Source organism: Lacticaseibacillus sp. 53-4 (genome assembly GCF_016861805.1).
GTDB lineage: Bacteria > Bacillota > Bacilli > Lactobacillales > Lactobacillaceae > Lacticaseibacillus.
Window position 1 is genome coordinate 1 of sequence record NZ_BOLT01000019.1, and the last position, 52,659, is coordinate 52,659.

Consider the following 52,659-nt stretch of genomic DNA (forward strand, 5'->3'; position numbering starts at 1 on the left):
TACCGATGCATGGCGTAACAGCCTAGACCACTATCAAGAATTCGTTATCATCGTTGCACTTGACTTGAAAATTGAGGCAGAGTTGTCGTTCAGCTTTGTTGCTTTAACGATGAAGCCTGGCATTGCAAGCGTCATTGTGAGAATTAACGTTGGAAGAGTGAAACTTATCTCCTTCGAGAAGAACGTTCCCCTTCAGATGAATAATCTGGTGGTTTTGCGCGGGGTATGTAACCGATTACACAACAAATGTACGCCTAAGTAGGTGAATGTCAATAAGTGTGAATTGCTCTTAGAGTAACGTTCCCTTGATAATTAACTTTTTTACCTCCAGCAGAGTTCCCCCTATTTTTTAATTTCATAGACGTCGCAGTGGCGATTGCGAACCGCTAATGTAATATATATTTGGCATCTGCTTGATCAGGTCGTATACTGATGACGAGGGATAATGGATGAAAAATGAACGCATGCGCGCCGCGCGCACTGCCCGTGATCTGACGCAGGCCGAGCTGGCTCAACGGATCGGCGTGACGCGGCAAACCATTGGGGCCATTGAAAAAGGGGACTACAATCCCACCATTCAGCTTTGCCTGCGGATCTGCAAGGCGTTGGGCAAAACGCTGGACGACTTGTTCTGGGAAGACTGACGCATTAATCGGGAGGTCAAGCTGATGTTTGATGAGAGACAACACCTGCTTCGGTTGCGTGGATTCACCGGCGGCTTTTGGCTGCTGCTCGGACTGCTTGGCCTAAATGGCGCGGCCTCCGCGTTAGTCGGGCATCCAGTCGTGGCTGATCAGGGCACTTTGACTCTGCTGGTCTTTTTTCTGACCATGGTGGCAGTGATCATCTACGACATCTTCACCGGCGCGTATTTGAAGCCTAGTGAGAGCACTCGCATTTTGCTGCTGCTGGGCGGCATCGGCATCATTGAGCTCTTGATCACGGGTCAAGACTATTGGTGGAAGATGACGCTGCATTACGGGGAGCCGCTGGTCGTCCGGGGACAGCTGACGCGCGCTGCTGTCGCCGCGCTGGTGCCCTGGTGTTTCATCTTGATCGGGGCCGCTGCGTTAATTCAATGGTGGCGCGAGCGATCCGGCAGGGTTAAATAGCGCGTGAGGCTGCTGAAGCGATTCAGCAGCCTTTTTTGACCAAATTTGATCGCGGTCAAGGGTCGCCATTATTTTCTCGTTATCGTTATGTAAACTAGTGACAATATTGGCCGAAGCGTGTAAAGTGTTAGCTAGACTGTACCCTCGGAGGTAGACATGGAAAGCTGGTTATTCCTTGGCGCGGTGTTCGGCATCGCCGCCCTGTCGAAAAACAAGGCCCTGATGATCGGCGTCGGGTTCGTGATGCTGCTCAAGCTGGTGCCGGTGCTGCATCCGCTGCTGAAGCTGATGCAGGCCCAAGGCATCAACTGGGGCGTCACGATCATTTCGGCGGCCATCATGGTGCCGATCGCGACCGGTGAGATCACGGTCCAAGATTTGGTGAACGTGATGAAGACGCCGGCGGGCTGGATCGCCATCGCGATGGGCATTCTGGTCGCGGTGCTGTCGTCAAAAGGGGTCGGCCTGCTTGCCGGCAATCCCGAAATGACGGTCGCGCTGGTGTTTGGGACAATCCTGGGCGTGGTGTTCCTCAAGGGCATCGCGGCCGGGCCGGTGATTGCCAGCGGGATGACGTACGTGATCCTCAGCGTGTTTAACTTGATGCCAACGCATTAAAGGAGAAAATGATGAATTTTAACGGGCAAATTATTGACGCGACGGTTTCAGACCTTAATGAGACCCAGGTGTTTGTGCAGTACCAAGGCGTGACGATGAGCGTTGATGCTGCCGAGTTTGAAACGCAGCCTGCCGTGGGCGACGAACTGCACGGTTTCGCGTACGAAAATAAAAGCGGTGCGGACCGCTTTACGACCAAGCTGCCCGAGGTGGGTTACGACCGTTACGCCTTTGGCACAGTCGTTGACGTGCGCAAGGATCTGGGGGTGTTCATCGATATCGGTCTGCCTGACAAGGACCTGGTCCTGTCGTTGGACGACCTGCCAGAGCTGCGCAAACTGTGGCCGGCCAAGGGCGATCGCCTGATGGTGTCGATGCACATCGACAAGGAGCACCGGCTCTGGGCCAAGCTGGCGGACATGAACATGTTCCAGGCCGTGGCCAACCAGGCCAAGCCCGCAATGATGAACGAGGACGTCACCGCCACGGTGTACGCGCTGCGCCTGTCTGGGACCCATGTCATCACCGATGACTATTATCTGGGCTTCATTCACCCCAGCGAGCGCGAGCAGGAGCCGCGGCTCGGCGAGGTCGTGCACGGCCGCGTGATCGGCGTGCGCGACGATGGGACCTTGAACCTGTCGCTGCGCCCGCGCGCTTACGAGGAGATTGGCGACGATGCCGCGATGATCCTGGCCTTCATCGACCACGACCCGAGCAAGTCAATCCCGTACACCGATAAAAGTGATCCGGACGCCATCAAGATGACGTTTGGTATCAGCAAGGGCGCCTTCAAGCGCGCCTTGGGGCACCTGCTGAAGGCGCGCCTGATTGTTGAAGAAAATGGAGTGACCCGTCGTGCCGACCAAAAGTGAACAAGCGCGCGCCGATCTGATCGGGGATTTTGTACACTACCTGGACATCGAGCGCGGTTTAGCCAAAACGACGCAGGCCAGCTACCGTCAGGACCTGGTCGAATTCACCGCCTGGGTCAACCAGCAAAAGTTGCCAAGTTTTCCGGAAGACCTCGCTTCGATTCAGGCCTTCCTGGCGACGCAGGCGCAGGTCAAGGCCGCGACGTCGCAGAGTCGGATGATTTCGGCCATGCGCAAGTTTTACCGGTACCTCCTGCGCGAAGAGCGCGTGAAGGTCGATCCGATGGCGCTGGTCGACTCACCCAAGCCCGCCAAGCACCTGCCGGCGACGCTGAACGGGCCGGAGATCGACGCGCTGATGGCCGCGCCCGACGTCAACAAGCCACTGGGGCTGCGCGACCGGGCGATTTTTGAGCTGATGTACGCGACCGGGCTGCGGGTCTCCGAGGTGGTCAACTTGCGGCTGGACCAGCTGCACCTGAGTTTGAACCTGCTGGAAGTCACCGGGAAGGGCGACAAGCAGCGCATTGTGCCGGTGTCGCCGCAGGCCGTCGACTGGGTCAATCAGTACCTGCATGACAGCCGGCCGCGCCTGATCAAAAGCGGCAAGCCCAGCGTCGTGTTCGTCAATTTTCACGGCCATCAGCTGACGAGGCAGGGCATCTGGAAGAACCTCAAGGCCTACATTGCCGACCTCGGTATCCAAAAGGACGTCACGCCGCACACACTGCGCCACAGTTTTGCCACGAACTTGCTGGAAAACGGCGCGGACCTGCGGGTGGTGCAGGAGCTTCTTGGCCATGCCGACATCTCCACGACCCAGATCTACACGCACCTGTCCAACAAGAAAATCATGACCGTGTACCATCAGACCCATCCGCGCGGGTGAGTACAAACCCGCCTCGACGGGGAATTTGTTCGCCCTCTTAAGATATGGTAAAGTATCCTAGAGTGTAGTTAATCTGTGGAGGCAATCATGCTAACCAAGTATAAGAATGATTATGCCAAGATCGCGATGGGCTTTTTGTCGTTCATTCCCGACCTGAAGGACATTGATCATCTCAGAACCGAACTGACGCTGTACACGGCGGACAATTCGCATGTGCTGTACCTGTACCGCGAAGCTCCTGGGGAGGACTTCGAAGGGGTCGTCGGCGTGGAGCTGGGCGAAGACTACGTGATGCTGCGGCATCTGTCGCTTTCGCCGGCAGTGCGCTCCGACGAGACGCGGTTTGCGGTGCTGCGCGATTTGTGTGCCGAGTACCCGGATAAGAAACTGATGGGCACGATGGACAACGCCAGCCTGATCGCCGCGTTTTCGAAGCATAGAAAAGAGGATCACGATGGCACTGACGTTGGTGCTGAATGACTTTTCTGGGCCGCTTGACCTGCTTTGGCACCTGATTCGGACCAATGAAGTCGATATTTACGATATTCCGATCGCAGAGATCACTAGCCAATACCTGGCTTACCTGCATGACATGCAGACAGCCCGGCTGGACGTGGCTGGTGATTATTTTGTTATGGCCGCCAGTCTCATGGCGATGAAAAGCAAAATGCTGCTGCCTCAGCCCGAACCGGATCCTGAGGACGAGGACGCCGAGTACGAAGATCCCCGCGCGGGACTGGTCGCCCAGCTGTTGACCTACCAGGTCTACCAAGAGGCGGCCGAACAGCTGCGGGAGCGGGAAACGGCGCGCTCTCAGTCCTATGCCAAGCCTGAGTCCCTGCCCGGCGCCGACGTTCAGGTGCCGATGCGGCCGGGCTCGGTCAAGCTGAACGACATCAGCCGCGCAATGGCGGCGGTGGTCGCGCGGCAGCTGGCAACTAAAACGACGATTGCGCACATCGAAGCGGAGCCGATTTCGGTGGAAAAGCGCATTGCCGAGGTGCTCAAACAAATCGAGGAAGTCGGCAGCTGCCGCTTTGACGCGCTGGTCGCGGTCAATACGGTGGATGGCGTGGTCACCACCTTTTTGGCGATTTTGACGCTGATGAAGGCGGATCAGATCATCTGCGAGCAGTCCGGGCCGTTTGCGCCCATCACCGTGATGAAGAAGGAGGCCGCCTGATGCAGCCTGTGATCGAAGCCATTTTGTACACCGCTGGGGAAGCGGGCGTTGCGCTGAGCGATTTTGCCCAGCTGCTCAACATTTCACCGGCCGCTATGCGCCAGCAGCTGGCCACGTTTGGGCAGGGGCTGGCAGACGATATCAGTCGCGGGCTGATGCTGCAAAGCGCCGACGACCGGTATTATCTGTTGACCAAGCCGGAATACGCAGGCGCCTTGAAGCAGTACTTCGCCGGCCCGCCGCATACCGGGTTGTCTAACGCCGCGCTGGAGGTGCTGGCGATCATCGCCTACCAGCAGCCCATCACGCGCCTGGAAATCGACGACGTGCGCGGGGTGCAAAGCTCCGGCGCCTTGACGACCCTGGCCTCGCGGCAGCTGATCAAGGAGGCCGGGCGCAAGGACGCGCCAGGGCGGCCGATTTTGTACGCCACCACGCCGTTTTTCCTGGACTACTTCGGCCTGCACACCCTAGATGACCTGCCGCCGTTGGATGAGGCCAAGGCCGACCCGACTGAGGTCGACTTGTTCACCGATTTTCGTAACACTTTGCCGGACAGTGCGGCAGATGACGCCCAGTCGGCGCCGTCAGATTCAGAAGCTGCACCAACTGAGGCCACTGACGCGAAGTCAGAGGAAGGATCCAACCATGCCAAGTAAAACCAATGAAGAACGCCTGCAAAAGGCTATCGCTAACGCCGGGGTGGCATCGCGCCGCCACGCTGAGGAGCTGATCGCCGGCGGCCACGTCACCGTTAACGGTGAGGTCGTCACGCAAATGGGCGTCAAAGTCACCAGCCAGGACGCGATCGAAGTTGACGGGGTGCCGCTGAACCAGGAAGAGCAGAAGCAGTACTTCGTGTTCTACAAGCCCCGCGACGTGATCTCGGCCGTGACCGATGACAAGGGCCGCCGCACTGTCACGGACTTTTTTGAGGACGTCAAGGAGCGCATTTACCCCGTCGGCCGGCTCGACTGGGACGCGTCCGGGCTGCTCATCATGACCAACGACGGCGATTTTGCCAACATGCTGATGCACCCGTCTTATAAAGTGGAGAAGAAGTACGTCGTTAAAGTGCAGGGCATTCCGACTCGTGACAAGCTGATGCCGCTGAAAGACGGTCTCGTAGTGGACCACAAGAAGTTGGCGCCGGCGCGCTTCAAGCAAATCAGCTCAGACAAGCTGAAAAATACCGCCATCATCCAGCTGACCATCCATCAAGGCATCAACCACCAGGTCAAAAAGATGTTCAAGGCGATCGGCTATCCGGTCATGAAACTGGCGCGCGAGCAGTACGGCCCGCTGACGCTGGAAGGCCTGCAGCCCGGCGAGTACCGGCCCCTGAAGCGCGAGGAGATCCACGCCCTTGAAGCGCTGGCGCAAAAAGGTTGACAAGCGCTTACATGTGTGGTTATAATTTGTAAGTACTAAAAATTAAATACTGGTTCGTCTTCAGGGGCAGGGTGAAATTCCCGACCGGCGGTGATAGTCCGTGAACCGTGCATGTGCACGGCCGACTTGGTGGAAATCCGAGACCGATAGTATAGTCTAGATAAACGAAGATGGGGCTTATTTTGAATCGACATTCAAGCTAAGGCCTGTTTACCCCCTGGGTAAATGGGTCTTTTTTCGCGCCTTGGCGCAGGCCTCTCTGAAGCAACCACATGGAGGGATATTTCATGTCTGGTTCTAGAGTTCACCGTTTAGTCGGGATCGCATTGCTGTCGGCGGTCGGGTTTGTCTTAATGATGTACCTGGCGTTTCCGATTCTCCCGATGTTTCCGTTTCTCAAGTTGGACCTGTCCGACTTGCTGGTGCTGCTTGGCGGCCTGCTGTACGGCCCAACCGGCGGCATCATGGTCGCGTTTGTCCGCTCGCTGCTCCACTTTGTGCTCACCGGCGGCGGCATTGTCAATTTGATCGGTGACTTGGCGGCGTTCATCGCCTCGGTCGGCTTCATGCTGCCGGTGGTGATGACCATGAAACCCAAGAGCGGCCTGGGTCGCGAGGTCTCTGGCCTGGCGCTTGGCACGCTGAGTTTGACCGTGATCATGAGCCTGCTCAACTGGGTGATCATCATGCCGATGTACCTGGCGGTGATGAGCTTCCCGCTGGGGATGTCCGTGACCCGCTACGTGCTGATTGGCGTCGTGCCGTTCAACCTGATTAAAGGCGCGGTGGTGTCGGTCGTGTTCTTCGCCATCGCCAAGGCTTTGATGCCGTGGTTGGAAAAGCAGCGCGCCCAGCAGCAGGCCACCCACTTACAGTAATTGAGGTAAACGAAAAGTCATCGCCGGCAGACGATGACTTTTTTGATGCGCTAATTCAGGTTGAAGACACGCTCGGCGTTGCGATGCGCAATGGCCTCGCGCTGGCTGACGGAAAGCTTGGCGTCAGTCAGGAAGGTCGCGGCGCTTTCCGGCTGCTTGTATGGGTAGTCAATCGAGTACAGGATGTGCTCAGCGCCCACTTCTTCCAGCAGGAAGTTCAGTTGCGGCTGACTCAGGATGCCGCTTGGCGTCACATAAACATTGTCCCGGTAGTAAGCGGAGAAGTGCCGCTTGAGCCCGGCATACTGGTCCAGCTCGTCATCCAGGCGTTCCAGGAACATCGGGACCAGTTCGCCCCAGTGACCGGATACCAGCTTGAGGTTGGGCAGCTTGTCAAAAATCCCTGACAGGATCATGCGCATCACCTGAATGCCGACGTCCATGTGCCAGCCGTAACCGGCACTGCCGAAGATCCCGGACACGACTTCGGACCAGTGGTCGCTTTCAAAGTAGTGCTGGGTGATGACCGGCGGTACAAACGACGGGTGGAAGTACACCGGCACGTTGAGGTCGGCGGCCGCCTGAAAAATCGGGAAGAAGAACGGGTCATCAAAGAATTTGCCGGCGTAATTGCCTTTGAGCAGGACGCCTTTAAGGCCGAGCTGTTCAACTGCCCGGTGCAGTTCCTGGGCGGCTGCTTCCGGATCGCCAACTGGCAATACGGCCAAGCCGGCGTAACGCGTCGGGGCGACTTGAATGGCTTTGGCCAGCTCGTCATTGGCCAGCTGGCTCAGCGGCACCGCGTCCTTGGGGTCGAGGTTTTGCGGCTGGGCATTGCCATACGAGAGGACCTGCATATCGATGTCATAGCGGTCCATGAATTCCAGCCGGTCCTTGGCCACGTCCTGCATGATGGCCGGTGTCGGCAGGGTCGTTTGCATGTAATGCGCCATTTCTGGACTGACGGTTGGCCGGCTTTGCTGACCGGCAGCGGCGGCCATGGCCTGGGTGACCTTGGCGGATTCAAAATGTTCCTCAACAGTGATGACTTTCATCATTTATCGACTCCTTTACTTGTTCATCGTTAGTATACGAGGCGAGAATCAATTAGCGGAACAGCTTTATGAAACAAAAGCGGCAAAAGGTGTCATTGCTGAAGAACAAAAACAGCCGGCACTTGGCCGACTGCGAAATCTATTTCTGTTTATCGTTGAACGGCTGCTCGCTGTGCTGTATCGCACCAGTCGGGCAGCGGCGGAAGGCAATTTTCAAATCGATCAAATCGGCCGGGTCGACCGGCTTGGTGCCGGTGTTGCCATCCGGGTGGTAGCTGGCGATGCCTTCGCTGTCGTAATCAAACAGCTGCGGCGCCAGCATTTGGCAGAGCCCGCAAGCAATGCAGGCAGCCCGGTCGACATGCGCGTATACTGGTTTCATAGACTCACTTCCGAGGGAAAAGATGTTAACAGATTTTGTGGTGCAATTATTTGATGACCAGCCGCGGCGCGAAACCGCGGTGTACATGCTGCTGAACGGCAAAAAGACGCTGTCGGTCTTATTTGCCGCGCTCCAGCATGGCCAGCTGCAATGGCTTCAGCTTTACCCTACGCTGGCGCGCAAGGATTTTCAAGCGGCGATCAAGCAGCTGACGGCAAGCGGCGCCTTGTCCAACACGGCTACTGGCCTCGTGCTGGCGGAGCCGCAGGCCAAGGCGGAGGCGGCCAAGCGGGTGGCGTTGCCCACGCATTTTCAGCCTTGGATGGGCGTGCGCGAGTTTGAGCTGCGCCTGCTGCTGGGCGTGCAGGCGGTTTCCGAGGCCGCGTACCACAACAACCATTACCAGCCCGCAGTGCGGGACTGGGCGGTCCAGCAGTACGTGCGGCGCTGGTACGGCCAGGCGCGGCACGCCGATTTTGCCGGCGAACTCACGGCGGCCTTTGCCCTGCTGCCGGCCGCTTCGGCCAATCGGCTGGCCAAGCATCTGATCGGCCATGATTTTGTCGGCGGAGCGCAGGCCGAAAATCTGGCCGGCGAATTCAGGCACCTCGACGATTTGGCTCAGCTGGTGGCGCTGATCGCTGGTCACACTGACTGGCCAGCGCTGCAAAGCCTGTGGGGCGGCCGGGTGGCCCTGCTGTCGCCGAGCAACTATCGCGCCTGCCAGCTGATTGATGCCGGGCAGACCCGCGAGCAGGTGGGCCTTTCCCTGCACCTAAAGCCCAGCACCGTCAACGAGCACCTGCTGGCGGCCGCGATTTTTGGCTGGCAGCCGCCCATCCAGGCGCTCTATCCGCCCGCCTTGCTTCACGCGTTTGCGGCGGCGGATCCGCACGAGCAGGACTATCAGAAGTTGCTGGCCGCGCTGCCTGACGCCGAGTTTTTCCATGTGCGGCTGTTTCAAATCTTGAATCTGCAGGGGAGGTGGCCGCGTGGCTGACTTAAAGTCCTACTTAAACACTCAGTTTGGCTTCAACGACTTTCGGCCTGGCCAGGCGGAGATTATTCGGGCGGTCTTAAACGGCGAAGACGTGCTTGGCGTGCTGCCCACCGGCAGCGGGAAGACCTTGTGCTATCAGCTGCCGGGCCGTCTGCTCGACGGGCTGGTCGTGGTGGTCGAGCCGCTGTTGGCCTTGATGGAGGACCAGGTGGCCCGCCTTCAGGCCAGTGGCGAAAAGCGGGTGGTGTCGCTGTCCAGTCGGCTGCTGCCGGCCGACTTTAACCAAGTGCTGAACCATTTGGCCAGCGAAAAATTTGTGTTCCTGGCGCCCGAGACGCTGGGGCGCCCCGATGTGCTGGCGCAGCTGCGACGGCTTGCCGTCAGCCTGTTTGTCGTGGACGAGGCCCACTGCATCTCGCAGTGGGGGCCGGATTTTCGTCCGGCCTACTTGCAGCTCGGCCAGTTTCGCCGGGCCTTGCAGCCAGGCGCGACGCTGGCTTTGACGGCCACCGCGCCGCTGAAGGTGCAGCAAGACATCATCCAGGGACTGAACTTGACGCAGCCGAAGCGCCTGATCACCTCGGTCGACCGGCCAAACTTGTTCATGGGCTTTGAAACGGTCGAAGGCCCCAAGCAAAAACAGGCCCGGGCGCTGGCAGTGGTCCAGCAGGTGCAAGGACCGAAGATCTTGTATTTTGACCGCAAGAAAGAGGCGGAGCGTTATGCTCAGCTGCTGCAGGCGCAAGGCATTGCCGCGGCGTTTTACCACGCCGGGCTGGCCACCCTGGAGCGCGACCGGATCCAGCGGCAGTTCATGGCCAACCAGCTGGCAGTGATCTGTGCGACCAGCGCGTTTGGCATGGGCATCGATAAGCCCGATGTGCGCTTAGTGCTTTACCTGCACCTGCCGGAATCGCTTGAAGCCTATTCGCAGGGCATCGGCCGCGCCGGCCGCGACGGGCAAAAGTCGGCGACGCTGGTGCTGCTTGAGCCGAACGACCTGAACCGTGCTGGCCAGTTTGCCGCCAGCCTGCCGGACCAGCAGCTGATCGAGACCATTTTCAAACACCCCAGTGCCTACACCGACTTCGACGATCCGCAAGTGGCCCTGATCGAGGCCTACATTCAGGCCGGCTTCACGCAAGCGCAGGTGGAAGCCCAGCTGGCTTCGCGGCGTGGGGAGAAGCAGAAGAGCTTTGAGGCCATCGCGGCCCTTGCGACCACCAGCGAGTGCAAGCGGACCACGCTGCTGCGGCATTTTGACTCCACCGGCGCTGCCCACACCGACTTTTGCTGCGGCGCACTGACGGCCGTGGTGGTCGCTCAGCTGGCCCCGGGGGCCGCGGTCAAACCCCGCCAATCCCAGGATTGGCAACAAATTTTCGCGCGTATCTTTAAACAGAATTAAAAATCGACGTGATTAAATATGATACAATAGCTCTAGTATGCAAGGAGGACCGTTTCAATGAATAAGAAAACCGATCACAAACAGCCTGATGACGCGGACAAGAGCCAACCGTGGAATAAGCAGTTCGAAGACGATCGCGATGACGAGGGCAACCTTTCCCGAGTCGCGACGCGCAAAAAATCTCGCGGTACCAGGGTGCTTCAGTACGTCTTATGGGGCCTGATCGCCTTGTTCATTATCGTGCCGGTGGCTTATAACGCGATTTCCAGCAACTCCAGTAATAATAATAGCAATGATAAAATTGCTGTTTCCAGCGGCAGTAAGAAGTCGAGCTCAAGCACCAGCAGCAAGAAGAAAAAGCACCGCGCCTCCAGCAGCAAATCGAGCAGCCAGTCATCGAGCAGTACACAGCCGGCCAGCTCAAGCAGCACGGCTTCCAGCAGCACGCCGGCAAGCAGCTCATCCAGCGTTGCCTCCTCGAGCAGCGCGTCATCCAGCTCTAGCACGGCGGCGGGTTACTACACCGTCAAGCAAGGGGATAACGCTTATCGTATCGCGGTTAACCACGGCATTTCGCTCAGCCAATTCTACCAGTGGAACGGTCAAGGCACCTTGACCCCTGGCAAATCAGTGCGAATCAAATAAGAATTCAGTGAGTCGAGGCGAACCCTCGGCTCTTTTTTGGGTATAATGACTGCAGTAAGCGGCGCGGGGGCTGCCCCAAGCCAGCGAGGAGGAGTTTTCAGTATGCAGATTGCCATTGACGGCCCGGCGGGGTCGGGCAAAAGCACCATTGCCAAGTTAGTCGCCACCAAGTTGGGGTTCATCTACTGTGACACCGGGGCGATGTATCGCACGGCTACCGTCATGGCCAAGCAAAAGGGCATCGACTACGGGGATGAGGCCGCGATCATGGCCGCACTGCGCGGGCTGGACATCACTTTCAAGCCCAGTCCAGACGGCCAGCTGGTCTTCATGGCTGGCCAGGACGTGACCTTGGCCATTCGCCAGGAGGAAACCACCAACAACGTCAGCCAGGTATCGGCACTGCCCAAGGTGCGCGAGGAAATGGTCCGCCGCCAGCGCGAAATTGCAGCCAATCACGATATTGTGATGGACGGGCGCGACATCGGCACGACCGTGTTGCCTGACGCCGAGGTGAAAATTTACATGGTCGCCTCGGTCGCGACGCGCGCCCAGCGCCGGTACAAGGAAAACGTGGAAAAGGGCATCATGACGCCGGTTGCCAAGCTGGAAGAAGAGATTGCCGAGCGCGACCGCAAGGACTCGACGCGCGCGGTTTCGCCGCTGCGCAAAGCGGCCGATGCCGTCGAAATCGATTCCAGCCACATGACAATCGATGACGAGGTGCAAACCATCATTGACATTGTCAACAAAAAGCGGTTAAAAACGCAAAACTAAATGTTGGTATTTTGCCCCGTATCGGGTACAATAGATTAAGTATGACAGTCGTATAGGAGGAATTTTCTGGCATGAGTGAAAAGAATGAGTCAAGCGAAAACACCGAAACAATGGCGGACGCGCTGAAGAGCGTTGAAACTGTTCACATCGGCGACACCGTAAAAGGTGAAGTATTAGCAGTCGAAGACAAGCAACTGGTTGTAGGGATCGAGGGCACCGGCGTTGAGGGTGTCGTTCCTCTTAAAGAGTTATCCACTCAGCCAATCGATGACATCAACTCGGTTGCTAAAGTCGGCGACAAGCTCGACCTGGTCGTGATCTCCACGATCGGCAAGGACAAGGAAAACGGTCAGTACCTGCTTTCCAAGCGTCGCCTCGAAGCCCAAAAGGTTTGGAAAGACATCCAGGCCAAGGCCGATGCCGGTGAGACCATCACCGCACCAGTCACATCCGTCGTTAAAGGCGGCTTGGTCGTTAACGCCGGCGTGCGTGGGTTCGTCCCAGCAAGCATGGTTTCCGACCACTTCGTTGAAGACCTGTCTCAGTACAAGGGTCAGGAACTGGAATTCAAGATCATCGAGATCGAGCCAAGCGAAAACCGCTTGATCTTGTCTCACCGTGCGATTGTTGAAGCCGGCAAGGCTGAAGCTCGCAAGGAGATCTTTGCGAAGATCCAGCCTGGCGACACGGTTGAAGGCAAGGTTGCCCGGCTCACCAACTTTGGTGCGTTCGTTGACCTTGGCGGCGTCGATGGTCTGGTCCACGTGTCCGAAATCAGTTTCGATCACGTTGACAAGCCAAGCGACGTGCTGAAGGTTGGTCAGGACATCAAGGTCAAGGTTTTGGCCGTTGATCCTGATCGCAACCGCATCAGCCTGTCCATCAAGGCGACGTTGCCGCAGCCTTGGGATGACATCGAAGAAAAGGCACCGGCCGGCTCTGTTCTGACCGGGACTGTTAAGCGCCTGACCAGCTTCGGCGCATTTGTTGAAGTCTTCCCTGGCGTTGAGGGTCTGGTTCACATTTCCCAGATTTCTCACGAGCACATTGCAACGCCTCAGGATGTTCTGAGCGAAGGGCAAGAGATTCAGGTCAAGGTTTTGTCTGTTGACCCAGATCAGCACCGTCTGGCGCTGTCCATCAAAGCGCTGACCGAAGCGCCTGAAGGCAGCAGCGACGATCGCCCACGCAGCAACGGCGGCAACAATAACCGCGGTGGCAACAGTCGTGGCGGCGATCGCGGTGGCCGTCGTGGCGGCCGCAGCGAACACACTCAGATTCCGGCTGAATATCAGCAGGACGATTCAGGCTTCTCAATGGGCGATTTGCTCGGCGACGCGCTGAAGAACCTGAGCACGCCGAACGATGAGAAGGACGACAAAGACAACAAGTAAGCAATTGCTTTTTGGCCGAGGCAGAGATGCCTCGGTTTTTATATGTAAGGTGCGAAGGTGCGCAGGCTTGGCGTACTTAGCCTGACGATTAGCCGCTACGCATGTCAGACTGTACGCCATGAACGGCTACAGTCTGATCATAGCCCAAGGCATTGCCGCCGTATTTTGGCGGCGAGTCCTTGGGCGTAGCTAAGCGCTCAGGCGTTGATCAGCCTGTACGAGCAAAGCGAGCTACAGGGTGACGTGCGTTAGCTGCCAAGCCGTAGCCCGATTAGATGAGGTGCGCACTTGGTCGCACCTCCAAACGCGAGGGCCCCATTACCTGAAGGGGTCCGGTTTTATAGAAAGGGAAGATAATTCTATGGTACTCCCCACATTAGCAATCGTCGGCCGGCCCAATGTCGGCAAATCGACGATTTTTAACCGCATGATCGGCGAGCGTGTCTCAATCGTCGAAGACACCCCAGGTGTGACCCGGGACCGGATCTACGCCAAGGCCGAATGGCTGGGCAGGCAATTTGCCCTGATCGACACCGGCGGGATCGACATCGGCGACGAGCCGTTTTTGCAGCAGATCTCGGACCAGGCGGAAATCGCCATCGATGAGGCCGACGTGATCCTGTTTCTGACCAGTGTCGAAGCCGGCGTCACCGACGCCGACGAGCGCGTGGCGCAGATCCTCTACAAGGCAGACAAGCCGGTGGTGCTCGCCGTTAACAAGGTCGATAACCCGGAGCGGCGCAACGACATTTACGACTTTTATAGTCTGGGCTTTGGCGAGCCGTACCCGCTGTCTGGGAGCCATGGCATTGGCCTGGGCGACGTGCTGGACGCGGTGTTTGCCGCGTTTCCTGACGAAGGCCAGGACACTGAGGACGACTCGATCAAGTTTTCCTTCATTGGCCGGCCGAATGTCGGCAAGTCTTCGCTGGTCAATGCCATCCTGGGCGAAGAACGGGTCATTGTCAGCCCCATCGAGGGCACGACACGTGATGCGATCGACACCAAGTTCGAGCACGGCGGCCAGGAGTTCACCATGATCGACACCGCCGGGATCCGCAAACGCGGCAAGGTGTATGAAAGCACGGAAAAATACGCCGTCATGCGCGCGTTGCGGGCAATCGACCGCTCCGATGTGGTGTTGGTGGTGCTGGATGCGGAAACCGGGATTCGCGAGCAGGATAAAAAGGTTGCCGGGTACGCACACGAAGCCGGCCGCGGGATCATCATCGTGGTCAACAAGTGGGACACGCTAAAAGAGAAAGATAACCACACGATTCAGGAATTTGAACAGCACGTGCGAGACGAATTCCAGTACCTGGACTACGCACCGATCGTTTTTGTATCAGCAAAGACGCATCAGCGCCTGACAAACCTGCCGGCAATGATCCAGACGGTTTCAGAAAATCAGAATCGCCGCATTCAGAGTGCTGTACTCAACGACGTTTTGCTCGATGCGCTGGCGGTCACGCCGACGCCGACAATCAACGGCAAGCGCCTGCGCATTTACTACATGACGCAGGTGGCCGTCAAACCCCCGACATTCGTGGTTTTCGTCAACGATCCGGACCTGCTGCACTTCTCTTATGAGCGCTTTCTCATTAACCAGTTGCGCAAGACGTTCGATTTTGAGGGCACGCCGATTCATTTAATCGCCAGAAAGCGGAAATAACGGGGTTTACCCAAGCCCGAGAGTATCTGGTTCCTTTTCAGCGATATGTTTTCATATCCCTTCTACTTTTTTGATGATAATGGGAAAAAACCTTGCTACGCCGGGGTTTGTGTGTTATCTTGAAAATTGAAATGGTGATACCGGTTTATCATTGTTTCCTCATTCTTGGAAACCAAGATTGGGTATTTGGGTGATTGACCCAAATCTATACGGAGGTGAATAGATCATGGCAAATAAAGCAGAATTGATCGAAAATGTTGCAACTTCAACCGGCTTGACAAAGAAGGATGCAACGGCAGCTGTAGATGCAGTATTTAGCTCCATCCAGGCTTCCTTGGCTAAAGGCGAGAAGGTTCAACTGATCGGCTTTGGTAACTTCGAAGTACGCGAACGCGCTGCTCGTAAGGGCCGCAACCCGCAAACTGGCGCAGAGATCAAGATCCCTGCATCAAAAGTACCTGCATTCAAGCCTGGTAAGGCACTCAAGGACGCTGTTAAGTAGTCTCCTTGGAGCAATGATAGGTTTATCGAAACGGGTTCGAACACTAGTTGTTCGAGCCCGTTTTTTCAGGAGGTAGTTATGAGCTATTCTGAGCAGATGCTCCAAGCCCTCGAGCAGGGTAAGATGGAAGAGTCGCGCAACTTGTTTCAGTCCGTCTTAAAGCACGACGACGACGAAACCAAGTTCAACCTGGCCGGCGAATTATACGCGCTAGGCTTCACCGGGCAGGCCAAGCGGCTTTACCAAGAGCTGATGGGCAAGTACCCGGATGAAGATGAGATCAAAACGGCGCTGGCCGACATTGCCGTGGGTGATGGCGACACTGATGAGGCGCTCAACCTGCTGGCCAAGGTCACGCCAGACTCCGACGCGTACCCGCAGGCGCTGCTGGCCGAAGCGGACGTCTACCAGACCCAGGGCCTGTATGAAGTCGCCGAGCAGAAGCTGCTGGAGGCCCAGCGGCTGGTGCCGGACGAGCCGGTGGTCACGTTTGCCTTAGGGGAGTTGTACTTCGCCTGGGGCCGAGATGATCAGGCCGCGCTCGCGTATTCTCAGCTGATCAACGCCGGTGTGGACTCACTGGCCCATGTCGACATCAAAGCCCGTTACGCGGCCACGCTGGGCCATCTGGGGCAGTATGAGGACGCAGTGGCCGTGTACGAAGATGTGGGGGTCGCGAAACTGAATCCTGACAGCCTGCTTCAGCTGGGCAGCTTGTACAGCCAGCTGGATCAACCCAAAGACGCGATCGAAACGCTGACGGGCCTGATCGAAGGCGACCCGTCCTTTGCTAACGCCTACCTGCCGCTGGCCATGGCCCAGCAGAAAAACGGCGACGAGGCGGCGGCCCTGACCACCGTTCAAAAAGGCATCGAGCAGGACGCCACCAACCCCGAGCTTTTCGCCTTGGGGGCCAGCCTGGCGATCAAGGAAGAGAACCTGGAGCTGGCCGAAAGCTACCTGAAAAAGGCGCGTGCCATTGATCCGGAAAACCAGGCCGTTGCACTGTCCTGGAGCAACCTGCTGCTGGCCCAGCACAAAGACGAAGACAACGTGGCCTTTTTGGAGGCACTGGACAAGTCCGACGAGGTCGATCCGCAAATTTACTGGAATCTGGCGAAAAGCTACGACCGGTTGGATGACGTCGCTAAGGCCCGGGAGAATTACCTGCTGGCATTTAACGCGCTGCAAGGATCCGCGGATTTTCTGCACGACATCATCGACTTCTTCCAGTCCACCGGCGCCACAGCCGAGTTGAAAGCGGCTTTGACCCGGTACCTGAAGTTGGTGCCGGATGACGTCGAGATGCAGGATCGGCTCGATGAGCTGACCGACGAAACGCAGGACTAAAATAAGCCTTCCGCTTGCAGCGGAAGGCTTTTGTCATGCTCAGCTGAGAAACAGCCGCTTGGGTTTGCGCTTGTACGTGAAGCCTTCGCCCAGCGCCTCATGGACGTCCAAAATCGTGATGAAGGCTTTGGGGTCAATGTCGTCGATGATGCGCTTGACCGCGGCAATTTCAGTGGTGGCAACGACCGCGTAGACGACGCGCTTTTGGTCGCGGGCAAAGCCGCCTTCCGCTTTGAGGTACGTCGCGCCCCGCTCCAGCTGATTCATGATGGCGTTGGCGATTGCCTCAGACGAGTCGGAGACAATCAGCACGCCCTTGGCCGCGTACGCGCCTTCCAGCACGAAGTCGACGATGCGCGAGAAGACGTAGCTGGCCAGCAGCGTGTACATCATGCGTTCCAGGTTCAGGTAGGACAGGCTGGCCAGCAGGACGACCACGTCAAAGCCCAGCAGCGAGCGGCCCATCGGAATGCCGGTTTGTTTTTCCAAAATCCGCGCGATGACGTCCGAGCCGCCGGTGGTGCCGCCGCGGCGGTAAATCAGGCCGCTGCCGATGCCACCGAACAGCCCGGCCATCACCCCGGCGATGAACAGGTCGTGGTGAATGTCCAAACTGACCGGCACGCGCTGCCAGACCCACAGGAACACCGACAGCATCACCGTGCCGTAAATCGTGTAAGCTAAGGCGCGCTTGCCGAGGAATTTATAGCCGACGATAATCAGCGGGATGTTGAGGACCAGGGTGGAGTAGGCGGGGTCGATGTGCCACCAGTAGCGGATCAGCAGCGTGATACCGGTGATGCCGCCTTCCGCGAGGTGGTTGGCGATGTTGATGGTGACCAGGCCGAAGCCGTACAAGGCGCACCCCAGTGTAATCAGCGCCAGATCCATCACCATTCGCTGTGTTTTTTTCGTCATCGCGGCCCCTCCTTGAACGGACTTATCACCCTTATACTACCAGACCTTAGTCAGGGTGCGGTGAGTTTGCTATGATGGAGGGGAGAAAAAGGAGCGAGGACATGCAAATCGATTTGAGTCATCCGGATTTCCAAGCGGCAATCCCCATCATGAAAAAAATTGAGGCGGCAGGGTTTGAGGCCTATTTTGTCGGCGGCAGTGTGCGCGACGCCTTGCTGGGGCTGCCGATCCACGACGTCGACATCGCCAGCTCCGCCTATCCTCAGGAAATCAAGCAGATTTTTCCCCGCACCGTCGACACTGGCATCCAGCACGGCACGGTGATGGTGCTGCACCACGGCGTCGGCTATGAGGTGACCACGTTTCGAACCGAATCCGGCTACCAGGACTTCCGCCGGCCCGACCATGTCACTTTTGTGCGTTCCCTAAAAGAGGACCTCAAGCGCCGTGACTTCACGGTTAACGCGCTGGCAGTGCGCCACGACGGGACCGTGATCGATCTGTTCGACGGCCTGGCCGACCTTGACCACAAGGTGCTGCGGGCGGTCGGTGACCCGCACGCGCGCTTCCACGAGGACGCGCTGCGCATGATGCGGGCTGTCCGCTTCCAGAGCCAGCTGGGCTTTGCCATCGACCCGGCCACCGAAAGTGCGATTACGACCAATGCGGCCTTGCTGGGCAAAATTTCCGTCGAACGCACGGCCACCGAGTTCACCAAGCTGCTGCTGGGGCGGGACCGCCAGGCGGGCCTCGCGACCTTCATTGACACCGGGCTGTACGCGTACGCGCCGAAGCTTGAAGGTCAGGACACGGCGCTGCGTCAGCTGGCTGCCTTGACGGCGCCGCAATTTACGGCGCCTGCAATCGGCTGGACCCTGCTCGTGCATCTGACGGGCCTGAACGCGGAAAAGCTGCTCCGCGCTTGGAAGCAGGCCAACGACCTGATCCGCCTGACCGCCAGTGCCGCTCAGCTGTTGGCCCAGCTGCCTGACGCCGACGCGTGGGCGCTGTATCAGGCCGGTGAAGCAGCCGCCAAGGTGGCGTTTGCGGCGCGGCGCGCGCTGGATGCGAGTTTCGACGTTGCCCAGGCGCAGGCGGCCTACGCGGCGCTGCCGATTCACGATAAGGCAGAGCTGGCGATTGACGGTAAAACGCTGATGGCCAGCGGCTTCAAGCCGGGGCCCCAGCTGGGGCAGACGCTGAACCGCCTGGAACGTGCCGTCGTGTTTGGGGAGCTGCCGAATGACCAGCAGGCGCTGCTGGCAGCGGCAAAGGAATAATGTCGTGAGTAAACGTTTAATTGACGGCCAGGTGGCGAATCCGGCCGCCTTTTTGCGCGTTCTAGGCGAAGCGGCGCAATTTTCACTCTCCAAATTCCATGTTATGATGGTGGACAGAAGAAGCGAGGATGACTATGCAAACATTGACTGCGGAAGGCGTGCGCAAAGCGTACGGCGATAAGCAACTGTTCACTGATTTAGACTTTTTGATTAACGAAGGCGACCGCATCGGCCTGATTGGCGTCAACGGCACTGGCAAAACGACCCTGCTGAATGGCATCGCCGGCACCGATCCGTTTGACGCCGGCGACATCACCACGCCGAAAAATTACCGCATCAGCTACCTGGCACAAAAGCCGGCGCTGGATCCAGACAAGCAAATCATGGACGCGATTTACGGCGGGACTTCGCCGGTGTTTGCGGCCATTCGCACCTACGAGCAGGCGCTGGCCGAATACACCAAGGCGCCCATGGACGCGGCCACTCAGGAGGCCTACACCAAGGCCGACGCCAAAATGACGCAGCTGGACGCCTGGGACGCGGAGACCAACATTAAAACGATCCTGACCCAGCTGCACATTTCGGATTTGAACCAGACCATCGGCAGCCTGTCCGGCGGCCAGCAGAAGCGGGTCGGCTTGGCTCAGGTGCTGATCGAAGCGCCGGACCTCTTGATGCTGGACGAGCCGACCAACCATCTGGATTTTGACTCCATTGATTGGCTTGAATCTTACCTGGCCAAATACAAGGGCGCGCTTTTGGTCGTCACCCATGATCGTTATTTTCTTGATCACGTCACCAACGCGATTTGGGAGCTCGACCGCGGCCAGCTGCACCGCTACACCGGCAACTACGAGGCGTACGTCGAACAAAAGGCGGCCGCCGATGAGCGCGACGCCGCCAGCTCCCACAAGCAGCAGCAGCTGTACAAGCAGGAGCTCGACTGGATGCACGCCGGCGCGCAGGCCCGCACGACCAAACAGCAGGCGCGTATCAACCGTTTTGACGAGCTGAAGGAAAACATGAACAGCCAGCCGGCCCAGAACGGTACCGTGGAGATGAAAGTCGCGTCGACGCGGCTGGGTAAGAAAGTCATCGAATTTTCCCACGCGAACTTGACGCTGGGCAACCACCGCATTCTGAACGATTTCTCCTGGCTGGTGCAGCCGGGCCAGCGCATCGGCATTTCGGGACTCAACGGCGCCGGCAAGTCGACGCTGCTGAACGTGATCGCCGGCAAGGTCAAGCTGGACAGCGGGACCTGCGTGCTCGGCGAGACGGTCAAATTGGGCTACTACACCCAGCTGGCCGTTGACCTGGATCCGACTAAGCGCGTGATCGCCTACCTGCAAGAAGCCGGCGAGGAGCTGGTGACCAATGCCGGTGAGCGCATTTCCGTCACCCAGCTGCTGGAGCAGTTCCTGTTTCCGCGCAGCATGCACGGCGAGCTGATTTCGCGCCTGTCCGGTGGGGAAAAACGTCGGTTGTACCTGCTGCGGATCTTGATGAGCCAGCCGAATGTGCTGCTGCTCGATGAGCCGACCAACGACCTTGACGTCGCCACGCTGACCGTGCTGGAGGATTACCTCCGGCAGTTTCCGGGCACCATCATCACCGTTTCGCATGACCGCTACTTTCTGGATAAAGTGGCCGATAACCTGCTGTTCTTCGAAGGCAACGGGCGCATCGACCGCCATGTTGGCCTGTTCACCGACTACCTGAAGAAAATGCGGGCAGACGAGCAGCAGGATGCCGGTCCTAAGGCCAAGCCGCTGCCGCAAGCGGCGTCGCCGAAGCCCGCCGAAAAAACCGAGAAAACCAAGCTGACCTACGCGGAGCAAATCGAGCACGACGACTTGCAGAAGAAAATGGATGCGCTGGACGATGAAATCACGGCGCTGAAAAAAGAAATGGGCACAATCAGCGGCGAGGATTACGTCAAGCTGGGCGACATCCAAAAGCAGATCGACGACAAAAACGCCGCGCTCGACAAGATGTTTGACCGCTTTGCCGCACTCGATGAGTACGTGTCAGATTAGGAGGAAGACGATGCCAGTCACAGAACAGCCATACCTGGACCTGCTCAAGCAGATCATGGAAACCGGGGATTTCAAAGGCGATCGCACCGGGACCGGGACCTATTCGATTTTTGGGGCGCAGCTGCGCTTTGACCTCAGCGAAGGGTTTCCCTTGCTGACGACGAAAAAGGTTCCATTTGGGCTGATCAAAAGCGAGATGCTGTGGTTTTTGCACGGCGACACCAACATTCGCTTTCTGCTGCAGCACCACAACCACATCTGGGACGAGTGGGCTTTCGAGCGCTGGGTCGAATCCCGTGAGTACACGGGCCCGGACATGACCGACTTCGGCCAGCGCCGGCTCAAGGACCCGGAATTTGCCAAGGTCTATCAGGCGCAAATGCAGGCATTCGATGATAAAATTTTGGCAGACGAAGCCTTCGCCAAAAAATTCGGGACGCTGGGCAACGTCTACGGCAAGCAGTGGCGCGCCTGGGAAACCAGCCGCGGCGACACCATCGACCAACTGGGCAACGTGATCGAGGCGATCAAAAAAACGCCTGATTCACGGCGTCTGATCGTTTCGGCGTGGAACCCGGAAGACGTGCCCACCATGGCGCTGCCGCCGTGCCACACGCTGTACCAGTTTTACGTCAATGATGGCAAGCTCTCGCTGCAGTTGTACCAGCGCAGCGCCGACATGTTCCTTGGCGTACCGTTCAACATCGCCAGCTACGCGCTGTTGACCCACCTGGTGGCCCAGGAAACTGGGCTGCAGGTCGGGGAATTCATCCACACGTTTGGGGATGCGCACATTTACACCAACCACGTCGACCAGGTCGCCGAGCAGCTCAGCCGCACGCCGCGCAACAGCCCGCAGCTGGTGCTGACGCCGGGCAAAACCATCGACACGCTGACCATGGCAGACATCAAGGTGAAAGACTACGACCCGTATCCCGCCATCAAGGCCCCGGTCGCCGTCTGATCACCACAGGAGGACACGATGATCGCATTTGTTTGGGCGCAGGACCAAGCCGGCACGATTGGCAAAAATGGCAAGCTGCCGTGGCACCTGCCCGATGACCTGCACCAGTTCAAGCAGCTCACGCTTGGCCAGCTGACGGTGATGGGGCGGACGACCTACGAGGGTCTGCCGAAGCGCCCGCTGCCCGGCCGCACAAATATCGTGCTGACCCGCCAGGCAGACTATCAAGCCCCTGGTGCCGTCGTGATTCACGACCGCAAGGCGCTGTTGGCGTTTGCTTCGGCGCACCCCAAACAGCACCTGATGATCGTGGGCGGTGCCCAGATTTTCACCGCCTATGCCGACATCGTCGACCGACTGTACGTGACCAAGCTGGCCGGGACCTTCACCGGCGACGTCAAAATGCCTGCGCTGGACTGGGCCGCCTTCAAACAGGTGGCCAGCCGCGAAGTCATCGACCCTGACCCGCGCAAGACCCACGTGTTTGAGACCTGGCAACGCAAGTCATAAAAAAATGCCGGCGCGGAATTTTCTCCGCGCCGGCATTTGCTGTATAAACTCAAACGAACAGGTAAATCGAAGCGTACATGCAGGCCGAGCCGATCATGACAAACACGTGCCAAACGACGTGGATGTATGGGATTTTTTTCTGCGAGTAAAGCAGCGCGCCAACCGTGTAAGCCACGCCGCCGGCCACCAGGAGCCAGAAGCCGATGCGGCCCAGGTGCGCCCACAGCGGCTGCATGCCGATCAGGCACATCCAGCCCAGGATCACGTAAATTGCCGTTTCTGCGCCACGAAAGCGGCCGAGGAAGAAGAGTTTGTACGCGATGCCGGCGGCGCACAGCAGCCAGATCGCGGCCAGCAGCCCCCAGCCCAGCGGTCCGCCAATGGCGACCAGGCAGTAGGGCAGGTACGAGCCGGCAATCAAAATGAAGACGCTGGAGTGGTCGATCACTTGCAGGACATGGCGCGCCTTGGTGAAGTAAAACCCATGAAACAGCGTGGAGCCCAGGTACAAGATGATCAGCGAAAAACCGAACCCCAGGAAGGTGACCAGCCGCAGCGTGGTGGTGGCCTTGAAGGCTAAGGCAACCGTGCCGACGACAGCCAGGCCCAGCGCAAACGCGTGGGTGACAGCGCTCAGCATCTGGTCATTGAAATTATAATACGTTGACTTAAATGGTTTACTCAATTGCATCGGCAACCTCCCTGGTTCTTTACGTTTATAATACCATGATGAAGATGGTAAAACAATCTTATCTAGTGTTCAAAACTAAGTGCCCTGTTACTGACAAATAGGGGCATGCTTTGGTATACTGAACCCAGTGCAAAATTACCTACAGAAAGCGTGGCTCAAATGGCAAACATCAAACTGGTGACGGATTCATCAATTCAGTTGACCCCGGAAGAAATCGCGAAGTACGACATTCACGTCATTCCGCTGACGATTATGATCGATTCCACCGTGTATGTAGACGGTGAGACCATCACGCGCGCCGAGTTTATGGATAAGATGGCGGCGGCCTCAGCGCTGCCGAAAACCTCCCAGCCGGCGATTGGGACTTTTCTCGATGTGTTCAACGACCTGACCGCTGACGGCAGTGAGGTGCTGGCCGTGCACATGCTTGAGGCCATTTCCGGCACGGTCAACTCCGCACGCCAGGCTGCCGAGCTCTGCAAGGGCAAGGTGACGGTGGTGGATTCGCAGTTCACCGACCGCGCGCTGGCGTTCCAGGTGATCGAGGCCGCCAAGCTGATCCAGGCGGGCAAGCCGATGGCCGACGTGATCAAGCGGATGGAACAGATCCGCGACCACACCAAGCTGGTGATGGGCGTGTCCACGTTGGACAACCTGGTCAAGGGCGGCCGCATCAGCCGCGTGTCGGGGATGCTGTCCTCGCTGCTCAACATCAAGGTGATCCTCGAAGTCACCGGCGGCGAGCTTAAGGCCCTGCAAAAAGGCCGCGGCATGAAGACGCTGGTCAACTTCGCCGATAAAACGGTTCAGCAAATGGCCAAGCTCGGCAACGTCAAGAGTGTTGGCGTGTCCTACGCCGGCGGTCAAAAGCTCGCCGAGGAAATCGGCGCCAAGGTCAAGGCCGCGCTGCCAACTGCGGAGCTGCTTGTGCGGCCAACTGATCCGGTGATCGCCACGCACACCGGCGATGGGGCCTTTGCAATCACGTACTACGTCGACTAAAATAGATACATTCGGGTCGGGTTTCCCGGCTCTTTTTTTAGTTAAAGGAGGACCCATGAAAAAACACTGGTGGTTAAGTGTCTTGATCGTCCTCGCTTCGGCTGTGGTCACGTTCTTGATCTGGCAGGTGGCGGGGCCCAAGGCGCAGCCGATTCAACTCAAAGGGCAGGTGCAGCAGGTCAAGACCCTGCGCCTGGCCGCGGTTGGGGATTCCCTGACCCACGGCGTTGGCGATGAGACCAACAACGGCGGCTATGTCGGCCTGATAAAAGGCGACTTGGAAAGCTCCGGCGTCTACCAGGTCGACACCGCGAATTACGGCGTGACCGGGGACACCAGCACGCAGATCCTCAAGCGCGTGAACAAGCAGAAAAAGCTGCGCACCGATGTCGAGCACGCCGACATTTTGACCGTCACGGTCGGCGGCAACGACCTGATGCACGTGCTGCAAAAGAACCTTCTGTCGATTTCGACGAAGGACGTCACCGACGGCGCAGCCACTTACCAGCGCCATTTGACCAGTCTTTTGACCGCGCTGCGGCAGCTGAACCCGAAGGCGCCGGTGTACGTATTTGGCGTCTACAATCCCTTCTACGTCTATTTTCCCAATCTGACCGCAATGAGCACCAGCGTGAAGACTTGGAATGGTGCGACGCAGGCGGCGCTGGGCGGCTTTGATCACATGTACTATGTCGACATCGATTCGGTGCTGACCAAGGGTACCGGCACGCAGGCCAACAGCAAGTCTGACAAGCAAAAGCTTGAGGCGGCGATGTCGGGCAGCAGTAAGAACCCGCTGATCTTCGAGTCGGATCACTTTCACCCGAACAACGCCGGGTACGCGCTGATGACGTCGCAGCTCTGGAAAAAGATGCAAGCAACTAAGCAATCCTGGGAGAAATAAGTATGCGAGAAGCAAAGACCCGCAAACGGGCCACCAAATCTGAAAACACACGGGCCCGCGGCCGCGTTAACCTGTGGCAGTGGGCATTTCTGATCCTGATCGGGCTGATGCTTGGCACCGGCCTCTGGCTGGGTCATTCGGTGCTGACGCCGGTCGCCCAAAGTTACTCGACGCAAGACACCACGACTGGCGACCCGGCGATGACCGTGTCCTTGACCAAGCGCCAAGCCAACGAGATTATTTCTTATTACCTGAACGATTTTCAAAAAGGCAGCAACGTGAAGTACTCGCTGACTTTGGCGGATCAAGCCGTGCTCGGCGGGTCGTTCAAGTTCTTCGGCCAAAAAGTCGGCTTCAGCCTGTTGTTTGACCCGCTGGTCCTGAAAAACGGCAACGTCGAGCTCAAGGCCCGCCGGCTGAACGTCGGCAGCCTGCCCGTGCCGATCTCGTACGTGATGAGCTACGCTGCCAGCAACTACAAACTGCCCAATTGGGTCAGGATGAATAGCAAGCAGAAGACGGTTGTGCTAGACTTGAACAAATTCAAGATGGCTAACGGCATGCAGCTGAAGGCCACCAAGATCGACCTGCCTAACTCGCAGATCGACTTCTCGGTTTACCTGCCAAAAAAGTAAGCGGCAGGCTCGAGTGTGAGATAAGGGGGAAATTGTGATGGCAGAAACAGCAATTTTTGCAGGTGGGTGCTTTTGGTGCATGGTCAAGCCCTTCGAGGAGCAGCCAGGCATTTTGAACGTGGTGTCCGGGTACACCGGCGGGCATGTCGCCAACCCAACCTACGCGCAGGTCAAGGCCCACGAGACGGGCCACACCGAGGCCGTGCGGATCACGTATGACCCGAGTGTCGTTTCGTATGAGGATCTGCTCAACACTTACTGGCAGCAAACCGATCCGACCGACGCCATGGGTCAGTTTCAAGACCGCGGCGACAATTACCGGCCGGTGATTTACGTCGCCAACGAGGCGCAGCGCAAGGCGGCCGAGGCATCAAAGGCGGCGCTTGAAGCCAGCGGCCGCTTCGACAAGCCAATTGTGACCTCAATCGAGGACGCCAAGCCGTTTTACGAGGCCGAGCCCGAGCACCAGCAGTTTTACGCGCACAACCCGCGGCGCTTTGCCGAGGAGCACCAGCAGCGTCAGGAATTCATCGACAAAAACTGGAGGGACGCCTAATGCGCCAAACCTTTTACCAGTACCTGATGACTTTGCGCAACCCGAATGACCACGGTGAAATTGCCAACTTTTCGCAAAATGCCTTCTTGGACCAGGCGTTTCCCAAGCAGGAAACTGATTTTGAAAAGCTCTCCAATTACCTGGAGCTGAACGCCGGCTATCTGCCGAGCATGAGTGTCTTTGACGAGGCGTACAACATGTACCTGAGCCACGAACACGTCGGAAGGAACTAAAGTATGGATAACGACCCAGAAAATCAGCAGCCAAACCCAACGCCGACCCCAGCGCCCAAGCCGACACCAACGCCAACGCCGACCCCGGAACCAGGCAAAAAGCGCCCGTCGTACCGCTTTTCCAAGTGGGCGACGGCCCTGATTGCTGTGGTCGCGCTGCTGGTCGGCGGCGGCCTCGGCTACGCGCTGCACCCCGAGCTCAACCCCGGTGATAAGATCACGGTGCCGCCGGCCTTTTACAAGGTCATCGGCACTTACAACTCCATCAAGGCCAATTACTACAAGCCGATTTCGTCGACCAAGCTGGCCAACGGGGCGATCAACGGGATGATGGAAAGCCTGGACGACAAGTTCTCGACGTACCTGCAAAACGAGGATAAGAAGAATCTGGATGACACCATGTCCGCCAGCTTCGGCGGGATCGGCGCCACGATCGAGCAAAACGGCACCAAGCTGACGGTGCAAAGCGTCCAGCCGACCAGTCCGGCCAAAAAGGCGGGGCTGCGCGCAGGCGACCAGCTGATCGCGGTCAACGGCAAGTCCGTTGAGAAAAAGTCCGTGACGGAGGCCGTTGCCAAGATCCGCGGCAAGATCGGCACCAGCGTCAAGGTCACCATCCGCCGCGACAGCAGCGATCAAACCGTGACGATGACGCGGGCGCGGATCACCCAGGCGACCGTCACCTCGGCGCTGAACCAAACCGACAAGTCCGTCGGCGTGATCACCGTCGCGACCTTCTCCGAGCCGACCGCGGGTCAGTTCGAAAACGCAGTCAAAAAGCTGCGCAAGGAAGGCGCCAAGAAGTTCGTCGTGGATTTGCGGGGCAACGGCGGCGGCGAGCTCAACACGGCGCTGAAGATGGCGTCGATGGGGCTGAAGAACGGCAAGACCATCGTCAAGGTCCAAGACCGCGCCGGCAAGACGCAGGTCTACAAGGCCGGCAAGGGCTACGATGAGGGCTTCAAGATCACCGAGCCCATCGCCGTCTTGATCGATGGCGATTCTGCCTCGGCCTCCGAGATTCTGGCCGCAGCCTGGAACCAAAGCGCCGGGGTGCCGCTGATCGGCAGCCAGAGCTACGGCAAGGGCACCGTGCAAAATGTTGCGGAGCTTGGCGACAACGCCGAGGTCAAGCTGACGATTGCCAAGTGGCTGACACCGAACGGGTCCTGGATCAACCACAAGGGCCTGACGCCGACCATCAAGGCCGACTATCCGGCCTGGGCCAAGATCGCCGGCTTTGCGACCGCGAACATGAAGCTGGGCGACGAAAGCACCGATGTGAAGTCGCTCCAGACCTCGCTGGCCGCTTTGGGCTACGACGTTGGCACGGTCAACGGTTACTTTGGCCCGACCGTGCAAACGGCGGTCCAGAAGTTCCAGCAGGACAACCGCCTGCCGGTGACCGGTCAAACCAACGACGCAACGCTGACCAAATTGATCACGCTGCTGTCCGCTAAGCTGCAAAACGATGACACGGCCATGGCGGCCGCGGTCAAACAGTTAGACAAGTAAAGTAAGGCGCCTCGTTTCGCACAGTCGAAACGGGGCGCTTTTGCATGTCCGGCTAATGGTTGCCATCAGCCAACGCTGCCACTTGGCGAGGGCTCAGGCCGGCTTTTGGCGGCTGGGTTTGCTACGATTAAAGTAACCTCAGGAAACAATCAGGGTTTGACCAAGTTTGACGTTTGGAACGAAAATAGTTAACATAATCTTGTACCCTTTTCTGAAAGGATGATTAAATGAGAACAATCTCGTTAAAGATCTTGACGGACGCCATTGAAATGGATGTGCCTCAAGCAAACGCGGAGATGCAGCCGCGGCACATTGTGATCCGGTATGACCCGGACCAGTCAATTGGCGAAAACCTTGAAAACATTCGTGTGAAATTAGTCGGCGTCGGCTTTGACGCCATCATTATCGAGAACCCCTTGACCTATCCGTTTTCCGACACGGTCGTGGGGCTGAACCACCAGCGCATCGACATCGGGCTGGCGCTGACCAACCTGTTCAACGTGCCGGTGCTGGCGCGGCCGACGGTGACCAAGGACGGCCTGGACCAGGCCGTTAAAGCCAAGCAGACGTACAACAGCTGGCACTTGGATTATTACGGCGAGTATCAGGGCAAGCGCAACTTTGGGCAGGAGGCGATGCTGACGCTCGGCAACGGCTATTATGGCCTGCGTGGGGCCTATGTGGAAAGCCGCGCGGATGACGATAACTATCCGGGCCTGTACGTGGCCGGCGTGTACAACCAGAACACGACGCCGGTCAACGGCCGCGACGTGGTCAACGAGGACCTGGTCAACCTGCCGAACCCGCAGGCGCTGACCATCGGCATCGACCATGCCAACCCGTTCCAGATTCGCCACAGTGGCATCACCGACAGTTACCGCAGCCTTGATCTGAAAACCGGCAAGCTGACGACGACGCTGATGGTGACCATTGGCACCGGGCATCAAATGATGGTGCGCGCAACCAAGGTGGCGGACATGCGCCATTTTCACCGGCTCGCGATTCGCTACGAGTTCACGCCGCTGAATTTTGCCGGCAGCGTGCAGGTTTACGGCACGATCGACGGCGACGTCGTGAACAAAAACGTGGCGCGCTACAACCAGTTCGACCAGCACCACATCACCGTGACGGGCATGGCCAGTGCGGCCAACAAGGCGCTGCTCACCGGCACCACCAAAAACTCCGGCATTGCGTTTGCCATCGGCAGCAAGCTGACTAGCCCCAACCGCGACTTGCGCGAGCAGGTGAAAACCACCACCGGCGCCAAGGCGATTCGCCAAACCGTGGACCTGACCGTCGAGCCGGCCAAGACCTACACGATCGACAAGCTGGTCGCGCTGTTCACCAGTCGAGAAAGCGGCGAGACGCCGCTTGATACCGCCGTCTGGGATGAGCTGGATGAAGTCAGCTTTGCCGATACCGAAAAAAGCACCGCGGCATTTTACGGCGAGGTCTGGCAAGGCGACGATATTGCGATCCAAGGCGACACCATCAGCCAGAAGCTGACCCGCGTCAACATTTTCCACCTGTTCGTGTCAGGCGCGGCCTTGGCCAGCAATCAGCTTGACGCCTCGGTCGGGGCCCGCGGGCTGCACGGTGAGGCCTACCGCGGTCATGTCTTCTGGGACGAGATGTTCGTCATGCCGTTTTACGCGACCCACGCGCCCAAAATTGCCAAGGCGATGCTCGATTACCGCTACCGGCGGCTGCCGGCGGCGCGCGCGTATGCGCAAAGCATTGGCAAACAAGGCGCGATGTACCCGTGGCAGTCAGGGATGAAAGGCGACGAGCAATCGCAGTTCGTCCACCTGAACCCGCTGACCAACCAGTGGGACCCGGACAACTCGCGGCGCCAGCGCCATGTCTCCTTGGCGGTGGCCTACGACGCCTGGCTGTACTGGCACATCACAGGCGACGACCAGTACATGAAAGATCAGGGCCTGGAGCTGCTGCTGTCGGTTGCGAAGTTCTGGCTCAGCATGGCGACGCTGGATAAGACCACCGGCCGCTATCACATCAGCGGCGTGATGGGGCCGGATGAGTACCACGAAAGCTATCCGAACAGCGACGAGGCCGGCCTTACCGACAATGCGTACACCAACATCATGACGGCATGGCTGTTTCAGCTGATCGGCCAGCTGAAACCGCGATTCGCCAAGCACGGATATGCGGCCGCCGCCAAGCGGGCCGCTTTTACCGCGCATGATTTCGCTCAGCTCGATGTCGTGCGGCGCAAGTTGACCCTGGACGTCAACGACAACGGCATCATCGGTCAGTTCGCCGGCTACTTCAAGCTGCCGACGCTGGACTTTGACGCGTACCAGAAAAAGTACGGCGATATTTCGCGCATCGACCGCATCTTGAAGGCGGAAGGCAAAACGCCGGACGCGTATCAGGTGGCCAAGCAGGCCGACACCATGATGGCGTACTTCCTGCTGGATCCGGCCACCATCGAGGGCCTGATCGCCGACATGGGTTACCAGCTGCCGGCGGATCATTTTTCCCAGAACCTGGAGTTCTACCTGGAGCGGACGACGCACGGCTCGACGCTGTCGCGGATCGTGTACGCGGTCCTCACGCGCATGGACAACCGCCGCGACCAGTCGTGGCAGCTGTTCCATCAGGCGCTGTTCTCGGATTACTACGACATTCAAGGCGGCACCACCGCCGAAGGGATTCACCTGGGCGTGATGGGGGCGACACTGTATGTTGAGGAGTCCCTGTACGGCGGCGCGAATCTGCTAGGCTCGCAGCTGCGGTTTGAGCCGGAGTTGCCAAGTCAGTGGCAGCAGCTGGACTACCAGCTGCACTTCCAGGGCGCAGCGGTGGCAGTCACAGCTGATCACCAGACCCTCACGCTGAAGGCGGACCAGGATCTGCAAGTCAAGGTGGCAGACAAGCCAATCGCGTTGACCGCGGGTAAAGCAGTCACGGTCGACTATCGTTAGGAGGCATTTCATGACAACATTTGAGCAAATTAAAGGCGCCGTCTTTGATTTGGACGGCGTGATCACGGACACGGCGCGATTTCATTCGCAGGCCTGGAAACAAATCGCCGAAAAGGTGGGTGCCGGCTGGGACGATGAGCTGGCCGACGCACTGAAGGGTATTGACCGAATGGCGTCGCTTGATCTGATTTTGAAGCACGGCGGCAAGCAACATGATTTCACGCTGGCGGAAAAAGCAGCGCTGGCCACCGAGAAAAACACGCGGTACCTGCAGCTGGTCGACACGCTGACCCCCGCCGACATCCTGCCAGGAATCCAGGACTTTCTGGATGCCTTGCGGGCTGGCGGCTACAAGCTCGCGCTGGCCTCCGCGTCGAAAAACGCGCCGCGGGTGCTGAAGAACCTGGGACTGACCGAGTACTTCCCGCACATCGTCGACCCCGCGACGCTGGCTCACGGCAAGCCGGATCCAGAAATTTTCGTCAAGGCCGCCGAGAGTATCGCTGTCGCGCCTGAGGCCTGCATCGGCATTGAAGACGCGGCCGCGGGCGTTCAGGGCATTAACGCGGCCGGTGAACTGTCAGTCGGCATCGGGGATGCTGAAGAGCTGCACGAGGCCGCCATCGTCTTTCCCTCGACCGCCGAGCTGACCCTGCCCAACATCAAGGCCGCGATGGAAAAGGGCGATGTGCATGCCTAAAGCAGTTGTCTTTTTCGATTCGGACGGCACGCTGCTGCGCGATGATAAGTTACTGGCCAAAAGCACGCTGACGGCCATCGAGCAGCTGCGGCAAAATGACGTGCTGCCGGTGGTCGCGACTGGCCGCAACATCTTCGAGATTCAGTATGTGCTGGATCAAACCGGTATTGATTCGATCGTCTCGGCCAATGGCAGTTACGTCCAGTACCAAGGCCGCAAGCTGGACGCGGCGGTGATCCCGACGCCGCTGATCGAGGCGTTCAACGCCTTTGCCGCAAAGCAAGGCGATCCGGTGGCGTGGTTCAACAACCGCCGATTTGCCTTGAGTCGAGAAACTGCGGCTACCCGCGAGAATTTTGCCCTGCTGAAGCTGGACGCTAAGGTGAACCCGGACTGGTACCAAACCCACGAGGTCAACTTCATGTTCGTGTTCAACACGGACAAGGAAGCCCTGTACAACCGGCAGTTTGCCGGTCAGCTGGACCTGGTACGGAATAATCCGCGCGGCCTGGACACCATGCTGGCCGGCGTGTCCAAGCGGACTGGCATTCTGAAACTACTGGCCGAGGCGGGGCTCACCGGCATTCCCACTTACGGCTTTGGCGATGAGCTGAACGATGAGCCGATGCTGAAGCTGGTCGATCACCCCGTGGTGATGGGCAACGGCAATCCGAAAATGAAGGCCCTGGCCGAATACGTGACCGGCGATAACATGCATGACGGCATTGGCCAAGGGCTGCGGCACTTCCAATTGATCTAAATTGGCTAATACAACTGGGGCACACAGTAAGTGTGCTCCTGTTTTGCTATCTGTCGCTGAGTCTTCAACCCGGCCGTTTTGCGTTTATGACCAAGGACGCCGGCTTGGTAGTCAACATGGCGCTGCCGATGACGGCTAAACTAACAACGCGACGTTGACCAAGATGATCACGTTGCTGTCGCCCAGAGTCAAGCAATTAGCTAAACAAGTATTAGGCGAGTCGCCTGCAATCTGACATGGGACACGTTTTTTTCACGCGGCAACGAGTCGTCTGAAGCGCCAGGGAGAAAAAATTCTGCTACCATGAGCTCATCAATTATTGGGGTGATCCAAATGGTGAAGTTTGCGCAGATTCGTGGTTTTCTCATTGATCTGGACGGGGTGATTCTCGATACGGCAAGCTTAGATCTGAAGGCTTGGCACCAGCTCGCGACCTCACTTCAGCTGCCCTGGGATGATGAACTCGAGGTGCAATTGAAAGGCCGCAGCCGCTTTGATACGCTCGGGATGATTTTGGATTACTCAGGTGAAGCTGATCAGTTTGATGCGGTGGCTGAGGCATTCCTTGCCAACCATCAGAATGAACGATTTCTCAAGTTGGTGGCAAACCTGACCCCGGCTGATACCCTGCCGGGAATCAAGGCATTTTTGGCCGAATTGAAGACAAACGGGTTTCTCCTGGCTTTAGCCTCCGCGTCGAAAAACGTCCCGGTGGTACTTGACAGGCTTGAATTATCCCAGTATTTTCCAAATCGGATTTGCCCAGATATGTTCATTCAGGAAAGGCCGAATCCAGAAATATATTTAAAGGCCTCTGCCAGCATTGGCTCGGCGCCGGCGGACTGTATCGGCATCTCATACGCGGCGTCCGGGATCGAGGCAATCAACGCGGCCGGGGCCTTATCGGTCGGCATTGGTGATCGGTGGATCTTGAAGGAGGCGGCGCTGGTGGTGCCGAGCACCCGGGAGCTGACATTGGCAAATCTGCGGGCCCAGCTGAGTTAAAGGTCAGGGGGAATTTAAATGGAAATCGCCGCAAGTAAGCGCTGGTGGGCGATGACGGCGCTGGGCTTTTTTGCCTTCATGACCAATCTGGATGGGTCGGTCGTCAACGTTGCGGTGCCGGTGATGGCCAAAAGCCTCGCCGTGCCGGCCAGCCAAATGGTGTGGGCGACATCGGTCTACCTGATCGTGCTAACGGCACTGCTGTTGCCATTCGGCAAGCTGGGCGACCTGATCGGCAAGCCGCGCATCTTCAAGTGGGGCACGGCGGGCTTCATTTTAGGGTCGGTGATGGCGGGCATTGATCTGGGCTTTGCCTTTCTCATGGTGGCGCGGATCGTGCAGGCGACCGGGGCGGCCATGACGTTGGCCAATACTTACCGCATCGTGACGGCGAGTTTCCCGGCGCGGGAGCGCGGCAAGGCGATGGGTTTCGTTGGCACCTTTGTCGCGCTAGGCAGTGTCGCCGGCCCGGCCGTTGGCGGACTGGTGCTGGCGGTCGCAGCGTGGCCAGTGCTTTTCTGGATCAACGTGCCATTTGGCCTGGTCGCTTTGGGGCTTGCGCTGTGGGCGATGGGCAACGGGCAGCCGCAGCGGTCGACCTTTGATTGGCTGGGCGCAGCTGCCCAGGCGCTGGCGATCGGGGCCGGGTTTTGGTCGTTGAATCTGCTGCAGACCCAGGGGCTTACGCCGGGGGTGATGGGCCTGCTGATCACTGCGGCGGCGGCCTTGCTATTTTTCTGGTGGTGGGACCGCCGCAACCAAAACTCGCTGATGCCGCTGACGATTTTCCACAACCGACTGTTTTCACTGGGGGTGCTCTCGGTGTTCTTCGTCTTCATGGCGCAGTTCTTCACGACCGTGCTGATGCCGTTTTACCTCGAGGACGCGCTGGGGCTCGGGCCGGGCACCGCCGGGGCGCTGCTGACGCTGTACCCGCTGATGATGGTGTTCTTTGCGCCGCTGGGCGGCGTGCTGGCCGACCGTTATAACGCCGCTGCGGTCGCTTTGAGCGGCGTGCTGCTGATTGCGCTCGGGAGTGCCGGCTACTTGCTGCTCGGCCTGCACAGCTCACTGTGGGCCTTTGTGGTGATCACGGTGATGCTGGGGATCGGCAGCGGGATCTTTCAGTCGCCAATCGGGGACCTCGTGATGTCGGTCGCCGATTCCACGCAACTGGGCGTCGCGGGCAGTGTCAACGCACTGGCGCGCAACCTAGGGATGGTCGCCGGCACCAGCGCCGCGACCACGACGCTGTTTACCCGCATGAGCACCCTGGCCGGGCGGCGGATCACCACGTTCCCGGCGGCCCACCCAGCGTGGTTTATCAGCGGCATGCACCTGGCAATGGGCATTGCGACGGTCCTGGTGCTGGCCGCGGCCGTGGTGCTTGGGCTGACGGTACCGCGGTGGCGGGTGTTTCGCCAAGCCGGCTGATTCACGTCAATGCGAGGCCAGCCGAGGCGACGGGGCTCCGCAGTAGCCGGAGTGGGCGAGGTGCAGGCTGCCTTCTTGGTACTTTACCGCGGGTGGTACACTATAGGCGTGAAACTAATTGAGAACGGAGGCAGTCAGCATGAAAGCAATCGTGATCGAACAAGCAGGCGGGCCGGAAGCACTGCAGCTTAAAGAGGTGCCGACCCCTCAGGTCAAACCTGGCTGGAGTCTGGTCAAAGTCAAAGGCTTTGGCATCAACCGGTCGGAAATTTTCACTCGCAATGGCGAGTCACCGACTGTCAAGTTCCCGCGGATCTTGGGCATCGAGTGCGTCGGTGAAATTGCGGACACCACCGACGCCGCTCACCTGCCAGTCGGTCAAACGGTCGCCTGCCTGATGGGCGGCATGGGGCGGGCGTTTGACGGCGGTTATGCCGAGTACGTGCTGATGCCGAATCAAAGCATTTTGCCGGTGACCACCAGTCTCAGCTGGGCCGAATTTGCCGCGATCCCCGAGACCTACTTCACCGCGTACGGCGCGCTGCACAATGCGCACCTTGACCTCGCCCACAGTTTGCTCGTGCGTGGGGCGACCAGCGGCGTCGGCAGCGCGGCCATCAAGTTGGCCAAGGCGATGGATCCAACCATTAAGATTGCCGGGTCCACGCGCCACCAAGAAAAATTTGCGGCGCTAAAAGCCATCGGGTGCGACGAGCCGGTGCTCGATGAGGACGGCAAGGTGCAAACTGATGGCAAGTTCGACGCCATAATTGAACTGGTCGGGACGGCAACGCTGACGGATTCGCTCTCGCACCTGAATCCGCGCGGGTACTGCTGCCTGGTCGGCGGTCTGGCCAATCAGTGGACGGTGCCGGACTTTGACCCGTTCGTCATTCCCACCGGGGCGTCTTTGACCTCGTTCGGCTCTGGTGCTGAGATCACCCCGGAGCGCTTTGCCAACATGATGCGGCTGATCGAGAATCACCACATCGACGTTAAACCGCGCAAGACCTTCGATCTGGCCCACACCGGTGAGGCCCAGGCGGCGCTGGATGAGCCGGACAGCTTCGGCAAAGTGGTCGTCCTTCTTTAATTCAACCCTAGACGCTAAAATGCCGTCTTCTGCACGATGCAGAAGACGGCAATTTTTTGCTATCGATCATTGATTAATTGGCTTGGTGGGGGACGCGCTTAAGGGTCACTTGATCGCCGACTTCGGCCACCACGTCGTAGCCGGGATCATTGTCCAGCGGCCCGAAGTTTAGCGTCAGGGTATGCGCAGTTTGGGCGGCAAGATGCACGCGCTCTTTGACGATCATCTGCAGGGCATCGGCGAACGTGAAGTGGGTGGCGGCGTCTTGTTCCGCCTTGGCCAGCGTGTAACCCTGGTCGATCATCGATTTGACGAAGCTGATCGTCACGATGTCGCGGTAGCTGTACCGCTTGTTTTGCCCTTCGCCGTGGCGGATCGGGTGCACGATGCCTTTTTTCTCCCAATACCGGATCTGGGTGGCCGTAGCCCCAGTGACGCGGCTGGTTTCGCCGATGCCCATTGACACGTCAAGGTCTTGGACCTGACGTTTGAATTCATCCAAAGTTTTTCCTCCTATACCATTGACATGTAAACACAACTGACGTAATATTTTCACTTGTGATTATAACACAATGTTATATTCGGGTAACAAAAAATTAGATAGGGAGCCTAAAACATCATATGGACAGTCTTAAAAATGCTAAAGATGTGAATGGCAAACCGATCCATGCGATGATGATGATCATCACCCTGCTCGTGGGGACCTTCACCACTGTGTTGAATCAGACCATTCTCTCAACCGCGTATCCGACCTTAATGAATACGTTCAATATTTCCACTTCGACAGTCCAGTGGCTGACGACGGGCTTCATGCTGGTCAACGGGATCATGATTCCAGTCACCGCGTTCCTGGTGAACAAGGTGCCGACCAAAATTCTGTACATGTTTGCGATGAGCACGTTCCTGATTGGGACGATCGTCGCTTATGTTGCCGGCAACTTCGGCATCCTGCTGACTGGGCGCTTGATCCAGGCGGTCGGCGTCGGCGTCACGATGCCGCTGCTGCAGAACATCATGCTGACGATTTTCCCGCCTGAAAAGCGCGGGGCCGCCATGGGCGTCGCCGGCATCGCCATCGGGGTTGCACCCGCCATCGGGCCCACGCTGTCCGGGTGGGTGATCGACCAGTTCGGCTGGCGGATGCTGTTTGGCATGATCATCCCCGTTGCGGCGCTGGTCTTGATCAGCTCGTTCTTCTTCATGGCGAACGTGCTGCCTGACCGCAACCCGAAGCTCGACGTACTTTCGCTCATCGAGTCGACCATCGGTTTTGGCGCCTTGCTTTACGGCTTCTCAGAAGTCGGCGACAAGGGCTGGGGCTCACCGATCGTTTACGGCTCCATCATCGTTGGCGTACTGGTGATCGCGCTGTTCACGTACCGGCAGCTGCACTTGGACCAGCCGTTCCTGGAACTGCGGGTTTTCAAAACGAAAATCTTCACCTTGTCGTCGATCCTGGGTTCCATTGCCAACATGGCGATGGTCGGGGCCGAAATGGTCATTCCAATGTACCTGCAGATCATTCACGGCAAAACGGCGCTGGAATCTGGGCTGACCCTGTTGCCTGGGGCCATCATGATGGCGCTGATGAGTCCGGTCACTGGGAACATTTTTGACCGCATTGGGGCCAAGCGCCTCGCGCAACTGGGCCTGTTCCTGCTGGCCATTGCGACGGTGCCTTATGCGTTCGTCACGGCCAACACGCCGTCGATTTACATCACAATGCTGTACATGGTCCGGATGTTCGGGATCTCCATGACGATGATGCCGCTGACTACCAACGGCATGAATGCCTTGCCGCAGAACATGATCGCCCATGGCACCGCCGTCAACAACACGGTGCGGCAGATCGCCAGCTCCATTGCGACCGCGATCATGATCTCCGTGCTCAGCGACGTCACCAACGCGTCCAAGCCGGCCAAGTCACTCCTCACGTCCGACCCGCTGGCCTACAAGCACGCGTTCTTCAACGCGACCTTGAACGGCTACCACGCGGCGTTCTGGTTCGCGATCGGTTTTTCGACCCTCGGCTGGCTGCTGGCATTCTTCCTTAACCAGAAGACGGGTTCCGTTGAGGTTGACCTCAAGTCTGACGCTAAAAAGGAGGCGGCAAAATGATTCTATGGATACTGATCATTAGCACCGCCTTGCTGTTCCTCAGCTTCATGCTGATGAAGAACTCCTGGCTGCGCACGTGCCTCAGCGCAGTTTTCCTGGTCATTCTCTTGGGCTCGATCGCGCTGATCCAGACCAACGATGCCCAGCACGTCGGGATGAAAAAAGTTACCACTGAAACCACGCAGGTGATTTACAGCGCATCGCCGAGTCCGCAGCTGAAACTGCTGCTGCATCAGAACATCGGCACCGCCGGCAAGCACAGCGTGGTCATCTACAAGACTAGCCAAAAAGGCAAGGCCACGCACACCAAGGCGGACTACGACATTCACAACAAGGTCGTCTCAACGTCTGATAACGTGGCGCAGATGAAAGTCCGCCGCACCGAGTGGGTGTACAAGTCAGGATTTTACTCGACGCTGTTTGCCAACCAGAACAATCACTTGCTGGTCAGCCAGACCAACACGTTCTCGCTGCCCAAGGGTTGGTACAACCTGACCACTAAGCAGGCCAAGGCCCTCGGCAAGCAGGCGAAAGCCATGCAGCACCCGAGTGCCGCACAAAAGGCCGCGATGGGCCAAGCCATTCAGGCGCAAGTCGCCGCGGCGATGCAAAAGAATCCTTCGATGAGTAAGGCAGATCAGCAGAAGCTGGTCAAGCAGATTACCGCCAAGGCTCAGCAGCAGGCGATGGCCAAGCTGATCAAGCAGATTCAAGCCAAATATTAAGGTTGAAGAAGTCGTGTCTGAGAAGACACGGCTTTTTTGCTGCCGGCCATTGAAAAAAGCACTGCCTTTTCAAGGCAGTGCTGCGGGCACCCACAAGCGAATTGTCGCGTACCGAGACTACTTTTCACCAAATCTTTTGGCGAAGTCGGTAATGATACGGCGGCTTTGCTTAGTCTGAATCAACGCCTTTCGCCACTGCGCCGGGGGCTGCTCGTCTAAGTGGCCGGCCGCATACAGGCAGGCGGCGATTTGGGCAATTGTGTCGGTGTCCTCGCCGAGGTTGGCTGCAGTTAAAATCAGGTCCTGCACTGACGCGGCATTGGCCGCACACCAGACGGCTGCTTCCAGCGAGTCAATCACGTAGCCGCTTGAGCGAATCTGGTCGCGCGGTGTGGCGAAAAAGTCTGGGCTCAAGACCCGGTCAAAATACGCGAGTTCCTCGGCATGGAAGTCACTTTGGTGCACCAACTGGCTGGCCTGCTTGAGTGCTTCGGCGAGCATCTGGCCCGCCAGCAACTGCCGCAGCGTCTCAACGTACAGACAGCTGGCGATGATCGACCTCTCGTGGCCGTGCGTCACTGTGGTAAAGTCCCTGATGCGTTGCTGACGATCCGGCCAGCTTTGCCCATTCAGGACGAAGGCGAGGGGCGCAATGCGCATCAACGCGCCATTGCCGTTTGCGTTAACCGACCGGCTGCCCGCCTCAGTTGCGGGCACGCGCCCGGTGTTGAAGCGGCTGATGGCCTCACTGGTGCCGATGCCAATGTCGAAACGAATCCCGCGCGGCGTGTAGTCGCCATCGAGATAGGCAGTGAACTTTTGCATCAGCTGGGTTGGCCCGCCGCCTTCGGTCAGCGTTTCGGCCAAGCACAGGGTCAGCGAGCTGTCGTCGGACCATGAGCCAGTCGGCTGATCATACGTACCATGGCCGGTCATGCTGGTGAGCTGATAGCTGTCCCGAGGCTGGAACTCGACTGGCACCCCGAGCGCATCAGCAATCATGCTGACTTCGAAAAAGTTTGTGATTTGGTTTTGACTGGCCATGGCTGCCTCCATGATTGACGTTAATCACTATTGTTGAATTCAGTTTAGCATAGTGCTTAACCGCAGATGAACTGGTTGCTGCCTGTGGGAGTCTGAACAGTCCAAATTGAGCGTATACTCGATGGCCCAACGCAGACTGTCACTTACGTTTCATTCTCCCTATCAGTACACTTAAGGCAAGAACATTGGCTAAGCTGAAGAAGTATTTGCTGGCTGCGTAACTCAAGACCGGTATCCTGGTCTGTTGGCTAGGCGGACGAGTTGGCAGCGTATTTTCGAAAGGATGACAATCAGTGAGAGCGGAAACCGACAAGATGCAGGCCGCCTATTTTACGCAAGTGGGAGATCCTGACCAGATTGAAGTGGGGCAGCTACCGGTGCCGTCGATCGGGCCGGCTGATGTCCTGGTGCGGATCTGTGAGGCGGCGGTCGACCGAGTCGATGCTTATGTGCGTTCCGGGGCGTTTAAAACACCGCTTCAACCGCAGCAAATCATCGGCCGCGATGCGTGGGGTACGGTGGCGGCCGTGGGTGCAGAGGTCACGGCTTTCCATGTTGGCGACCGCGTCTGGACCAACAGCATGGGCTACGGCGGCCGGCAAGGGATCACCGCACAGTTTGCTGCCATTCCTGAGACGCGTCTGTTTGTGATGCCCAATGTAAACCCGAGCAGCTGGCTGGCGCTAGTTCACCCTGGTGCGACCGCGGCCATCATCGTCACGCAACTTCTGAAGCTGCAGTCTGGCCAGACTCTGCTGGTCGAAGGCGGCGCGGGGCACGTTGGCCGGATGCTGATCCAGTGTGCGAAAATTTGCGGACTGCACGTGATCGCCACGGCGAATCCGCGAGATTTTGCTGCTGTGACTGCCTTGGGCGCTGAGGTCATCGACTACGCACCAGGCTGGGAGACAAAATTGACCGGGCCAGTGGATGCCATCATCGATACTGCAGGTCGCGTCCCGTTGCAGCTAAACCTGGATCAGCTTGCAGTGGGCGGCCAGCTCATTTTGATTGCTGCCACCAAAGAACCCAAGGTTAGCTTTGACCTGCCCAGATTCTACATGAACGTTCAGCAATTGCGCGGGTTTGTCATCAGCCGGGCGAGTTTAGCGAGTCTGACGCAGGCGAATCAATGGCTGCTTCAGCACGCGGCCGCTTTTGCGCCGCTGCCGGTTGAGCGGTTGCCGTTAAGTGATGCCGCAAAGGCCCATGCAATGGTCATGGATCCACAGGTGAAAACGCGGCTGCTGATTACCTTGCCATAGTTGTTGGTAATCCGATATGATGGCCCCAAAGACAAGCAGGAGGAGAATGTCATGAAAATCGAACTGGTGCCAATCACGATCGACATGTATGAAGGCGACGTCGAAGTCTACGATAATTCAATCACTTTGGATCCGTATGTGTTGGTGCACGTCATTGCGAAAGCGCCGCACTGGTCAGAAACGGTCGATGGGGATGTTCAGCTGCGTCGCCAGAAGGTGCGTGAAATCAAGAAGGCCATTGCACCGGTGATCAAGCAGAACCAACAATGGCTCGATTTGGATACTCTGCAGCCACCTGAAGCTATTCTTAAAGCAGTCCCTGACATGATCAATAAGCTCAGGGCTGCTTTAAACACGGTGATGATTCCAGGCGAGTTGGAAATCGACTCGATGGAGCTGATTGGGTCCTGGCCGGCATACGAAGCTGAGCCAACCGCGCTGCTTGACCAGTATCATCAGCAGCACGCGCTTCATCTAGCAGAACGCCTCAGAGACCAAAAACTGGACAAATAATTTGCGAGCCGAGTGGGTGACCACGACCCACGCTCGTCGAATGTCAAAAACGCCCGGCGCCTTTTCTTGAAATTACCAAGAAAGGGAGCCGGGCGCTTCGTCAGCCTTTGAACCCACGCAAAGGGCACCATCCCTCTCGAAATGGTGTCCCGCGCCACCGTGGTTGCCCCGGTGGCTTTTTATTGCAGGGTTGCCCCTGCCTGCTATCCCAACCACTGTCACCAGGGCCGGTCGCTTTATTAAGTTAGGAAAGTGATAGCAGCATCCCTCACGCGTCCTGTAAGGACCCCATGCTCTTCACATGGTCTTCATCGCCAAACCGATCGGAAGGCTCAACGTGCCTGGCGGCCCCAAGGTGCAGGTCGGATCGCCAGGGAGTTTCCGGGTGAATCTGACGAAGCGGTACCTGCCTCGCCCTCCCATCATCCAGAGATAGTATCGCACACAATGAAACCGCTGTCAATCAATTTAAGATGAAGCTTTTTAACCGTGTCATGACATATAGTATTCCATTTATATTCACAGCTAATTCGACCTCGAAGCGGTCCAGCCGCACACTAAAAGGTGCCTTGATCAAAATCATGATCAAGGCACCTTCAACTATTTAGTGAACTTTTTGAAGCGGTCAATAAATGCCGTTGTGATCGGCGTCTGGAGCCGGTGCTTGCGCCAGGCCAAGACCGTGTGGGTCTGCACGCGCGGTGAGAACGGGATGAACCGGACCCCGGCATGGTTTTGCGGGTCGATGACGCCTTCAATCGTCAACGCCGCGCCAACTTGCGCTTGGACCAGGGGCATGACGTTAAAAATCAGGTTGAAGTGGCCGACAATTTTCAGGTCGGCCAGCTCGATCTCAGACCACGAAGCCAGCAGTTGCTGTACGGCGCCGCGACTGGAGATGATGAGCGGCACCTCTGGCAAGTCGGCGGGCTCAATCACGGGCTTAGTCGCGATTGGGGCGTCGACGCTGACGACCAGGCCCCAGCGTTCCGTATGCGCCAGCGTCAGGTGGTCGTATTTGTCGGCATTCACCGGCTCCAGCAGCAAGGCTAGGTCGATTAAGCCCTTGTCGAGCCGGTCAAACAGGTCGTCGGAAGTCCCGGTGAACAGGTCGAAGGTCACCGCCGGGTATTCGGCCGTGAACGCGGCAAGCTCATTGGCCAAAGTGTGACTGCTGTCGGCCTCGACTGCGCCAATGTTGAGGTTGCCGCTGAACAACTGGCGGCGCTGGTCGATAAACGTCTGCTCGGTTTGCTGCGTCAACGTCAAAATTTCCTGCGCACGCGTTTTGAGGTAAAGACCGGCGTGTGTCAACGTGAGGCCGTGGTTGGTCCGCGTGAACAGCGGGGCGCCTAACTCGTTTTCCAGCTGCTTGAGCTGGCGGGACAGCGTGGGCTGCGTGATGTGCAGCCGCTCTGCCGCCCGCGAGATCGAGCCCGCGCCATCAATCGCCAAAAAGTATTCCAGCAGTCTTAATTCCATCACTCACGCCTCCAGTCAGTTAATCAGGCCGGTCGCCATCCGTGCCGGGCTTATCGATTCCTAGACTACTATACCGATGCAGGCGAGGATTCACAATCAGGTTGACGACCAGATCCGCGACACTTTTGCGCGACACGATGGTGCCTTTAAAAGGCGTCCCCTTTGCCGTGAGCTCGTAGTCAATCTCCTCATCGTTCGTCAGGTAGGCGGCGCGAATCAGGGTATAGTCTAGATTGCTGGTCTCGATGATTTGGGCAGCGCGGCGGGTGTCGTCCATCACCGCCGTGCCGACGTCTGCTTCGACCCAGCGGCCAAACGCCCCAGGCACCTCATGGTACAAGCCGAGCCCCGTGATGTAGATCAGCCGGTCAACGCTGGCGTTGTTCATCGCCTTGACGATATTTTTCGCCATCGGTTCAAACTCGCCGCCGAGGTTCGCGTAGACGATGTCCTGGCTGGCCATGGCCTGGAACAGCGCCTGGTAGTCGTTCACGTCGGCCTCGAGCACGGTTTCGCGGGTGGGGTCGATTTGTCCCAGACGCTTGGCCCGGCGCAGGTACAAGGTGAGATGAGCGTCGGTTTCTTGCAGCAGGCGCTGGCGCACCAGTCTGGCAATCTGACCGTTAGCGCCCAAAAGCAGCACATTGGTCAACGTCTAGCCCTCCGTGTCAGTTTTGCCGTAGATTTCCTCAGCCAGCGGGAACGCGGACCACGCTTTGGGCCAGCCGGCGTAAAAGGACAGGTGCGTGATCAGCGCGACCATTTCGGTCTTGGTCACGCCGTTTTCTTTGGCAATGGCTATGTGCGAATTCAACTGCGGAAAAAGGCCCTGCGCCATCAACGCGGCGCAAGTGATCAGGCTGCGGTCGCGGGCAGACAGCTTGTCTTCCTTAGCCCAGACCTGACCGAACAGGACATCATCATTCAGCGCGGCGAACTGCGGGGCAAAGTCGCCCAAGTTGTCGCGGCCAGCGGTTTGTTTTTTAGCCATTTTAATCTTCCTTTCTAGGTGAGCGGCCTACCACGGCTGGGTCGTCGGGCCGACGGTGAATTCACTCACGTTCGTGTCTTCCGGCATGTCGATGGCAAAGGCGACGACGTCCGCGATCCGTTCAGCACTGATTTCATACGTGTCATAGGTCTGCTGCATTGCCTCGGCGGCACCAGGGTCGGTGATCGTGTCGAGCAGCTCCGTCTTAATGGCGGCTGGATAAATCGTTGCCGTGCGAATGTGGCTGCCTTCCTGGGCGGATTCCATGCGCAGCACTTCCATCAGGTCACGCACCGCCCACTTAGTCGCGCCATACACCGCGCCGTTGGGGTAAGCCTTGAGCCCGGCGACGGAGCTGGTCGTGATAAAATGGCCGGCGTGCTGCGCCTTGAATGTCGGCAGGGCGGCAGCAATACCGTTGAGCACGCCTTTCAAGTTGACGTCGACCATCTGATTCCACTCGTCGACCTTCAGTGCAGATAGTGGGGAGCTCGGCATCAGCCCGGCGTTCAGAAACATCACGTCGAAGCGGCCAAAAGTATCCTGGGCCATTTTCACGAGCGCGGCGTTATCTGCCGGCTTGGTGACGTCTGTGACGCGATACACGGCTTGACCTCCGGCGGCCTGGATGGCTTTGGTCAACTGTGCCAGTTTGTCTTCGCGCCGGGCGCCCAGCACGACCTTGGCGCCTTTTGCTGCCAGCAGTTTCGCGGTGGCGGCGCCGATGCCACTTGATGCGCCAGTAATCACAACAACTTTATCTTTGATCATGAAAAATTCCTCCTAGTCCGTCAGTGCGTTGTACTGATCATCAGAAACTGGCTCGAGCCACTCCGGCGTGCCGGCCGTGATCGCGATGTGTGAGAACCAGCTGTCCTTCGTCGCGCCGTGCCAGTGCTTCACGCCATCGTGGGTGACAACGACATCCCCGGGGTGCAGCTTGCGCGCCGGCTGGCCTTCTTCTTGGCACCAGCCCTCGCCGCCGGTGACCAGCAGCAGCTGGAAGCCGTCGTGGTGAATGTGCCAGTTGTTCCGGCAGCCGGGCTCGAAGGTGACGTTGCCGACGCCGACGTTGATGGCCGGGTCGCTGATCAGATTGTTGAGGTAGCTCTGGCCGACAAAATACTGGGCGTAGGGGTCGTTCTTGGCGCCCATGGGGAAGATGCCGTGCTTTACGGCTTGTTCGTTGGTTGTCATGGTTGATTGTCCTTTCGAAAAGCTTCAGTAGTGAGACTCACTTTAACTGAGGTAATTGTAATAACTATTTAGATATACGTCCAATGCTCCTTCTGCCTGGCGTCTATGCTTGTTGAGCATGTCAAAGAGCAACCGAAAAAGAGACAGAACATTGCCTAGTCAGTTATATAAGGCAATCGAGATTTGTGCGAATAAAGTCCCAAAGTCTTGGTGTGACAACGTTTTTGAGGATGGGTAAAAGTTTGACGGCGGATAACGATGGCAATCTCAGCAATGACAAGGCTTTACGCGTGACACTGCGCGAATATACAAATTTATTGTGTGCCTTGACCATAGAAGACGGTCCGCCCCTGGTTTTCAGGCGACCCAATTACCTAGATTTGACTCTTGTGGATGATTGCAGGGATTATACATATTCCTATTTAAGGTGATTAGGGTATCCAGTAACGCAATCTCTTTAGGCTCGTAGACACATACCAACCTTGACTTCGGTGAGTTCAACTTCGTCTGCCAAAGTTTTCCCCGGGGTATCAGGGAAAATGTTTTTGCAAAATTAACGAAGGTTGTCCTCACACTATTATTGGCGCAAGTAGGATTCAAATTCCCTCGCAACTCCTTGCCGGAACCGGTATCATAGAGACAAGCAAAAACTTGGAGGAAAAGTGAAAATGGCAAGTTTCGATCAGCTCATGCATTCAATCGACGAAGCAGCTGGCGACACGCAACGTGACCGTGGCACCATGTTCGAAGAAGTCGTCAAGTCATACTTACTCAATGAGCCCACATACAAAAATCTCTACGACAATGTTTGGATGTTAAATGAGGTGCCGTCTGAATACAACATTCCAAAGAAAGACCTTGGCGTTGATCTTGTTGCGCGGCAAAGGGGTACAGGTAAACTTACCGCTGTCCAAGCGAAGTACTACAAAGGCAAAGTAGGCAAGGACACAATCAACAGTTACGTGGCCGAGCTGAACAAGAATTATTATTCGGATGGGCTGCTGGTCGCTACGACCGATGAGTGGAATCGCAACGCCGAAGCGGCTCTGGACGATGGGTCCAAGGATATTAGCCGAATCGGTCTCTCGGATTTAAGAAACTCCGACTTTGATTGGTCCCAGTTTAAGTTTGGAGATGCCGCTAAGCCTATTCAGGCCAGTCACAAAGCTCCGCGTTCTTACCAGCAGGAAGCTATCAAGAAGACCGTAGCTTATTTTGACACGCATAATCGCGGGAAACTGATCATGGCCCCAGGCACCGGGAAGACGTTTACTAGTCTCAAGATTGCAGAAGCGCTCGCAGATCATAATGATCAGGCCAATTTCTTTGTGCTGTACCTTGTTCCGAGTATTCAGTTGCTTTCTCAAACACTTTTCAGCTGGAATAGTGACGTCGCTAGCGGCAGAGAACTGGTCTCATTTGCTGTAACGTCAGACCGGAACGCCTCCAAAAAACGCACCTTCAATAATGAAGACGACAGTGAGATGAACATTCAGGATATTGGTTTTCCTGCCTCGACCAGCGCGGAGAAACTGATGAAAAATTTTGCCGCGCTGAAACCGGCTGAAGGTAAACGACTCACCGTTATTTTCAGTACATATCAGTCAATTGATGTTATTCATAAAGCTCAGGATCTCGGCTATCCGGAGTTCGATTTGATTATCGCAGATGAAGCTCATCGTACGACCGGTTCGCATGAGATGGGTAAAGACGCTGGTATGTTTACCAAGGTTCACGACAATAAGGTTGTGAAGGCCAAGCATCGGTTGTACCAGACGGCAACACCTAAGATATACTCGCAAGAGACTAAGAAGAAGGGTAAAGAGGAGAACGTCATCATCGCCTCGATGGATGACCCTGACCTATATGGTGAAGAGATTTATCGTCTGGGTTTCGGTGACGCAGTGGGTAAAGGCATCTTGACGGATTACAAGGTTGAAGTGCTTGCAGTCGATGAATCTGTAATCCAGAAGGATATGCAGAATAGTTTGTCGACTCAAAATGGCTTGAGTATCGACGATATCGGTAAAATTATTGGTGTCTGGAATGCAATGATGAAGCGGGAGAGCTTCTCGGATAAGACTGAGGGCGCTCCGATGCAGCGTGCGATTGCTTTTTCATCTGTGATTGATAACCAGCGTGGCCATGGGGCAGGCAAGGTAGGATCAAAGCAGATTGCCCAAGAGTTCAACCAAGTGGTTAACGAGTATCTTGGCGCGAACAACCCTAACGAAAATCACGTCCGAGTTAAACACGTCGATGGTAGTATGAATGCCTTGCAGAAGAAAGATGCAATCGATTGGCTTGCAGGAGACATGCCAGACGATGAAGCGCGAGTGCTCTCAAACGTCAAGTTTTTGACGGAAGGTATTGATGTACCGAATTTGGATGCCATCATTTTCTTTGCGCCAAAGCAATCTCAGATTGATATTGTTCAGGCGGTCGGTCGTATTATGCGCAAGTATGAAGGTAAGGAATATGGCTATATCATCTTGCCCGTTGTCGTTCCAATCGGTCAGGATCCGGATACAGTGCTTGACGATAATAAGACTTACCAGGCTGTCTGGCAGGTACTGAACGCGTTGCGCTCAATTGATGAGCGGTTCGAGGCTTCCGTGAATAAGCTTGATTTAAATAAGAAAAAGCCCCGTAACTTGAATGTAATTGGTGTCGGTGATGCGCCAAAGAAGGAGCTAGGTGGATCAGGTTCTGGTGACGGCGAGGAACACAGTGAACAACTTAACTTAGAATTAAACTGGCATGAAATTCAAAATGCTATCTATGGACGTATTGTCAAAAAGGTCGGCGATCGGCGGTATCTTGAAGATTGGACGGCGGATGTTCAGAAACTGGCAGAACGACACATTCGCTGGATTAAGAACTTGGTTGCAGATAAGCAATCGCCATTCGCGAAGTCATTTCGGAAATATGTTAAGAGTCTATAGCACAACATCAACAGCGATATTGACGACGAGCAAGCGATTGAGATGTTAGCTCAGCACATCATTACGAAACCGATATTTGAGGCACTTTTCGATCAGTACAGTTTTGTTAATGACAACCCTGTGTCTCGCGCCATGGAAGACATGGTGGAGAAGATGACCGAAGCTGGCTTTGATCAAGAGCAAGCGGCACTCGAGCCGTTCTACGAATCTGTACGGTTACGAGCGACAGGTATCGATAACGCTGCAGCGAAGCAGCAGTTTATAGTGACACTTTATGACAAGTTCTTTAGCACAGGTTTCAGGGACACCGCCGACAAGTTAGGGATTGTTTTCACGCCAGTGCAAATCGTAGATTTCATTGTGAAGTCTGTTGATGAGGTACTCAAAGAGCACTTTGGTCGCGGAATTGACGCTAAGAACGTGCATGTTCTTGATCCTTTTACAGGGACAGGCACATTTATCGCGCGTACGCTGGAGTATCTGAATCAAGAAATGAAAGATGGAAAAATTACATTAGCTGATATCACTCGCAAGTACACGCAAGAGTTACACGCCAATGAAATTGTGTTGCTCAGCTATTACATTGCGGCTATCAATATCGAATCGGTCTTTGACGAGATTAATGGACCAGAGAAGTACATTCCGTTTGATGGTATCGTTCTTGCTGATACCTTTGCCTCGACTGAGTACGGTGAGACACTGAGTGAAGATATTTTTGGCGGGAATAACAAACGGCTGAAGAAGGAACAGGCTGTGCCAATTACTGCGATTATCAGCAACCCACCATACTCAGTTGGTCAAAAAAATCAGAATGATGATAATCAGAATGCCCATTATCCTGTCCTGGAGAAACAAATTGCTGATACGTATGTGACTGGAAGTAAATCTGGTTATAGTAAAGCTGCGTATGACACCTATATAAAGGCGTTCAGATGGGCAACTGATCGTTTGGGAGAGCGTGGAGTGATCGGATTTGTTACAAACGGCAGCTTTCTCGATTCGGGTAGTACGGATGGGGTTAGAAAAGCCTTTTACAGAGATTTTAATTATTTGTATATTTATAATCTCAGAGGAAATCAAAGAACACAGGGGGAAACCTCTCGGAAAGAAGGAGGAAAAATCTTTGGTTCCGGCAGCCGAGCGCCAATTTCAATATCTATATTCATAAAAGATGGATCAAAAGAGCATCATCTTTACTACAAAGACATAGGTGATTATCTTACACGGCAGCAAAAATTTGAAGAAATCACCAAGGCTGGTTCAGTTTCAGGAATAAATTGGACTGAAGTTTTTCCTGATGAAAATGGTGACTGGCTGAACCAGAGAGATCCAAAGTATTTAAGCTACACTCCCATTGCCGATGAAAAAAAGACGCAGGGTGTATTTCCGAAGAATGCCCTTGGAATTGTTACAAACCGTGATGCATGGGTATATGGTTTTAACAGAGTTCAAGTAAGTAACAATGTCTCAACCTTGATTGAGCACTATAATGCGGAACGTGAGAGACTAAGAGGTGGGGTAGAGTTCAATCGAGACCCTAAGTATATTAAGTGGACGCGAAAGCTAGAACGTTTTGCAAGACAAGGTGGAGAGATTGAATTTGATGGTAAGAAACTACGACTGAGCCTATATAGGCCATTTACCAAAAAGTGGTTGTACTACGACTCCGTATTAAACGAAGAGACACGTCTATACTACAAACAGTTTGGCAAGAAAAATGAGGTCATTTTCACTACAGGTCGTGGGGCTTCGAGAAACTTTTCCACGCTAGCAACTGATTTAATTCCAAACATGGATTGTCTGGAAAAAGCGCAAGGTTTCATGCGATTTGATAATGAAGTTCCCGAAGACGCTTTTCTTCAGATGTCTCGGGATAACGTTTCAGCAGAATTTGCTAAACGTTTAGGGTTGTCCACAGAAGAGACATATGCATACGTATACGGTTTATTGAATTCTCCAGAGTATCAGCAAAAGTATGCAAACGATCTCCAGAAAGATTTAGCTCGTATTCCGATTGTGAAGAACATTAAACAATATGTGACGATTGGCCAGGAGCTGCTTGATCTTCACATCAATTATGAGAACGTAAAACCATATGACGAATGCAAAATTGTTTTTCATTCGAACAAGCCAAGTTATAAGGTTAAGAAGATTCGTTTTAAATCACGTTCTGATCACAGCGTTATCAACTACAATAGCGATATCACCATCGAAAATATACCCATACATGCATACGACTACGTAGTTAATGGACGCTCAGCTATCGGTTGGATTCTGGATCAATATCAGGTTAAAACTGATAAATCATCACAGATTACTGACGATCCAAACGAATACAGTGATGATCCGAAGTATATTTTCAAGCTGTTACTAAAGGTCATCAGAGTATCGCTGAGCACATTAGATCTTATTGCTCAGTTGCCCACGTTTGAAGTTGCAGACTAAGTTCCCATATTGTGATAATGTGCATTATTAAAGAAGTAATAGCACCACTAATGGGTAAAATACGAGTGACATCATTGGCAATGTGCATCGGACGAGTGGTCTGAGATTAATGGATACGTGTTTACGGACGTCTCAGGAAGTTGCTCTTACCCAGCAAACTATAATAGAGAGCCTATATTAATGTTTGTAAATATCTAGAGCAACAAATGAGTGGACCAGAATACTCTAGCATGCCTGGTTTGGTGTATCTTCAAGTAAGCCTACTTAAGCAGGGGGGAAGAATGAAAGAAATATTTCAAAATATATACTCAGCTTTGGAACAGCTCCAAAAATTGTCAGATCGCCTTTGGGAGAGCCAGCTGAGGAATCACGAGTTAGATAATCTATCAATTTCGAAAAATGAAGTCAATGATAAGATAAAATCTATTGGCACTAATATTGACGTCCTTTCAGATGCACTAGACGGTCATAAAGTTACCAACAACTTTCTAGACTTATTAAAAAATTATCTAGATAATTTGAATAAAGATTTGCAGATCTCTGACTTTGTCCAGCTTGAACGTCAAACTGAGACTTTAAGGAATGACGCGGAAAAATTAAACTTTTTTACGAAAATTGCCGTTCAAAAAAACACTGCAGTTATCGTTGGAGCAAATGGCAGCGGAAAATCTACTTTTGTGAATGATCTTGGAGAGCTTTCATTACCTAATCTCACAGTCATACCTGCTCAAAAAAATTTATACTTCTCCGAGCAAATATACAAGAGAGACCATACAGATGAAGATAGTTATCGGAAGGCGAATCTGAGGCCATCTAATAATGCATACAAGATTGACAATTCGTCGGAAAGCGAAGCAGTTACCCGGCTCTTTGAACCTTTTACATTAATGATTACCGCGTTAGTTAATGAAGTAGTCCAGCTTTCAACTGATGAACGGAATTTTGAGCTATCTAAGCGATCCGTACCAAAATGGGACAATTTAACCAAGATTTGGAATAAGGTGATTCCCGACGTGACCTTTTGTGTAGACGGAGTGCATCGACAAGTCTATCCAATTCGGAATAACCAACAGTATTCGTTTAATAAACTTAGTGATGGCGAAAAATGCATCCTCTTTTACATTGGAAACGTCTTATTGGCGAAGGATAATGCTTATGTTGTTGTTGACGAGCCTGAAACGTTTCTGAATGCTGCAATCTACAATAAGCTCTGGGATATTTTGATTTCTGTACGGAAAGACTGTCAATTTATCTTCACCTCCCATAATCCTGAATTCATTATGGCCAGACGAGGTGCTTCAATATTTTGGTGCAAACAATTTTCACCACCAGATAAGGTTGAGCTACGTCTACTGGATTTTAAGAATAATCTGCCAATGGATTTATTGACTGAACTAGTTGGGAGCAGGAAGAAGATTCTTTTCTGTGAAGGAACTGAGAACAGCTACGACTATCAAATTTTTTCTGCTATATTTCTCGATGAGTACACCGTAAAGCCTGTAGGCGGCCATGAGAAGGTCATTCAGTATACAAAAACCTTCCTCAGTTTTCAAGTCAAGTGCAACGGTGATAACGAATCCTTGATAGTGGTCTAGGTTGTTAAGCCATGCGTCGG

51 protein-coding genes, 1 pseudogene and 1 riboswitch are annotated in these 52,659 nt (G+C 56.0%); of the genes and pseudogenes, 41 read left to right on the plus strand and 11 right to left on the minus strand.

Translation table 11 applies throughout. The features are described 5' to 3' along the window. From JUF21_RS08295 to JUF21_RS08345, 11 genes are all read left to right on the plus strand, one after another. Positions 1-262 (plus strand): hypothetical protein (locus tag JUF21_RS08295; protein ID WP_203663947.1); only part of this gene is annotated, 262 nt, incomplete at its 5' end. A gap of 187 nt (positions 263-449) precedes the next feature. Then, positions 450-644, plus strand: coding sequence for a helix-turn-helix transcriptional regulator (locus tag JUF21_RS08300; RefSeq protein ID WP_125754871.1), 195 nt, complete (start codon positions 450-452; stop codon positions 642-644). A 24-nt stretch (positions 645-668) separates the two neighbouring features. After that, entirely contained in the window at positions 669-1,112 is a 444-nt protein-coding gene (locus JUF21_RS08305; protein WP_203624727.1) for a hypothetical protein, read from the plus strand. Positions 1,113-1,268: 156 nt separating this feature from the next. Next, on the plus strand, positions 1,269-1,730 hold the full coding sequence (locus JUF21_RS08310; RefSeq protein WP_203624728.1) for a DUF441 domain-containing protein: 462 nt from the start codon (positions 1,269-1,271) through the stop codon (positions 1,728-1,730). A gap of 11 nt (positions 1,731-1,741) precedes the next feature. Then, positions 1,742-2,605: a S1-like domain-containing RNA-binding protein gene (locus JUF21_RS08315; protein ID WP_203624739.1), complete on the plus strand. Its 864-nt coding sequence runs from the start codon at positions 1,742-1,744 to the stop codon at positions 2,603-2,605. After that, entirely contained in the window at positions 2,589-3,494 is a 906-nt protein-coding gene (gene xerD, locus JUF21_RS08320) for a site-specific tyrosine recombinase XerD (RefSeq protein ID WP_239061405.1), read from the plus strand. Before JUF21_RS08315 ends, xerD begins: the two co-directional genes overlap by 17 nt. An 87-nt stretch (positions 3,495-3,581) precedes the next feature. Further along, on the plus strand, positions 3,582-3,974 hold the full coding sequence (locus JUF21_RS08325; protein ID WP_203624729.1) for an N-acetyltransferase: 393 nt from the start codon (positions 3,582-3,584) through the stop codon (positions 3,972-3,974). After that, positions 3,949-4,677 carry a ScpA family protein gene (locus JUF21_RS08330; protein WP_203624730.1) on the plus strand — a complete coding sequence of 243 codons (729 nt, stop codon included), beginning with the start codon at positions 3,949-3,951 and terminating at the stop codon, positions 4,675-4,677. The genes JUF21_RS08325 and JUF21_RS08330 overlap by 26 nt, the downstream gene beginning before the upstream one ends. Next, positions 4,677-5,336, plus strand: coding sequence for an SMC-Scp complex subunit ScpB (gene scpB / locus JUF21_RS08335; RefSeq protein ID WP_203663955.1), 660 nt, complete (start codon positions 4,677-4,679; stop codon positions 5,334-5,336). The genes JUF21_RS08330 and scpB overlap by 1 nt, the downstream gene beginning before the upstream one ends. Next, on the plus strand, positions 5,326-6,069 hold the full coding sequence (locus JUF21_RS08340) for a pseudouridine synthase (RefSeq protein ID WP_203624732.1): 744 nt from the start codon (positions 5,326-5,328) through the stop codon (positions 6,067-6,069). The genes scpB and JUF21_RS08340 overlap by 11 nt, the downstream gene beginning before the upstream one ends. Positions 6,070-6,121: 52 nt before the next feature. After that, a riboswitch (FMN riboswitch) is annotated at positions 6,122-6,245 on the plus strand. Positions 6,246-6,356: 111 nt separating this feature from the next. After that, positions 6,357-6,947: an ECF transporter S component gene (locus tag JUF21_RS08345; RefSeq protein WP_203624733.1), complete on the plus strand. Its 591-nt coding sequence runs from the start codon at positions 6,357-6,359 to the stop codon at positions 6,945-6,947. A 50-nt stretch (positions 6,948-6,997) separates the two neighbouring features. Here the strand turns inward: JUF21_RS08345 and JUF21_RS08350 are convergent, their stop codons facing one another. Both JUF21_RS08350 and JUF21_RS08355 read right to left on the minus strand, forming a co-directional pair. After that, on the minus strand, positions 6,998-8,005 hold the full coding sequence (locus tag JUF21_RS08350) for an amidohydrolase family protein (RefSeq protein ID WP_239061438.1): 1,008 nt from the start codon (positions 8,003-8,005) through the stop codon (positions 6,998-7,000). Positions 8,006-8,141: 136 nt separating this feature from the next. Next, positions 8,142-8,384, minus strand: coding sequence for a ferredoxin (locus JUF21_RS08355; protein ID WP_203624734.1), 243 nt, complete (start codon positions 8,382-8,384; stop codon positions 8,142-8,144). A gap of 22 nt (positions 8,385-8,406) precedes the next feature. Here JUF21_RS08355 and JUF21_RS08360 point away from each other — a divergent pair, with 22 nt between their 5' ends. The 8 genes from JUF21_RS08360 to JUF21_RS08395 all read left to right on the plus strand — a co-directional run bounded on the left by JUF21_RS08360 (position 8,407) and on the right by JUF21_RS08395 (position 17,132). Next, positions 8,407-9,384, plus strand: coding sequence for a hypothetical protein (locus JUF21_RS08360; protein ID WP_203624735.1), 978 nt, complete (start codon positions 8,407-8,409; stop codon positions 9,382-9,384). Next, complete coding sequence (locus JUF21_RS08365; protein ID WP_203624736.1) at positions 9,377-10,792, plus strand: ATP-dependent DNA helicase RecQ; 1,416 nt, start codon at positions 9,377-9,379, stop codon at positions 10,790-10,792. Before JUF21_RS08360 ends, JUF21_RS08365 begins: the two co-directional genes overlap by 8 nt. Before the next feature lie 57 nt (positions 10,793-10,849). Next, positions 10,850-11,437, plus strand: a complete 588-nt coding sequence (locus JUF21_RS08370; protein WP_203624737.1) for a LysM domain-containing protein — start codon at positions 10,850-10,852, stop codon at positions 11,435-11,437. 102 nt (positions 11,438-11,539) lie between these two features. Next, a complete protein-coding gene (gene cmk / locus JUF21_RS08375) occupies positions 11,540-12,214 on the plus strand; it encodes a (d)CMP kinase (protein WP_125754885.1) in 675 nt (224 codons plus the stop codon). Between the two features lie 71 nt (positions 12,215-12,285). Next, a complete protein-coding gene (gene rpsA / locus JUF21_RS08380) occupies positions 12,286-13,608 on the plus strand; it encodes a 30S ribosomal protein S1 (protein WP_125754886.1) in 1,323 nt (440 codons plus the stop codon). 361 nt (positions 13,609-13,969) lie between these two features. After that, positions 13,970-15,280 (plus strand): ribosome biogenesis GTPase Der, encoded by a 1,311-nt coding sequence (der, locus tag JUF21_RS08385; protein ID WP_125754887.1) that lies wholly within the window; start codon positions 13,970-13,972, stop codon positions 15,278-15,280. A 226-nt stretch (positions 15,281-15,506) separates the two neighbouring features. Beyond that, entirely contained in the window at positions 15,507-15,782 is a 276-nt protein-coding gene (locus JUF21_RS08390; RefSeq protein WP_125584527.1) for an HU family DNA-binding protein, read from the plus strand. A 78-nt stretch (positions 15,783-15,860) separates the two neighbouring features. Beyond that, positions 15,861-17,132, plus strand: coding sequence for a lipopolysaccharide assembly protein LapB (locus JUF21_RS08395; protein WP_203624738.1), 1,272 nt, complete (start codon positions 15,861-15,863; stop codon positions 17,130-17,132). Positions 17,133-17,171: 39 nt separating this feature from the next. Here the strand turns inward: JUF21_RS08395 and JUF21_RS08400 are convergent, their stop codons facing one another. Beyond that, entirely contained in the window at positions 17,172-18,050 is an 879-nt protein-coding gene (locus tag JUF21_RS08400) for a YitT family protein (RefSeq protein ID WP_203624583.1), read from the minus strand. A gap of 101 nt (positions 18,051-18,151) precedes the next feature. Between JUF21_RS08400 and JUF21_RS08405 the strand changes: the two genes are divergently transcribed. The 4 genes from JUF21_RS08405 to JUF21_RS08420 all read left to right on the plus strand — a co-directional run bounded on the left by JUF21_RS08405 (position 18,152) and on the right by JUF21_RS08420 (position 22,843). After that, positions 18,152-19,330: a CCA tRNA nucleotidyltransferase gene (locus tag JUF21_RS08405; protein ID WP_203624584.1), complete on the plus strand. Its 1,179-nt coding sequence runs from the start codon at positions 18,152-18,154 to the stop codon at positions 19,328-19,330. Positions 19,331-19,464: 134 nt separating this feature from the next. Further along, on the plus strand, positions 19,465-21,369 hold the full coding sequence (locus JUF21_RS08410; RefSeq protein ID WP_203624585.1) for an ABC-F family ATP-binding cassette domain-containing protein: 1,905 nt from the start codon (positions 19,465-19,467) through the stop codon (positions 21,367-21,369). A 10-nt stretch (positions 21,370-21,379) separates the two neighbouring features. After that, positions 21,380-22,333, plus strand: coding sequence for a thymidylate synthase (locus JUF21_RS08415; protein WP_203624586.1), 954 nt, complete (start codon positions 21,380-21,382; stop codon positions 22,331-22,333). A gap of 18 nt (positions 22,334-22,351) precedes the next feature. Further along, positions 22,352-22,843, plus strand: coding sequence for a dihydrofolate reductase (locus JUF21_RS08420; protein ID WP_203663957.1), 492 nt, complete (start codon positions 22,352-22,354; stop codon positions 22,841-22,843). A 49-nt stretch (positions 22,844-22,892) separates the two neighbouring features. Here JUF21_RS08420 and JUF21_RS08425 read toward each other — a convergent pair whose 3' ends face one another. Further along, positions 22,893-23,534 carry a hemolysin III family protein gene (locus JUF21_RS08425; protein WP_203624588.1) on the minus strand — a complete coding sequence of 214 codons (642 nt, stop codon included), beginning with the start codon at positions 23,532-23,534 and terminating at the stop codon, positions 22,893-22,895. A gap of 159 nt (positions 23,535-23,693) precedes the next feature. Here JUF21_RS08425 and JUF21_RS08430 point away from each other — a divergent pair, with 159 nt between their 5' ends. From JUF21_RS08430 to JUF21_RS08485, 12 genes are all read left to right on the plus strand, one after another. Continuing rightward, positions 23,694-24,536, plus strand: a complete 843-nt coding sequence (locus tag JUF21_RS08430; protein ID WP_125754895.1) for a DegV family protein — start codon at positions 23,694-23,696, stop codon at positions 24,534-24,536. A gap of 55 nt (positions 24,537-24,591) precedes the next feature. Beyond that, the gene (locus JUF21_RS08435) at positions 24,592-25,440 is read left to right on the plus strand and encodes an SGNH/GDSL hydrolase family protein (protein WP_203624590.1); all 849 of its coding nucleotides are present in this window, start codon (positions 24,592-24,594) and stop codon (positions 25,438-25,440) included. 2 nt (positions 25,441-25,442) lie between these two features. Then, on the plus strand, positions 25,443-26,075 hold the full coding sequence (locus JUF21_RS08440) for a YpmS family protein (RefSeq protein ID WP_203663959.1): 633 nt from the start codon (positions 25,443-25,445) through the stop codon (positions 26,073-26,075). Positions 26,076-26,109: 34 nt separating this feature from the next. Further along, entirely contained in the window at positions 26,110-26,631 is a 522-nt protein-coding gene (msrA, locus tag JUF21_RS08445) for a peptide-methionine (S)-S-oxide reductase MsrA (RefSeq protein WP_191988009.1), read from the plus strand. Beyond that, a complete protein-coding gene (locus tag JUF21_RS08450) occupies positions 26,631-26,864 on the plus strand; it encodes a YozE family protein (RefSeq protein WP_203663961.1) in 234 nt (77 codons plus the stop codon). The genes msrA and JUF21_RS08450 overlap by 1 nt, the downstream gene beginning before the upstream one ends. A gap of 141 nt (positions 26,865-27,005) precedes the next feature. Continuing rightward, a complete protein-coding gene (locus JUF21_RS08455) occupies positions 27,006-28,379 on the plus strand; it encodes a S41 family peptidase (RefSeq protein ID WP_374706447.1) in 1,374 nt (457 codons plus the stop codon). 227 nt (positions 28,380-28,606) lie between these two features. After that, the gene (locus JUF21_RS08460) at positions 28,607-31,327 is read left to right on the plus strand and encodes a glycoside hydrolase family 65 protein (RefSeq protein ID WP_203663965.1); all 2,721 of its coding nucleotides are present in this window, start codon (positions 28,607-28,609) and stop codon (positions 31,325-31,327) included. Between the two features lie 10 nt (positions 31,328-31,337). After that, on the plus strand, positions 31,338-32,027 hold the full coding sequence (gene pgmB, locus JUF21_RS08465) for a beta-phosphoglucomutase (protein WP_203624594.1): 690 nt from the start codon (positions 31,338-31,340) through the stop codon (positions 32,025-32,027). Beyond that, the gene (locus JUF21_RS08470; protein ID WP_203624595.1) at positions 32,020-32,787 is read left to right on the plus strand and encodes a Cof-type HAD-IIB family hydrolase; all 768 of its coding nucleotides are present in this window, start codon (positions 32,020-32,022) and stop codon (positions 32,785-32,787) included. Before pgmB ends, JUF21_RS08470 begins: the two co-directional genes overlap by 8 nt. Before the next feature lie 333 nt (positions 32,788-33,120). Further along, positions 33,121-33,792, plus strand: a complete 672-nt coding sequence (locus JUF21_RS08475) for an HAD-IA family hydrolase (RefSeq protein ID WP_203663967.1) — start codon at positions 33,121-33,123, stop codon at positions 33,790-33,792. A gap of 18 nt (positions 33,793-33,810) precedes the next feature. After that, a complete protein-coding gene (locus tag JUF21_RS08480; RefSeq protein WP_203663969.1) occupies positions 33,811-35,226 on the plus strand; it encodes an MFS transporter in 1,416 nt (471 codons plus the stop codon). 139 nt (positions 35,227-35,365) lie between these two features. Further along, a complete protein-coding gene (locus JUF21_RS08485) occupies positions 35,366-36,319 on the plus strand; it encodes an alcohol dehydrogenase catalytic domain-containing protein (RefSeq protein ID WP_203624598.1) in 954 nt (317 codons plus the stop codon). A gap of 73 nt (positions 36,320-36,392) precedes the next feature. Here the strand turns inward: JUF21_RS08485 and JUF21_RS08490 are convergent, their stop codons facing one another. After that, positions 36,393-36,821, minus strand: a complete 429-nt coding sequence (locus JUF21_RS08490; protein WP_239061395.1) for a MerR family transcriptional regulator — start codon at positions 36,819-36,821, stop codon at positions 36,393-36,395. 119 nt (positions 36,822-36,940) lie between these two features. Here JUF21_RS08490 and JUF21_RS08495 point away from each other — a divergent pair, with 119 nt between their 5' ends. Together JUF21_RS08495 and JUF21_RS08500 are read left to right on the plus strand one after the other, a co-directional pair. Next, the gene (locus tag JUF21_RS08495) at positions 36,941-38,437 is read left to right on the plus strand and encodes an MDR family MFS transporter (protein ID WP_203624599.1); all 1,497 of its coding nucleotides are present in this window, start codon (positions 36,941-36,943) and stop codon (positions 38,435-38,437) included. Further along, complete coding sequence (locus JUF21_RS08500; protein ID WP_203624600.1) at positions 38,434-39,162, plus strand: DUF4811 domain-containing protein; 729 nt, start codon at positions 38,434-38,436, stop codon at positions 39,160-39,162. Before JUF21_RS08495 ends, JUF21_RS08500 begins: the two co-directional genes overlap by 4 nt. Positions 39,163-39,279: 117 nt before the next feature. Here the strand turns inward: JUF21_RS08500 and JUF21_RS08505 are convergent, their stop codons facing one another. Further along, a complete protein-coding gene (locus JUF21_RS08505; RefSeq protein ID WP_203663982.1) occupies positions 39,280-40,206 on the minus strand; it encodes an ADP-ribosylglycohydrolase family protein in 927 nt (308 codons plus the stop codon). 293 nt (positions 40,207-40,499) lie between these two features. Here JUF21_RS08505 and JUF21_RS08510 point away from each other — a divergent pair, with 293 nt between their 5' ends. Together JUF21_RS08510 and JUF21_RS08515 are read left to right on the plus strand one after the other, a co-directional pair. Next, positions 40,500-41,471 carry an alcohol dehydrogenase catalytic domain-containing protein gene (locus JUF21_RS08510; RefSeq protein WP_203663990.1) on the plus strand — a complete coding sequence of 324 codons (972 nt, stop codon included), beginning with the start codon at positions 40,500-40,502 and terminating at the stop codon, positions 41,469-41,471. A 51-nt stretch (positions 41,472-41,522) separates the two neighbouring features. Then, positions 41,523-41,984 carry a hypothetical protein gene (locus JUF21_RS08515; protein WP_203624603.1) on the plus strand — a complete coding sequence of 154 codons (462 nt, stop codon included), beginning with the start codon at positions 41,523-41,525 and terminating at the stop codon, positions 41,982-41,984. Between the two features lie 600 nt (positions 41,985-42,584). On the opposite strand, the gene JUF21_RS08520 is transcribed toward JUF21_RS08515, so the two are convergent. Genes JUF21_RS08520 through JUF21_RS08540 form a run of 5 tightly spaced genes read right to left on the minus strand, consistent with a single transcriptional unit; the run spans position 42,585 to position 45,654 of the window. After that, the gene (locus tag JUF21_RS08520; RefSeq protein WP_203624604.1) at positions 42,585-43,466 is read right to left on the minus strand and encodes a LysR family transcriptional regulator; all 882 of its coding nucleotides are present in this window, start codon (positions 43,464-43,466) and stop codon (positions 42,585-42,587) included. Between the two features lie 19 nt (positions 43,467-43,485). After that, positions 43,486-44,118 (minus strand): NAD(P)H-binding protein, encoded by a 633-nt coding sequence (locus tag JUF21_RS08525; protein ID WP_203624605.1) that lies wholly within the window; start codon positions 44,116-44,118, stop codon positions 43,486-43,488. A gap of 3 nt (positions 44,119-44,121) precedes the next feature. Next, positions 44,122-44,457: a carboxymuconolactone decarboxylase family protein gene (locus tag JUF21_RS08530; protein WP_203624606.1), complete on the minus strand. Its 336-nt coding sequence runs from the start codon at positions 44,455-44,457 to the stop codon at positions 44,122-44,124. 27 nt (positions 44,458-44,484) lie between these two features. Continuing rightward, on the minus strand, positions 44,485-45,228 hold the full coding sequence (locus tag JUF21_RS08535) for an SDR family oxidoreductase (protein ID WP_203624607.1): 744 nt from the start codon (positions 45,226-45,228) through the stop codon (positions 44,485-44,487). A 12-nt stretch (positions 45,229-45,240) separates the two neighbouring features. Next, positions 45,241-45,654: a cupin domain-containing protein gene (locus JUF21_RS08540; protein ID WP_203663992.1), complete on the minus strand. Its 414-nt coding sequence runs from the start codon at positions 45,652-45,654 to the stop codon at positions 45,241-45,243. A 668-nt stretch (positions 45,655-46,322) separates the two neighbouring features. Here JUF21_RS08540 and JUF21_RS08545 point away from each other — a divergent pair. Next, positions 46,323-51,044: pseudogene (locus tag JUF21_RS08545) on the plus strand (type ISP restriction/modification enzyme). Positions 51,045-51,325: 281 nt separating this feature from the next. Next, positions 51,326-52,639 (plus strand): AAA family ATPase, encoded by a 1,314-nt coding sequence (locus tag JUF21_RS08550; RefSeq protein WP_203663994.1) that lies wholly within the window; start codon positions 51,326-51,328, stop codon positions 52,637-52,639. Positions 52,640-52,659 lie beyond the last annotated feature (20 nt).

Excerpts from the sequence above, each read along its gene's own strand:
- JUF21_RS08360 (WP_203624735.1), top strand. The coding sequence starts at position 8,407 with ATGTTAACAGATTTTGTGGTGCAATTATTTGATGACCAGCCGCGGCGC.
- JUF21_RS08450 (WP_203663961.1), top strand. The coding sequence starts at position 26,631 with ATGCGCCAAACCTTTTACCAGTACCTGATGACTTTGCGCAACCCGAAT.
- JUF21_RS08350 (WP_239061438.1), bottom strand. The coding sequence starts at position 8,005 with ATGATGAAAGTCATCACTGTTGAGGAACATTTTGAATCCGCCAAGGTC.
- JUF21_RS08390 (WP_125584527.1), top strand. The coding sequence starts at position 15,507 with ATGGCAAATAAAGCAGAATTGATCGAAAATGTTGCAACTTCAACCGGC.
- JUF21_RS08540 (WP_203663992.1), bottom strand. The coding sequence starts at position 45,654 with ATGACAACCAACGAACAAGCCGTAAAGCACGGCATCTTCCCCATGGGC.
- rpsA (WP_125754886.1), top strand. The coding sequence starts at position 12,286 with ATGAGTGAAAAGAATGAGTCAAGCGAAAACACCGAAACAATGGCGGAC.
- JUF21_RS08345 (WP_203624733.1), top strand. The coding sequence starts at position 6,357 with ATGTCTGGTTCTAGAGTTCACCGTTTAGTCGGGATCGCATTGCTGTCG.
- JUF21_RS08435 (WP_203624590.1), top strand. The coding sequence starts at position 24,592 with ATGAAAAAACACTGGTGGTTAAGTGTCTTGATCGTCCTCGCTTCGGCT.
- JUF21_RS08495 (WP_203624599.1), top strand. The coding sequence starts at position 36,941 with ATGGACAGTCTTAAAAATGCTAAAGATGTGAATGGCAAACCGATCCAT.
- JUF21_RS08415 (WP_203624586.1), top strand. The coding sequence starts at position 21,380 with ATGCCAGTCACAGAACAGCCATACCTGGACCTGCTCAAGCAGATCATG.
- JUF21_RS08515 (WP_203624603.1), top strand. The coding sequence starts at position 41,523 with ATGAAAATCGAACTGGTGCCAATCACGATCGACATGTATGAAGGCGAC.
- JUF21_RS08440 (WP_203663959.1), top strand. The coding sequence starts at position 25,443 with ATGCGAGAAGCAAAGACCCGCAAACGGGCCACCAAATCTGAAAACACA.
- JUF21_RS08315 (WP_203624739.1), top strand. The coding sequence starts at position 1,742 with ATGAATTTTAACGGGCAAATTATTGACGCGACGGTTTCAGACCTTAAT.
- JUF21_RS08340 (WP_203624732.1), top strand. The coding sequence starts at position 5,326 with ATGCCAAGTAAAACCAATGAAGAACGCCTGCAAAAGGCTATCGCTAAC.
- JUF21_RS08305 (WP_203624727.1), top strand. The coding sequence starts at position 669 with ATGTTTGATGAGAGACAACACCTGCTTCGGTTGCGTGGATTCACCGGC.
- JUF21_RS08485 (WP_203624598.1), top strand. The coding sequence starts at position 35,366 with ATGAAAGCAATCGTGATCGAACAAGCAGGCGGGCCGGAAGCACTGCAG.
- JUF21_RS08325 (WP_203624729.1), top strand. The coding sequence starts at position 3,582 with ATGCTAACCAAGTATAAGAATGATTATGCCAAGATCGCGATGGGCTTT.
- cmk (WP_125754885.1), top strand. The coding sequence starts at position 11,540 with ATGCAGATTGCCATTGACGGCCCGGCGGGGTCGGGCAAAAGCACCATT.
- JUF21_RS08410 (WP_203624585.1), top strand. The coding sequence starts at position 19,465 with ATGCAAACATTGACTGCGGAAGGCGTGCGCAAAGCGTACGGCGATAAG.
- JUF21_RS08520 (WP_203624604.1), bottom strand. The coding sequence starts at position 43,466 with ATGGAATTAAGACTGCTGGAATACTTTTTGGCGATTGATGGCGCGGGC.
- JUF21_RS08500 (WP_203624600.1), top strand. The coding sequence starts at position 38,434 with ATGATTCTATGGATACTGATCATTAGCACCGCCTTGCTGTTCCTCAGC.
- der (WP_125754887.1), top strand. The coding sequence starts at position 13,970 with ATGGTACTCCCCACATTAGCAATCGTCGGCCGGCCCAATGTCGGCAAA.
- JUF21_RS08400 (WP_203624583.1), bottom strand. The coding sequence starts at position 18,050 with ATGACGAAAAAAACACAGCGAATGGTGATGGATCTGGCGCTGATTACA.
- JUF21_RS08420 (WP_203663957.1), top strand. The coding sequence starts at position 22,352 with ATGATCGCATTTGTTTGGGCGCAGGACCAAGCCGGCACGATTGGCAAA.
- JUF21_RS08425 (WP_203624588.1), bottom strand. The coding sequence starts at position 23,534 with ATGCAATTGAGTAAACCATTTAAGTCAACGTATTATAATTTCAATGAC.
- JUF21_RS08370 (WP_203624737.1), top strand. The coding sequence starts at position 10,850 with ATGAATAAGAAAACCGATCACAAACAGCCTGATGACGCGGACAAGAGC.
- JUF21_RS08475 (WP_203663967.1), top strand. The coding sequence starts at position 33,121 with ATGGTGAAGTTTGCGCAGATTCGTGGTTTTCTCATTGATCTGGACGGG.
- JUF21_RS08430 (WP_125754895.1), top strand. The coding sequence starts at position 23,694 with ATGGCAAACATCAAACTGGTGACGGATTCATCAATTCAGTTGACCCCG.
- JUF21_RS08530 (WP_203624606.1), bottom strand. The coding sequence starts at position 44,457 with ATGGCTAAAAAACAAACCGCTGGCCGCGACAACTTGGGCGACTTTGCC.
- JUF21_RS08480 (WP_203663969.1), top strand. The coding sequence starts at position 33,811 with ATGGAAATCGCCGCAAGTAAGCGCTGGTGGGCGATGACGGCGCTGGGC.
- JUF21_RS08355 (WP_203624734.1), bottom strand. The coding sequence starts at position 8,384 with ATGAAACCAGTATACGCGCATGTCGACCGGGCTGCCTGCATTGCTTGC.
- JUF21_RS08460 (WP_203663965.1), top strand. The coding sequence starts at position 28,607 with ATGAGAACAATCTCGTTAAAGATCTTGACGGACGCCATTGAAATGGAT.
- JUF21_RS08395 (WP_203624738.1), top strand. The coding sequence starts at position 15,861 with ATGAGCTATTCTGAGCAGATGCTCCAAGCCCTCGAGCAGGGTAAGATG.
- JUF21_RS08550 (WP_203663994.1), top strand. The coding sequence starts at position 51,326 with ATGAAAGAAATATTTCAAAATATATACTCAGCTTTGGAACAGCTCCAA.
- JUF21_RS08330 (WP_203624730.1), top strand. The coding sequence starts at position 3,949 with ATGGCACTGACGTTGGTGCTGAATGACTTTTCTGGGCCGCTTGACCTG.
- pgmB (WP_203624594.1), top strand. The coding sequence starts at position 31,338 with ATGACAACATTTGAGCAAATTAAAGGCGCCGTCTTTGATTTGGACGGC.
- JUF21_RS08535 (WP_203624607.1), bottom strand. The coding sequence starts at position 45,228 with ATGATCAAAGATAAAGTTGTTGTGATTACTGGCGCATCAAGTGGCATC.
- JUF21_RS08300 (WP_125754871.1), top strand. The coding sequence starts at position 450 with ATGAAAAATGAACGCATGCGCGCCGCGCGCACTGCCCGTGATCTGACG.
- JUF21_RS08505 (WP_203663982.1), bottom strand. The coding sequence starts at position 40,206 with ATGGCCAGTCAAAACCAAATCACAAACTTTTTCGAAGTCAGCATGATT.
- scpB (WP_203663955.1), top strand. The coding sequence starts at position 4,677 with ATGCAGCCTGTGATCGAAGCCATTTTGTACACCGCTGGGGAAGCGGGC.
- JUF21_RS08470 (WP_203624595.1), top strand. The coding sequence starts at position 32,020 with ATGCCTAAAGCAGTTGTCTTTTTCGATTCGGACGGCACGCTGCTGCGC.
- JUF21_RS08310 (WP_203624728.1), top strand. The coding sequence starts at position 1,269 with ATGGAAAGCTGGTTATTCCTTGGCGCGGTGTTCGGCATCGCCGCCCTG.
- JUF21_RS08405 (WP_203624584.1), top strand. The coding sequence starts at position 18,152 with ATGCAAATCGATTTGAGTCATCCGGATTTCCAAGCGGCAATCCCCATC.